Consider the following 56,698-nt stretch of genomic DNA (forward strand, 5'->3'; position numbering starts at 1 on the left):
CAGTTCCATGCGTATTTTTCGTATGAATGCGTTCACCCTTGATCCAAGAGAACTCCTTGCCATCATAAAAGAGATCATTTGGATTTCCTGCTGCATGTCCTCCTTTCAGTAAAACAGCCTTCGGACCCAGTTCCAGAATAGCGGTACATGCCTTATAAAAGTCCTGCTTCGTCCGGATCGGGAATCCGGTAAGGACCTCTGCTTCCGGTATATTCGGCGTGACAAGTGTAGCAAGTGGAAGTAAATCGATTTTTAACGACGAAACGGCCCTCTCATCTAACAGATGGTGTCCACTTTTGGAAATCATGACAGGATCAAGGACGACGATAGCCGGTTTAAATAATTTTATTGAATGGGCGACGGTTTCGACCGTCTCCTTTGATCCAAGCATCCCTATTTTTACTGCGTCGACACGAATGTCTTCAAATACGGCCGCAATTTGATCGGTGATCACAGGGAGATCGATGGGCTGTACAGATCGAACTTCCAAGGTATTCTGTGCCGTAACGGCGGTGATAACAGACATGCCATAAACCCGATGGGCCGAAAATGTTTTTAAATCAGCTTGGATGCCGGCTCCGCCCCCAGAGTCAGATCCGGCGATCGTTAGTGCCCTTTTCATAAAAAAACCCCTTCATATAATGATTTTTTAAGAGAACTTTCAATAAAAGAAAGCCTATAATTGCGCCCGTTAAAGAACTAAGAAGAAAAGCTGGCAGAAAACCAAAAAGTGCCGCTTTTTTTCCCAATAATAAAAGCGCGATCGGATAACAGGCGATGGATCCGAGAATGCCTGTCCCCACTATTTCTCCCAAGCAGGCGTGTCCCATCCTTCTTGTTTTTTGGTAGAGGAAGGCCGCCAGCAGGGCACCAACCATGCTTCCCGGAAATGCAAAAATTGAACCTGTACCTGTCATGTTCCTGATAAGGGATACTAAAAAGGCCTGGGTCACAGCAAAAAGCGGCCCCAACATAACGGCTGTCATGACGTTGGTTACATGTTGAATAGGAAACACCTTCGCAAAACCAACAGGGATGTAAACGAATGAGCTAGTCAGGGTAGTGATGGCCGTGAACAAGCTAGTCAACGTCATTTTCCGTAACAAGTTACCAGTATCTAGCATTTAAAGAGGCCAATCCTGTTCGTTGTGAACCATGTCCCAAAATAAATATTCATATCGGGAGGTCATTAAAAAGTGTTTCTCTAATCTTTTCAATTCCCCCTCAGGCATATCTTCCGTCAGTTCGTCTAACAGCTTGGCCAACCATTTGTGCGCATCTGCGAATTCGGGGGATGCATACGATTGAATCCAAGCGATATAACGATTTGTTTCTAGTGCTGGACCATTTTGTTCTTTTAATAACGAGCCAATTTCATAGTAATCCCAGGCACAAGGAAGTAAGCAGGCAATAAGGTCGGCTAAAGTTCCATGATGGGCAGCATTGAGCATATAACCTGTATAGGCAAGGGTAATCGGAGTTGGTTCGGTATTTTCCAATTCCTCAGAACTAATTCCGAACTCCTTGCAGTAGCTCCTATGCAAATCCATTTCTACCTGTAGAGTCTCATTTAAAATACTCGCAAATTTGGTCATGATCTCAAGGTTAGTGGCCTTGATGGTCCCTAAGGCAAAAAGCTTGGCATAATCCATAAGATAGATATAGTCCTGCTTTAAGTAATAGGCGAATTTCTTTTCTGATAGTGTCCCGTCTCCAATTGCTTGAACGAAAGGATGAGTATGATTCTTTTTCCAAATTTCTTTTGAACGTTCGTGAAGTCTAGCACTGAAAGTTTTCATTTGGGTTTTCGCCATGATTTTTCCCCCTTATAATTCATTCACATACAAAGGAGGGGAGTGTCCAAAAATGAAGAACAGCCGCTTTCATATAGAAAGCGGCTGTTCTAGGAATGTACGAATCCCTTTTTCAACCTGCTTTCCTCCGCTGGTATGACCAGATCAGGTACAAAGGGTTTGATTCTCAGCCTATTAATGGCTCCCCTAGCAGTTTATTATTCAATTAAACGAAAACCCCGTTCCTGAAAACGGAACGGGGCAGATGGATGAAGTCAAATATACGACGACGATATCATCCACTTTCCTCCGCCGGCATCACCCGGATCAGGTTCAAAGGGTCCGGAACATCATTCCATCTCAGTCTTTTAGAAGACTCCCCTAGTGGTATTTCGTATGTGATTATTGTCATCATATCAGATAAAAAGGAAAATGCAACCTTTGAATCCAATAGAATTTTATGAGTATCTTGTGGCGTGAAAGGGGTAGTAGGATAAAATCCCCATTGGCAAATGGAGCATACCTAACCCACGGTCAATTGGAGGAAAATATAGTTATTAGCAAAATAGGGATATGGTCTTACCTTGTGCTAAAAGGGCACACGGAAAAATAATATAAAAATTAAAAATTAAAAATTATTTGAATGCAATTGACTTATCCTTGCAAGTGGGATAAAATCATGTCAAAATCATTTATATTCTGTATTCTTATCCAGAGAGGTGGAGGGACTTGGCCCTATGAAACCTCGGCAACAGACCCATCGGGGAACTGTGCTTCTTCCAACAAGCAATCGCTTGGAAGATAAGAAGAGACGAACGGACCTCTGTCGACCTCTTCTTGGATTAGAAGGGGTTTTTATTTTTGTCAAATAGGGTTTAAGAATCCCGTACAACAGGTATATATATTTTGGCTTTAGCAAAGCCTATAAGATTAGGGGCATTATATGTGGAAAATATGAATAAAAGGAAAGGGGCCATTCATATGGCAGAGTTTTTCGAGAAAAAAGAACAGAGGAGAGCATTGTTGATAGAAGAACTATTATCAAATGGTGTATACAAAACCTCTGATGAAAAGCATCTCTATGATGCTCCATTAAAAGCTCTTGAAGATGAATATAAGATTGTTATAGATAAATCAGGTAATGAGTCACCTCCAGAGTGCATGACTTAGTTAACCTATAGTGAACAATCAAAGAGAAAAAGCATTTGCTGTGTAAAGGCAAATGCTTTTTCTCTTTGAACTGACATAAAAAGTACAAAATAGAAAAATATAATGGGTATTTTGTCACATTTCACTAGTGAAATAACATATTTAAAACATGTAAAATGATTGATTTCGCCTAGTGCTTTGGTTATGATAAAAATGTAAAATAATTGAAAAATAGGAAGTGATTATATTGAAGCCTCCTCATATAACAACAGTTGAAAAAATTGAAGAAAAACGAAAAGAAATGATTATGTTAGCAAAAAATTATGGTTTGACAAGCAGGATGACCATTCAAGCAAGTCAAGAGTTGGATTCTTTATTGAATGCGGTCACACATATAAAATTCCTGGGAGTTTGTCGCGAATAATCAGTACATCCCACTAGACCATTCAAATCCAGGCAATCGCCTTTTGCAATGGAAGTCATGTAGTGACACGTTTACCAAGAATGACCAAATCGCGTTCCACTCCATCGAGTTCTGCTATTTTCGGTAAATGCGCCCATTTTTCAAAACCAAATTTTGAAAAAAGCTTAATACTTGGTGCATTGTGTGCGAAAATAAATCCAAGAAGTGTCTTAATCCCTATCTTCGGACTCACCTCTATAGCCTTTTGGATTGAAAGTTGTCCAATTCCTTTCCCACGGAACTCCTCATCTATATAGATGCTAATTTCAGCGGTAAAATCATATGCGGGTCTACCATAAAAAGATTGAAAACTCATCCACCCAGCTGTTTTTCCATCATGTATGATCATATATAATGGCCGTTTGAGAATATGATGTTCCTCAAACCATTTGAGCCGTGATTCTACTGTAACTGGTTCTGTATCCGCAGTGACCATCCTCGAAGGTACTGTAGAATTGTAAATTTCAATAATTTTAGGCAAATCCTCAAATATTGCTTCCCTGAATTCTATAAACTCCTTCATCATTAAGCTCCAATCCATTTATTATGGCATTCCAATCACCTGAGTACAGGTGCATCATGCAATTTAAGTTTTTTATTAGATTATTCGAATGTTAGGCTTGTCCTCTTTTTGGGTATTTAAAAATAAAATACTTCCTAGTGAATACAAAAGGAGAAGCAAAACAAATGAAGAAAATCGTTGGCTTATTTTTTATTGTACTTGTTATTTGTTTAGTTGCCTATGCGTTTCAGGCAGTAGATGCGAAAAACGATCAAAGAGTCATGGCATTTGGAGATTCTTTGACTTACGGAAAGGGCGATAAAGAAGGGGAAGGATATATTGATGACTTGAAACATAAAACGAATGATTCCGATTCAGAAAAAGTCCAATTCTGGAATTATGGTATTAAAGGTCAGGAAACGGACGGTGTCATTAAACAGCTCGAAGATCTTGAGATTAACACAAAATTGGATAAGGCTGACACATTTATCGTCTATATCGGAATCAATGATTTAATTAACAGTAATGGTGGAAACTTAAAAAAAATCAATGATCAAAAGATAAATGATGAAAAGAAAGAGTATGTACAACATTTAGATAAAATTCTTTCTGAGCTTCTAAAGAAAAATAATAAAGCTGATATCTTGGTGATAGGGTTATATAACCCCAATAAAGACGACTTGAAATTAGAAAACCATATTAGTGATTATAATCATTCGATTCAAAAGATGGTGGACAAGGATAGTAGACTAAAGTATATCCCTACAAACGATTTATTCGAAAACAAAGATAAAAAAGCATACTTCAGTGATGAAATTCATCCAAATGAAGAAGGCTATCAGCTTATAACCAATCGAATCTTAGATAAATATGATTTTAAATAAGAACGATAAAAGGGCATGGAAACTTGATTTCCATGCCCTTTTAGGTTTATTTATCGGGGGCGGATTTCTGGTTGGTTATGTTTCTGATGGTGCCTCCGCCTGTGGAAACTGTAAGTCATGGAGCTGCCGATAGCGACCATTATTTAGTAGCAGTTGTTCGTGCGTTCCATTTTCTTGAATTACCCCTTTTTCAAGAACGACAATTTGATCTGCCTTTTGAACGGTTGATAACCGATGGGCAATGACGATTGAAGTCCGGTTCTCTAATAGGTTGGATAACGCTTCCTGAATCAGATGTTCGGATTCCGTATCGAGCGATGCCGTCGCCTCATCGAGAATGATGATTTGGGGATTCTTCAAAAGGGCCCTGGCGATGGCAATCCGTTGCTTTTGGCCACCAGAAAGTTTGACCCCACGTTCTCCGATTTGTGAGTCATATCCTTTTGGGAACGTCTTGATGAAATCATGAGCATATGCCGCCTTAGCCACTTCGATAATTTCCTCGTCCGTTGCGTCGAGTTTACCATAGGTTATATTATCGCGGATGGTCCCGGTAAACAAAATAATGTCTTGCGAAACAACCCCCATTTGGTTCCGTAAAGATTTGAGGGTGAGATCACGAATATCATGGCCATCCATTTTTATTGTCCCTTGTTGGGGGTCATAGAAACGAATTAAAAGGCTGGTAATCGTTGATTTCCCTGCCCCGGATGAGCCGACAAGAGCGGTTACCTGTCCTGCTTTTATCATCAGGTTAAGATTTCGGAGTACTGGTACCCCCTCGACATAAGCGAAATCAATTCCTTGAAATTCGATTTGTTTCGTGATTTTGGGAACATTAATTGCTGTCTTTTTGTCCTGGATTCCAGGTTGTGTCTCCATTATTTCGGTGATCCGTTCAAAAGCTGCAGCCGATTGTTGCACGATACTGATTACACGGCTGAAATTACGGATTGGACTTTGCAGAAGCCTGAGATAAGCCAGGAATGCCACGATTAATCCAATCGTAAATTCTCCCTGCATCACTTGCCAGGCACCAAATACAATCACGGCGATCAGACCTAAATTATTCATTAAATCTATGAGCGGGCCAAACATGGACCTCAGTCGAACTGATTTGATGTTTGCTACCGTATTCTCATGATTTCGGTCCGCGAATCGTTTTGATTCAAATTCTTCATTTGTGAAGGATTGGATGAGCCGTATGCCGGAAAGGGAATCCTGCAGCTGATTGCTGACATCGCCGGCCGAACTTTGCACGCTTCTGAATGAGAGGCGGATTCGTTTACCAAATACACGTGTCAGATAGAACATGAACGGAAAGGTAATGAGAAGGACCACGGTCAGTTTCCAATTGATGAACAGCATATAGATTGCGATGGCAAAGAAGGTGACCGTATCTGTAATAACTTGTAGCATGCTTGATGAGATGAGTTGTTGAAGCAGGTTCACATCATTCGTGAGCCGGGACATTAAGTCACCCGTTCTATTTTTATCAAAAAATTTCATATCCAATTTTTGAATATGGTCATACATTTCATTTCGTAAATTCATGATCGCTTTTTGCCCCACTTTAGATACGATATAGCCGTTCACATAATTAAGCAAAGCTAACAATATGGCCGCAAAGAGGATACCTATGCCTACCCAAATCAATGAGTCATATTCTTTCCCAGGTATGACATCATCAATCGTATATTGCGTAAGTTGTGGGATGGAAAACTCAAGCATGGAAATGAAAATCATTATGCATATGATCATACTTGAAAATTTCCATCTGGATGGGATACGATTGAATATTTGTTTCAACATTGACCGAATGCTTCCTTTTGATGGTGCAGCTGTCAGGGTGCTACGGCCCTTGTGGCTGAAAGGGATATGTCCCCCGCTCATATTTAATCACTCCTATGGTAAATTGAAAGTTGTCTTTAAAAGCAAAAAAACCTTTATGAATATCATAGAGGTTTTAAAAAAATAGACAACTTTTGAGCGGTTTTTCTTTAATAAAGAACCTTATATTTTACAACTTATCCCTTCGGTGGAATAATTATAAAAAAGTGAATAAGGAGCTGGTAGAGTGGAAGAAAACACAAAAATCAGGGAAGAACTTCTCCAGGCAGTGAACGGGTTATCGGATGAACAGGTAAATGCACATCCCGAAGATGGACGTTGGAGCATCATTCAGGTATTGGAGCATCTATTTCTAATGGAGAGGGCGGTAACAAAAGGAATTGCCGATACACTGGCAAGTGGCGAGAGCAATCGAGTAGATGATAAACCGATCCAGTATACATTAAATCGTGACGTAAAAGTGGACGCGCCTCCATTTGTCATTCCGTCAGAGAAGTTCCAAACATTAGCTGAAGTAAAAGCTAAGCTCGCCTCTTCACGTAAGGCATTGGAAAAGGTAATCTCCCAAGCGAAGGAGAATGACTTGGAAGAGAAGTCATTCCCACACCCCTTGTTTAAAGATTTAAGTTTGAAGCAGTGGATTCCGTTTGTCGGTTTGCATGAGAAACGGCATTTATTGCAAATTGAAGAGTTGAAGGCCAAACTAAAAAAACTCAGCCAATAGGTGAGTTTTTTATATATATGTATTGATTTAGGAAAGACTATATAAGCAGTACTTACCTATTGAGAGATGAGAAAAATGTGGGTAATAATCATGATTATTGCTTTAACGCGCAAAATTCGTTAAAGTGAACTAGTGAGAAAATGGACATAAAGGAGTGCAGTCACCATGGAAGAAATAAAACATTGCTCGGACTCTTTGGTTATAAAAACGAGTCTAGTTCTACCACCTGATACAAATAATATCGGTACAATGTTTGGTGGGAAATTAATGGCTTACATTGATGACGTTGCGGCCATTTCTGCCATGCGCCATGCTAGAAGTAATGTCGTTACGGCATCGACCGATTCTGTCGATTTCCTGCATCCCATTCATGAAGGAAATGCAGTATGCCTAGAAAGCTTCGTTACGTATACGGGTAGGACATCTATGGAAATTATCGTAAAAGTGGTTGCCGAGGACTTACTTACTGGAGAACGGAATCTATGCGTTATTTCCTTTTTGACCTTTGTTGCCATCGATGAGAACGGAAAACCTGTTCCAGTTCCCCGCTTGGTTCCGGAGACTGAAATGGAGAAGAACTTGAATGAATCTGCCAAACACCGGGCAGACGTTAGGAAAAAAAGAAGAGATGATACACAATTCATCGCAAGCACATTTGGTGTGAAATTGCCTTGGACTGAAAAATCAGAACCAGGGTTATATAAATAAGTACGAAAAAACGGGCATTTGCCCGTTTTTTTAATCATTGCTTGATAATATACCGAAAAAGCGAAGGATGTTTATAAACAGGTTGATGAAATCAAGGTACAGATTCAATGCCATGAGCGGGACTTCTTCTGCCGTTACCCCATAGTGCTTCATGCGGTTGAAATCATATAGAACATATCCGCTGAAGACAAGAATGCCAATAAAGGAAAAAACAAGCATTGCCGTGGAACTTAACGGTGAGAATATATTAAAGATACTGATGGCGATTAGCGCTAGCAAGGCAGCAAAGAGGATTCCACTTAGAAAAGAAAGATCTCTCTTAGTGGTTGTTGCATATAGAGCTAACCCCCCAAAGACGACGGTTGTCGTCACTCCAGCCAAAATCACGACGTTAGCGCCTGCCAAAGCGAGATAGTGAGCGATGATGGGATAGGTGGTCATTCCCGATATGAAAGTAAATGCATAAAGAAATGTATATCCAATTGCTTTTTTCCTTCTCAAGATAAAGGCTCCAATCAGCATGGCGATTTCCAAAATCGCCAAGGGAAGAAATAAGGCCGGGGGTATAAATATTCCAGCAGCCATTCCTAAAACGGAAATCGCGAGTGATAGAGCAAATGTGCGCATAACAGAGGGCATATACGCATTAACGGTATGTGAATACATTCGGTCAACCTCCATATAATTATTATTACCCATTCTTACGAAAGATAAGGGGAAAGGTTTCACTTTATTACCCAAACCCTGCTAGAAAAAGCTACGCACCGTCCATTCATAAGGTGAGTATTATCAGAATATAAATTTTCTGAAATATCAAAATATTTAGATTGGTTGGTTGAGTGGAACTAATACATAAAAAATTTCAGTTTGAAGATAAGATAATTATTCATTATTTTTAAATACAAAAAAAATCTTCATTCTTTGTGATGAGCATAAGCTATTAGAATCCTTATCCGAGTAAATAAAAAGAAATAAAGTTAATTTTTAGAAATAAAATTATAGGAAAAAATTATTCCTCAAGTTATAATATATTAAAAAAATGTTATAATTTGATATAAATATATTGAATTAATATTAAAAATTGATTACACTTTTATTTAATTATCAGAAAATTTTTATTTTATCGGTAAAACAGTTTAGGGGGGATCAGGTTGGAAAAGACAATATTACGAATAGAGAACCTCACTACGTCATTTCGTATTAAGAATAAATATCACGCAGCGGTGGACGATGTCTCGTTCACGGTGAATGAAAATGAAATTGTAGCCGTGGTTGGTGAGTCAGGTTGTGGTAAGAGTGCACTGGCCCTCTCTATCATCCAATTACATAATATGCAAAGAACGAAATCTGAAGGTGTTATAAATTATAAGGGTCAGAATCTACTTGACCTTAATGAGTCACAAATGAATAAAGTTCGAGGTAAGGAATTGGGGATGATATTCCAAGAACCTCTGACGGCATTGAATCCCCTAATGACAGTCGGAAAACAGATTGAGGAAAATCTTGATTATCATACGAATCTATCAACCAATGAAAAAAAGAAAAGAACAATTGAACTGCTAACCCAGGTTGGCATCCCTTATCCGGAAAGGACCTACAAGCAGTTCCCTCATGAACTTTCAGGTGGCATGCGCCAAAGGGCCATGATATCGATCGCGATAGCTTGTAATCCTGCCTTGGTCATTGCGGATGAACCAACGACGGCTCTAGATGTGACGATCCAAGCTCAAATCCTGGATTTGTTGAAGGAAATACAGAGTAAGACAAAAATGGGAATCATCTTGATTACTCATGACTTAAGCGTAGTGGCAGAAGTTGCTGATCGGATTGTCGTGATGTATGCCGGACAAGTGGTCGAGACTGGAAGTGTTAAAGATATATTCAAAAAACCACTGCATCCTTATACACGATCTTTGCTAAATTCCATCCCTTCGGCTACCACTGAAAAAAAACGTTTGCACGTTATAGAAGGAATCGTGCCCTCCATAGCGAAAATGGATAGGAATGGGTGCCGATTCCAAGAACGGATTCCTTGGATCCCCAAACAGGCCCACGAGGAGTCACCTGTCCTGCATGAAGTTGGTCAAGGTCATTATGTTAGGTGCACGTGTTATAAGGATTTTTATTTTCAATCTGAAGGAGAGGCAAAGCCTTATGACATTACTCAAGGTAGATAATTTAAAAGTGCATTTCCCTATAAGGGGCGGTTTTTTTCGTAGAGTAGTAGATCATGTCAGAGCTGTCGATGGTGTGTCATTCGAATTGCAGCAAGGTGAGACCTACGGTTTGGTTGGAGAATCAGGAAGTGGGAAGTCAACGACGGGTAAAGCTGTGGTCAAGCTGAATGAAGTGACATCGGGAAAAATCATGTTCGAAGGCAGGGATTTAGCTTCGTTGAGCAGAAAAGAAATCAAGCCATTCCGAAAAGATATCCAAATGATTTTTCAAGATCCATATTCTTCTTTAAATCCTAAAAAGCGGGTTCTCGATATCATTGCCGAGCCGTTAAGGAATTTTGAAAAGTTGTCGCCTGGAGAAGAAAAGAAAATTGTTCAGGACTTCTTGGATAAAGTCGGTCTAAGTCCCGAATCCATTTATAAGTATCCACATGAGTTTTCAGGCGGCCAGCGTCAGCGTATAGGAATTGCGAGATCTTTGACGTTAAAGCCAAAACTGATCATTGCCGATGAACCTGTGTCTGCGCTGGATGTATCGGTCCAAGCACAGGTATTGAACTTCCTTCAAGATTTACAGGAGGAGTTTAACTTGACCTATTTATTTGTCGGCCATGATCTCGGGGTAATCAGGCATATGTGTGACAGGATGGGCGTGATGTATCGCGGAAGAATCGTAGAAGAGGGCACAAGCCAGGAAATCTATGAAAACCCTCAGCACATCTATACCAAACGTTTGATAGCAGCCATTCCGGACCTAGAACCGGAAGTGCGTGAGCAAAAAATACTACTCAGAAAGAAATTGACAGCGGAGTATGAAACGTCTTATTCCCAATACTTTGATGAAAACGGACGGGCCTACGATTTAAAGCCAGTTTCGTCCACTCATAGAGTCGCAATACAATAAGGAGGTGGAAAGTAATGTGGAAATTTATCCTTAGGCGCCTATTAGTCATGATTCCGCAGCTCTTTCTGTTGAGCATCATCGTTTTCATGATGGCAAAAGCCATGCCAGGTGATGCCTTGTCAGGTCAGGAAATAAGCAACCCAAGGGCGGATCCGGCTGAGCTTGAAAGAATCAGGGATGACATGGGCTTGAATGACCCTTGGTACCAACAATATGTAAGATGGGCATCAAATGCTGTCCAAGGGGACTTCGGAGTGTCTTATACGCACAAAATACCAGTTATGGATGTCATTGAAAACAGGCTTTGGAATACGGTTTTTCTTGCAATCGTCACTCTTATCTTTACATATTTGCTAGCTATTCCACTCGGCATAGTTAGCGGTAGATATAATGATACGTGGATGGACAAAGGAGTTACCGGTTACAGTTATCTAGGTTTTGGTACACCAATTTTCATATTTGCTCTTATTATGCTATTTGTTTTCGGGTTCGGTCTAAATTGGTTCCCATCTGGTGGAAGCGTCGATTCCAAATTGGATTCAGGGACGTTCGCTTATGTGGTCAGTAAGATTAACCATTTGATCCTGCCAGCTTTAAGTACGGCTTTAATTGCAACGACAAGTACCATTCAATATTTGCGAAATGAAATCATAGATAATAAGATTAAGGATTTCGTAAGGACCGCTCGATCGAAAGGTGTTCCGGAATCGAAAGTATACTCACGACATATCTTGAGAAATTCATTCCTACCGATTGCTGCATTCTTAGGATATGAAATCACTGGTTTAATCGGTGGCTCTGTCATAATCGAGACCATTTTCAGTTATCCAGGATTAGGCCAGCTATTCCTTAGCTCTGTAAGCCTAAGGGACTTCAGTGTCGTGACGGCCATTGTCATGATGACAGGATTCGCCACTTTGCTTGGCACTCTTCTTTCTGACATCATACTTAGCGCGGTGGATCCGCGTATACGGATAGAATAGGAAGTGGGGTGAGTCTAATGGAAATGAAAGTTGAAACTGGAAATAACATACAAGTTCAAGAAGTGAGTCCTTCGGGAATGAAAATCATTTGGCAGGAAATTAAGAAAGATAAAATGGCAATGGGCTCATTGATTCTACTGGCAGCCATCTTGCTTTTCGTTTATGGTGCATCTTTCTTCATGGATGCCAAGGAAATCGCTAAAGTCGATTTCTTATCCATCTATATGGAGCCATCTTCGGACTATTGGCTTGGAACTGACTATGGTGGACGGGATGTATTTGGACAACTCATCATCGGTACAAGGAATTCATTCACGATTAGTTTATTTATTACTTTATTCACGGCTATCATCGGATTGACTTTTGGGCTTCTTGCTGGTTATTTTGGCGGTGCTACCGATAATGTAATCATGCGTATTATAGATTTTGTCATTGCGCTGCCACAGTTAATGTTCATCATTGTTTTCGTTACGATTGTGCCTACTTTTAATGTCCCGGTTTTCATTTTGATCATGACGCTGTTTTTATGGACCGGTAAGGCAAGGCTCATTCGTTCGAAGGTATTATCTGAGCGGGAATTGGATTATGTTCATGCGTCACAAACACTTGGTACTCCACATTGGAAAATCATTATTTTCCAGGTACTTCCAAATATAAGTTCTCTGATCATCGTAAACTTCATTTTGAATCTTGCAGGCAATATTGGCCTAGAATCCAGCTTGACCTTTTTAGGATTCGGTCTTCCAGAGAGCACACCGAGTTTAGGTACGCTCATAAGTTATGCTCGAAACCCAGATGTTTTAGAAAACAAATGGTGGATATGGATACCCGCATCACTCATGATTCTAGTGTTGATGCTGAGTATAAATTTTGTTGGTCAAGCATTGAAACGTGCTGCTGACGCAAGACAAAGAAGAGGATAAAAAAGGGGAGTGTATGTCATGAAAATTAAAAATTATAGCAAAGTATTAAGTGCATTGGCCATATCGTCGCTACTTCTTGCTGCATGTTCAGATGATACGTCGACTAAGGAGAAAAAGGGAAAAGCTGTTGAACAAGTGGATGCATCGAAATTCCCGGCGGTTACATCAAATAAAGGGAAACCAATCGAAGGCGGTCACCTTACTTACGGTTTGGTATCTGATACGCCATTTGAAGGAATCTTAAATAAAGTCTTCTACCAAGGTGATCCGGATAATCAAGTTATTACGTTCTTTGATGAAGATTTATTGGATACCGATGAAGATTGGGTATTTACAAATGAAGGCGCAGCTACCTATGAAATATCAGAAGATAATAAAACGGTCTCACTTACCATCAAAGACAATGTCAATTGGCATGACGGTAAACCTGTAACGGGGGCCGACTTAGAATATGCTTATCTCGTAATGGGAAGCAAAGAGTACAAGGGAGTCCGTTATGATGAACAAATGGCATTGATTGAAGGGATGGAAGAGTATCATGAAGGTAAGGCAGACAGTATTTCCGGAATCAAGGTAGACGGAAAGAAAATCAGCTTCACCTTTAAGAAAGCGAATCCTTCGGTTAAGACAGGACTATGGACATATCCGCTTCACAAGGAATACTTAAAAGATGTTGCGATTGGTGATTTGGAGTCTTCCGATAAAATCCGTAAAAACCCAATAGGTTTCGGACCATTCAAAGTGAAGAAAATCGTTCAAGGTGAAGCGGTTGAATTCGAAGCGAATAAAGATTACTATCGCGGAGCTCCTAAGTTGGACAGCATCACATTGAAAGTCATCAACCCATCCGTTGTTGTAAAATCATTGGAAAATGGGGATGTTGATGTGGCAGAAGTTTCGGCGGATTATTATGATCAAGCCGATAAATTGGAAAACATCGAGATTTTAGGGAAAGTCGATTTGGCTTATACGTACATCGGTTTTAATTTAGGGCACTATGATAAGAAAAAAGGCGAAAACGTGATGGATAACCCGAAATTCCAAGATAAACGACTTCGCCAGGCGATGGCCTATTCCATCAACAACGAACAGGTCGGCGAGAAGATGTATAAAGGACTTCGTTTCCCTGCCAACTCGGTTATCACGCCAACCTTTAAATATAACAATAAAGATATAAAGCCATATGAATATGATCCAGAAAAAGCGAAAAAACTATTGGATGAAGCAGGATATAAAGATACGAATGACGATGGCCTTCGCGAAGATCCGGATGGCAAGGAGTTCAAAATTAATTTTGCATCCATGAGTGGTGGAGATATTGCCGAACCGCTTACGAAATACTATATCCAGCAATGGCAGGAAGTCGGGCTGGATGTACAAATGTTAGATGGACGTCTTCATGAGTTCAATTCATTTTATGATTTGTTGAAAAAAGATAGCGATAAGGTAGATATTTTCCAAGCAGCTTGGGGTGTGGCTTCCGATCCAGATCCATCTGGAATCTGGTCAAGACAAGCACAATTCAATTATACTCGCTGGGTGAATGATAAGAATGATGAACTATTGGCAAAAGGAATTTCGGAGGAAGCGTTCGACGATCAATACCGTGTCGATGTCTATAACGAGTGGCAACAATTGATCCATGATGAAGTGCCTCTTATCCCAACTCTATTCCGATATACAATGACCGGGGTCAATGAACGTGTGACTGGTTATGATTATACTGCGGGTCGCCAATATCAATGGTTTGATGTAGGTGTGACAGAAGAATCAGCTAAAAAATAATGTAAAAAGTCGGCTGCCTCCATTGGCAGCCGATTCTTTGGTTTTAAGATGGTGAATTAAGGCTATATATGAATAGTAAGTATTTGGAAGGGTGATAGTGATGGAAGTGAGAAATCCAAATGAAACAAAGCGGGAACTTGAAATATTGTTTACGGAATCGGTTGGTCGTCTATTAAAGCCACTTGAAGAGGAAATCATTACAGACATCGTAGCCTATCCTGATGAAAAGAGAATTGCCTTCTTGGAATTCATGAAGGAAATGTCCAATAAACAAAGACAGTTAAAGTAATCATGGTTCGCAAGTTTCATCGCGTTACCTGGATTAAAGAATCGGTTTGTATGGGACCGTCAATTGACGGTCTTTATATATGTCCTTTAATATGTTCTTTAATCGCTGAAAGAGATATACTTTTATATAAGAAGAAGGGAGTGTCATTGATGAATCAAGTTAATGAAAAAGAAATCGTTTCGTACATAAAAGAGTTAGTATCCATTCCCAGTCCATCCGGTTATACGGAACAGGCCATTAAGTATACGGCAGCCTTCATGGAAAGTAAGCAAGTATCCTACCAAATCACGAACAAGGGAGCATTGCTTGCCACTTTAAAAGGTAAAGATGATAGCTGTCATCGATTGCTGACGGCCCATGTGGATACATTGGGGGCCATGGTTAAGGAAATTAAGCCAAATGGCCGGCTGAAGTTGACGATGATTGGCGGGTTTCGGTGGAATTCCGTTGAAGGAGAATACTGTGAAATCCATACCGCAAGTGGAGATATTGTCACAGGCACGATATTGATTAACCAAACATCCGTACATGTGTATAAAAATGCTGGGGACGCTAAGCGTGATGAAGAGACAATCGAGGTTCGTATCGATGCAGTCGTCAAATCAAAAGAGGAAACAGAGGCCGTGGGCATATCCGTTGGTGACTTTGTTTCATTCGCACCAAGGATCGAGGAAACGAAGACTGGTTTCTTGAAGTCTAGACATTTGGATGACAAAGCAAGTGTTGGCATTTTGCTTCATATTATTGAGCAGATTCAAGCGGGGAAAATCGAATTGGCATATACGACGCATTTCCTGATTTCAAATAATGAAGAAATCGGATATGGCGGTAATTCCAATATTCCTGATAAGACGGTTGAATACTTAGCTGTCGATATGGGTGCAATCGGGGAAGGGCAAACGACGGATGAATATAGTGTTTCCATTTGTGCTAAAGATTCTTCCGGTCCGTACCATTATAAGTTACGCCAGCATCTGGTTTCACTTGCCAAGGCGAATGACATCGATTATCGCGTCGATATTTACCCGTACTATGGTTCTGATGCCTCAGCAGCAATCCGTGCAGGATTCGATGTGGTTCATGGCTTAATCGGACCAGGGATTGATGCATCGCATGCATTTGAGAGAACGCATCTCTCATCTTTGAAGCATACAGCGAACCTAGTTGCACACTATTTACAATCTGAGCTTGTCTGATCACATAAAAACCCTCGCTTATGCGAGGGTTTTTATATTTATCGGTCGATTCCATTCGTTTATCAGTCAAACTTGAAGATATATCGGTCCATTTATCAATATATCGGTCAAATTACGATGTTTATCGGTCAATTGGTTACTTAAAGGTTTAGTTCTTCTGGTGGCTCACCGTTATTATTCATAAGTCGAATAGAATCGGGTTTGATCTGTAATAATACGTAGTTTGGATCTTCTGGCCCTTCAAACCATTGTTCAAAGGATTTATTCCATAACTTTTTCTTCAATTCGGCGGTATCATTGATTTTCGATGTTCCTGAAATTTCAATGTATGAATCGCCAAGGCCTTCATTGTCATAGCCAAACAAGACATGAACATGTGGGTTCTTTTCTATTTCATCTATTTTTTCAGTCTTTACGCTTGTTGGTGTATAAAAGGTTAATTCCTCGTTGAAGAATGTCATGTAGCGCGAATAGGGCTTGTTATTTTCTACTGTTGATAGGACTCCGATTTTGCTTTCCTTGATCACATTCAATATTTTTTCTTTTAATTGATCTTGACTCATCTTCACCACTCCTTTTATTTTTCTCTTTATTACTCTTCCTCTTATGCCTATAACTTAAACGGATTTGCACAGTTTTTATTATTTGGATGAATGGAATTTATGCTAAAGTACCATACTATTGATTACGTGTTTATGGAAAAAGCAAATTCTTGTTTTTAAATCTATAGGTGAAGGTGAGTACAGGCAAATGAATTGTGGAGAATTACTGATCATCGGCGGGGCGGAAGATAAATGCCTAGAAGGTGAAGTTTTGAATAAATTCGTGGAGCTTGCAACGAGAAAACCAGGTGGAATCGGGATCCTACCAACTGCTAGCGAAATTCCCGATGAGGTTAGTAAAGAATACATCCGCATCTTTAAAGAGCTTGGTGTAAATCGAGTGGAAGTTCTCGAGGTGAATTCGAAAAGAGATGCAGAGGATCCGGCCATTTGTGAACAATTGGCCTCTTTTTCGGCTGTATTCATAACAGGGGGGAATCAAAGTCGATTGTCCGAGCTGATCCGTGATTCCCGATTGCATCAGACTCTTTCGAAGTCCTGGCATGATGGAATGGTTGTGGCCGGGACAAGCGCGGGTGCCTCGATTATGGGGAAGCGAATGATTGTTGCCGCAGATATGAAACTGGATGATGAAAAATTGAAGGTGGAAATAGGGAAGGGATTCGGATTTTTGGATGGACTCCTGATTGACCAGCATTTTTCACAACGCGGCCGGTTCGATCGGTTATTAAGTGCGATAGCTGAAAATGAAGAAATCATGGGTATTGGTATAGATGAAAATACAGCGATAGTAGTAAGCGATGGGAAATTTGAAGTGTATGGAATAAATCAAGTTCTGGTGCTTGATGGAAGTAGTAGTGACTATATCAATATTACGATTGCTGAAAACGGAAGCGAAGAACTGACACTTTCAGGTTTTCGTCTACATGCTTTAACTAGAGGGTATCAATTTGACTTGAAGACAAGAAAATTGTCGCTGGAGAAGAGGATTCAATCATGAAAATCAATCGAGTCCGCTATTTAAAAGGACCTAACTTTTTCGCATATAAACCAACCATTTGCATTGAATTGGACTTGGAGGAACTGGAGGAAAGGCCATCTGATTCGATTCCTGGCTTTAATGAAAGGCTGTTGGAGGTGCTCCCCGACCTGGGCAAGCATACATGTTCTCATGGTTATGAGGGTGGTTTTGCTGAGAGGTTGAACCGTGGTACATGGATGGGACATGTATTGGAGCATATGGCGATTGAACTGCAAAATATGGCTGGTATAGATGTTGTTCGTGGGAAAACGATTATGATGAAAGATCCTGGGGTTTATTCCGTTACCTACGATTATAAGGAGCCTAAGTCGGGATTTCAGGCATTCCTCTCCAGCAAAGAAATCGTGGAAGCCATTTTAAAACGTGAAAAGAATATCAATGTTCAATCCTATGTGGAGCAAATAGCCAATTTATATTACCAACATAAATTGGGACCTAGTACAGAGGCCATTTACCAGGCGGCACATGCGAGGAATATCCCTGTCGAGCGAATTGGGGAAAATAGCTTGGTCCGGATAGGGACTGGTTCTAGGCAGAAGTTTGTCCAGGCGACGATTACAAGCCAGACTTCCAATATAGCCGTAGAGAATGCCTGTGATAAATCGATGACGAAGGAAATTCTGAAAGGCTGTGGCCTTCCCGTACCGGAAGGCGAAGTCGCGCATTCGATTGAGGAAATATTTGATTCAGCGGATAGACTTGGTTTTCCACTCGTCCTTAAACCTTTTAACGGGCGGCAGGGCCAAGGGGTCATTACCCATATTAAAAATAAAGATGAATTATTTAATGTCGCTCATTGCTTGGAATCCCACGTACAGAAGTACATTGTGGAACGCCATTTTGAAGGACATGATTATCGCTTATTAGTCGTAGATGGAAAGCTTGCTGCCGCCAGTCTCCGGCTACCGCCCTATGTCATCGGGAATGGGAGGGAGACTATACGCAACTTGATAGAGAAGGAAAACCAGAATCCGTTGAGGGGAGAGGGCCATGAAAAACCGATGTCCAAAATCCCCCTTACACATACGGTAACGTGTTATTTGGAAAAACAGAACAGGAACCTGGGGAGCATTCCGAAAAAAGGTGAGGTAATCCAAGTGGTCGGAAATGCAAACCTTTCAACCGGAGGGAAGGCAATCGATGTAACGGAACAGGTTCACCCGACTATAAGGAAAGTGGCTATAGGTGCTGCAAATGCGATTAATCTGGATGTAGCGGGCATAGACTTTATTTGCCAAGACATTTCGAAACCATTCGATTACACAAAAATGGCCATCATAGAAGTGAATGCAGCACCGGGGATTCGGATGCATCATTATCCAAGTGAAGGAAAAAAAAGAGATGTGGGCAAGGCAATTGTCGATTATCTATTTCCTAGCCGAGAAGAGGCGGCCATCCCGATTATCGCGGTAACGGGGACAAACGGAAAAACCACAACGACCAGAATGATACATTATTTTCTTTCTAATGATCGGAATAAAGTCGGAATGACGAATTCCGACGGGGTATATGTGGGTCAAGAGGTTCTCGATCAAGGGGATTGCAGTGGGCCAATAAGTGCAAGAATGGTCTTATCCCATCCAGAAGTAGATACAGCCGTATTGGAGACAGCAAGAGGTGGGATTTTAAGGGAAGGGCTTGCTTTTCGTAGGTGCGACGTAGGGGTTATTACCAATGTGAGTGAGGATCATCTTGGTCGTGATGGAATTGAAACGCTGGAGGACCTAGTTAAATTAAAGCGACTGGTAGCGGAGGTTGTTCTCGAAAATGGATATTGTGTGTTGAACGCGGATGACCCTCATGTAGTGGCCATGAACGAATATACAGACGGGGAAGTGATTTATACCTCTACTCAAGCCAATCATCCCGTCATAATGGCAGCGATTAAAAAAAGAAAAAGGGCTTGGTATGTGGATGAACAAGGAATAATCAATTATGTGGAAAACGGAGGAGTAAAACGTTTCATGGAATGTGAGGAAGTACCCATCACGATTAAGGGTAAGGCCCGCCATAACGTATCCAATTTGCTCCAAGCTTTAGCGGCAGCCTCGACACAAGGCATTTCTATCGATGAATTACGAAAGAAGGCTATGACATTCATGCCAGATGGAAATCTATCCAAAGGAAGATTTAACTTGAAAAAGGTCAATGAAAGGACCATTCTCATTGACTATGCTCATAATGCAGCAGGACTAAAAGCCATTTTCGATACCGTTAGTGCGTATCATAGAAATCGACTCATTACTGTTTTGGCGGGACCAGGCGATCGAATAAATGAAGAAATCATTAGCCTGGCAAATATCGTGGCTGTACAGACGGATTTGTTCATTATTAAAGAGGACGATGATTTGCGAGGCAGAAACCCTTTAGAAGTAGCTGAACTGATTCAGGAAGCGGCGTTTAAAAGAGGTTTGACCGGTGAACAGGCAGTCATTGTTCCAAATGAAATGGATGCGTTTTTAAAAGCTTGGGAATTATCCCAACCTGGGGACCTTCTATTGTTTTTTTACACCGATTTTAATTATGTAGAGCGTTTTTTCGAAACCATTACAAAAAATGCATTGCCTAAGAAAATGAATGGAAATAGGTAAATAGCGGCTTTAGGAAGATGATCCTTACATAAAGGTCATCTTCTTTGGCCTTTTACCCTTTATCCTATAAAAAACCCTGTAGTTCAGACTCCTTGAAAAGTCTGAACTACAGGGTATAGTAATAGGGTTAGCTTTTTTTTGCGTTGGTTTCATTGACGGCAGGCACATTTGTCTTTTCGTTGTTATAAACACGTTGAAGTACAATGGTCTGTACAATCATGAATAATCCACCTACTGACCAATATAGTGGCAAAGCAGCAGGGGCGGAGAATGAAATGAACAAGATCATGGCAGGTGAGACCAAACTCATTATCTTCATTTGTTTCTGTTGATCTTCCGGCATTTGCCTCATGGAAATCACAGATTGGAAATAGTAAATGACTCCGGCAATGAGTGCCATGGCGATGTTAGGCTCCCCAAGACTGAACCAAAGGAAGTTATGGGTAGCAATTTCATGAGATCCTTGAATCGCATAATACACACCCATTAGAATTGGCATCTGGATCAAAAGGGGCAGGCAACCCATATTTAAAGGATTGACACCATGTTTTTGATAGAGTTTCATCATTTCCTGCTGAAGTTCCTTCTGTTTGGCAGGATCCTTCGTTTCTTTAATCTTCTGCTGAATGGCAGTCATTTCTGGCTTGAGTCCATTCATTTTCGTCTTCATGTTGCGTTGTGTTTTATATTGCTTGATATTCAATGGTAACAGAATGAGACGAATGATGACAGTCATCATGATGATGCCTATCCCATAATTCCCGTTAAAAAAATCCGCATTAAATTCAAGCAATGTGTTCATCGGATTGACTACTACAGTATGAAAGGGTCCGCTAGTAGCTGCTGAACATCCTGATAAAAGGCCGATCATTAGAAAGAGTGTTCCAATTAATAGTACATTTTTCTTCTTCAAAATATATTCCTCCTCAAATTGTTAATGGTTAAACAATGAGAAGGAGGCTTGGCTCTTCAGAATCATCTGGAGAGTCCTTTTGGCGAATATAAGTGATAAAGCGTCGTATTCCTAGTGGATGAAAAACGCTACCTGTATAAACAAGAGATTTACCAGGGCTTGAGTGAAGTGAAGCTTGATATTTATCATTTAAGAGTGTCTGATTTTTATTAATAAAGTAAAACGCCGCAAAAGGGAAGACGAAGGTCAATAAGTACCCTGCCCATAGTGCATGGCGGATGGTTTGATAATCAAATTCTAATAATAACTCCCACATAGTAATCCCTTCTTTTTCTTAGATAAGGATAGTTGCTGTATAAAACGCATTCTAATATCTGTAAGAACACTATACCAGATTCAAGTTATAGAATGCGAAAAAATCATATGTTTTTTAAAAAGAAAATAGAGGGATATTTTAGTTTTTCATGGGTACGCTGAATGAAAATCATTTTAATTATATCAGTCAGCCATGTCACGGATGGTCTGCAGCCTACATATGAATAGAGGGAAGTTTATAACGAGGTGAAAAAAGGATGAATCTATACGATCCATTTAATTCGCACATCAATTATTTTGATAGTCAGTTCTATCTTAATCCATTTAACCCATATGTGGATAATGGTTTTCCAGTGGAGTCCAATCAATTTGACTATCTGAATTTTGAAGAGAGGCAGCCGCCACCACCAAGGCCCCCTCAAGGAGGAGGACCACCTACTGTACCTCCGCCTTCATTCATCCCACAATTTCCAAATGTAGGTTTTTTCGGAATTGAAGCTGGGGCAATGAGAGGGTGTTTATATAAAAATACGTATATTTGGTTAAGGAATGGCCGCTCATTTTGGCTTTATCCTACGTATGTTGGTCGGAATACCGTTGCAGGTTACCGCTGGAGACCCAATCAAAAACGATGGGCCTACTATGGTACCGATGAAGATGAAATTCAATCTTTTCAATGCTATTGAAAAAAAACAATCCGCAGAAGCGGATTGTTTTTTTGGGGGATCCAATGTTATCTCTCTTTCAAAAAAAGTCAGGAAAATCCGAAATGATTCCATCCAAGTTCATTTTCTTTAGAGATTGCATCTGTTTTTTATTGTTGACTGTCCAAGTAAATACTTTCATTCCGTGACTCTGAATTCGTGTTTTAAGATTCGGGTTTAACAACGTTTGCTTTGGATTCGCAAAAGTTGCAAATTCTGAAATCTCTTTTAGTTTTTGATCCGAAATTCGCCGATTGATTAGTACGCCGACTGGAATTTTGGGTAAGAGTTCGTGAAAAGTTTTCATGGAGTTCATATCAAAAGAATGAACCATGATTTTATTTTCAACGTTTGAATTAAGCGGACTTTTCAAGAGTTCTTCTGCCAGTTTTCTCTCGATACCGGGGTAAAGGGAGGGGTGTTTAATTTCTATTAATAGTCCAATCTCATAAGACGAAAAAGTTTCCAAAACCTCGCTAAGCAAGGGAATCTTTTCATTTTTAAAATCAGGGTGAAACCAGCTCCCGGCATCCAATTCTAGTAACTCTGCGGCTGTATAGTCCCTGAGATTTCCCTTACCGTTAGTCGTCCTCTCGAGAGTTGGATCATGATGCACCATAAGTTCCCCATCTTTACTAAGATGGATATCTACTTCCAGAACATCCACGCCCATCTCTATTGCTTTATAATAGGATGCCATTGTATTCTCAGGACAATATCCCGATGCCCCGCGATGTCCAATCTTTAGTGGTGTATGTTGATTTGAGAGAATGTGAACCACCCTTTTCCTTCTGTTAAAGGAAAAAATGAGCAGGATGAATAAGATGATAAAGACTATAAGGAATAACTCTTTCAATTTGCACACTCCTTGATTATATTTATGGGTTATTAGATATCTACCCTCATTTAAAAGAAATAAAAGAACGTTGTCAAAACGTCTATATGAGAGAGATAAGGAGGATTGAAGGAGCTTGGCGTCTTGTATATAACAGGCAATAAAAGAAAGAATGGATGCAGCTTTAGAAGCTGCATCCATTCCTTTTTCATTATACGATGATTGGTGTAACGTCTATATTCCCGCGGGTTGCCTTGGAGTAAGGGCAAGTTGCGTGTGCTTTCTTTACAAATCCTTCAGCTTCTTCTTTGCTCAGGTCTGGGATGGAAACATCTAATCTAACGGCCAATTTGAAACCGCCATCTGTCTCATCTTTCCCGATTGTGACATTCGCAGTCACGGATGTATCCACTTTCTTTTTTTCCTTACTAAGTACAAGGTTCAATGCACTGCCAAAACAAGCGGCATACCCTGCGGCAAATAACTGTTCCGGGTTTGTTGCCTTGTCACCAGAACCACCTAATTCTTTCGGTGACCTTACATCAAAATCGAGGATGCCGTCCTCCGATTTTACATGGCCTTCACGTCCACCGTGTACGGTAACTGCAGTTGTATATAATGGTTTCAAAAAAACAACTCCTTTTGATTTAGTTATATTATATAGGTTCCCATTAATTGGACTTGTTAAACAAAAGAAAGAGAGTTGGTCATCTATTTATAATTTATTTAAAAATTGTATGAAATTGGAATAAGTTGTTTTATAATAACTGTATTAAGCCAAGTAGTACACTTAGTACAGTGAGGGGGCTGATGATGTTTGAGTTGGACGTACAAAGTAGAAGACCCATTTATGAACAATTAATGGAAAAATTCAAAGAGCTTATAATCAGTGACGTACTAAAAGAACATGACCAGCTGCCTTCCGTTAGAATATTGGCTCAGGAACTGACCATTAACCCTAATACGATTCAAAAAGCTTATAGGCAGCTTGAAGCGGAAGGGTTTATATATACGATACCAGGAAAAGGTAATTTCGTTTTACCCCCCGGGGAATTGAAGAATTCATTAAAGGAAGAGAAGATAAGGTCGGAGCTTACTAGAGTGTTAGCGGAAGCCCTGTATATTGGTATCGAAAAAAAAGAAATTTATAGGTTGGTCAAGGATATAAGTTCGATAGCAAAGGGGGGGGAAACATGATAGAAATCAAGCGTGTTAGTAAGTTATATGAAGGAAAAGTAGCGATCAAAGACGTAAGTTTGGATATACAAAGAGGATCTATTTTTGGATTGTTGGGATCGAACGGGGCAGGAAAGACGACCCTTTTGAAAATGCTCTCAGGAAATTTGATCCAGGATAGCGGTGAGGTTCTTATCGATGAATCCCCAGTGTTTGAAAACCGTGAAGTGAAAAATCGGTGTTTCTTCCTTCCTGATATGCCTTACTTCTTGGCTAACTATTCCATCATGCAAATGGCAGGTTTTTATAGTCATGTTTATAGTGAATGGAATCAAGAACGTTTTTATCAATTGCAGGAAGTGTTTGCGATTCCCTTTCAATATAAAATTCACAAGCTGTCTAAGGGAATGCAGAGGCAGGTTGCTTTTTGGCTGGCCCTTTCAACGATGCCAGAAGTTTTAATACTCGATGAACCCTTTGATGGGCTTGATCCGGTCATGCGCAAAAATGTGAAACAGTTGCTGATTCAGGATGTATCCGAACGTGAAATGACAATCTTGATTTCATCCCATAACCTTCGGGAAATTGAAGATTTAGCAGATCATGTGGGGATATTGCATCAAGGGGAGCTCATCATCCAGAAAGATTTGGATGATTTGAAAGCGGATGTACATAAAGTTCAAATAGCCTTTAAAAATAAAATTCCATATGGCATTTACCGTGGCATGCAAATCCTGAATAAGGAAAGGAGGGGCAGCGTCATCGTCTGCATCTTAAAAGGAAAAGAATCTGATATCAAGACTCATTTCAGCCAGTTTCAACCTGATATATTCGATATCCTGCCCCTCACTTTGGAGGAGATCTTCATATATGAAATGGGGGACATCGGCTATGCCATTCAAAATAGTCTCGTTTAATAAAGAACTGGTATTTTATATTTTTAGAAGTACCGGATGGATTGGGTTTCTTTATTTTATCGGCCTTATTTTTGCACTGCCTTTGGAAATATTAACGATTATTCTCAATAATAATAATGGATATATGAACTTTGTAAATTTATTTTCCAGTCAGGGGATGATTCAATTCGTCCTAGTCATAAGCATTCCGGTATTGCTCGCCATTTTCCTATTTCGATTTTTACAAGTAAAACAGGCTTCGGATTTTATACATAGTTTACCGATCACTAGGAGAAGTATATACGTTCATATGATAGGGATGGGGATTTCCTTTATCATTGTCCCCATTTTGCTTACAGGCCTCATCTTGTATTTATTCCACTCAGCCTTAGATGTTGAAAAATTGTATAGCCTTTCAGATATTTGGTCGTGGATGGGCATTACTTTTGTCATGGAGACAGTGATTTTCTCTGTAGCTGTCTTAATTGGAATGGTGACGGGATTATCGGCTCTACAGGGCTTACTTACCTATATAACGCTTGGGTTGCCAGCTGGGCTATTTATCTTACTAGCGGCGAATGTGAAGTTTTTGATGGTTGGTTTTTTTGCCGAATACTACTTAAGTGCCAACATGAATAGCATGTCCCCTATATTGGCGGCAACTGAAATGGAAAAAATGAATGTTTTCTCCTTTCAGCTACTAATCTATGCACTGGTCTCCTGCCTATTTCTATGGCTTTCATTGGTTCTCTATAAACGGAGAAAGCTGGAACATGTATCGCAAGCCTTTGTGTTCCCCTTGATTAAACCGGTATTTAAATATGGTTTAACGATAAGCATGATGCTTTTTTCCGGCTTTTATTTTAGTCAAACAACCGGGAAAATCGAATGGGTCGTGTTCGGCTATGTGATTGGATCCATAATTGGCTATTATTTAGGCGATCTCGTCTTGCAAAAGACTTGGCGGGTCCGGTTTTCTTTTAAAGGGTACATCACCTTTATGGTGAGTGTCATCGCTCTTTCCATCCTTCTAAAGTTAGATCCGCTTTCGTATGAGTCTAAGGTGCCTGATAAAAAGATGATCAACCAAATATATATAGGGAACCATTCACCTATATATTATGAAGATGAGGATTCAGGGAGTTCAATCTATCTAAAAGAAAACGAAAATATCTCAGCTGTACGTTTGTTACATCAGCAGATTCTTGAAAAGGGTAAGATGGAGAGCGTCGCAGATCCTAATCCTGAAAACTCCGTGTTTCTTATATACGAACTTGAAAATGGAAGACATTTAGCGAGGGAGTACCATTTGCAAAATTATGAGTCGTATATGCCGCTTTTAGCCAAAATCTATGAATCTAGCGAATATAAACAAACAGTGAATGAGCTGTTGCATGTACCGGTTGAAGAAGTTTCCAAAATGAAAATCAATGCCACCGGAGAAATGGATAAGTCCGTAATCATTACTGATAAACAGCAGCTTGCGGAAGCGGTTCAGGCGTTATCGGAAGACCTGAATAACCAGACACTCGCCCAAATGACGAAGACCTGGGGAGAATATGCATACATTGAAATTCTTCTCGAAAATAACAAGACCATCTATATGAATTGGAACTCTTCTTATCCTGCCTTCACAAATTGGATGGAACAAACGGGACAAGCTGAAGAGGCAAGATTAACGGCAAATGATATCTCTCATATTCTTGTAACGAAGACCGATTTTAATTTATATAGTACGTCCGAAGAAGAAATTGAACAAAAAGTGGAAAAGCAGTCGATTCTGTTGAAGATTGATCAGCCTGATGAAATAGAGATGGCCATCGAAAACAGTCAATTGGATTATGGGGAAGGAAAGTATACAGCTGTTTTTTATTATAAGGATAGCCGAGATTTTGAGATAAGGACTTTTTCTGGTGACCATGTTCCCGATTTTATTTTAAACCACTTTGAATGAATAGAAAGGGAGGATGAATTTGAAGAAAGGACATAATGAAGCTGAAGGTTTCACCAGGGTTTATCATTCATTTTATAAGCGAATCTATTACATTGCTTTATCCATCATCAAATGTCCATATCTCGCCGAGGATATTACTCAGGAAACCTATATAAAAGCCTATACTAAACGTGATACGATCAAGGATGACAGAAAAATGGGGGCATGGTTAGCCTGCATCGCCACGAGGACGGCCATTGATTTTTCGCGTAAGCAAAAACGGGGAAGCCATTTGATTCAGCAGGAAATGATGGATTGGTTGGAAAGTCAGCCCTGTAGTCAAAATGAGGTAGAAGATGCCATGGATTTATGGACATTAAAAGAAGACATCATCCACGTCTTATTTAAATTATCCCATAAACAGCGGGAAATACTATTGCTTAAGGTGAATGGCGGGTTAAAAGAACGTGAAATCGCCATGGTGCTCAACATTAAGCAGGCGACGGTTAAAATCAATCTGTATAGGGCAAGAAAACAATTAAGAAATGAGTTGCAAAACAAGGAAATTGCATAAAAATCAACGGGATGGTGCCCAATTGCTACTTCCATTTATATTTTTTATTGAACGGTTTACGTAAGTTATTCTTACTTTAAGGAAAAAATATGCAAAAGGGGGGAGATGGATGAAAATCAGTCAAGTTTATTATCTACTAGTCATCATGGCGGTTTTCATGGCGGGTTGTAAAGATGAAGAAGGTTCTACTCATTCTTCAACTGCGGATGAGGGGATCACTTCGAAGCAGGGGACCCACGCATCAGTAGAGGGAGCCACGTATCCTCTTGAAGAAATGGAGAGTTTGTCAAACAAAATGGATGTCGCATTCACAAGCCAAAATCGTTCGAAATGGCAGAATGAAAATCAGGCAGTCATGAAACGTTGGAAACAATTGCATGATCAAGTAGGGATAGCGAATGAGGAGTATTCGGCGGTAGAAAATGAGCTGAAAATGATAGAGGCTGAGCTTCAAAAAGAAGAGGCAAATGAAGCAAAACTGAAATCAATGATGAAGGAAGCAAAGGTGAGAATCGATTTACTTAAGCTGACATTAAAAGAATGATGTGGGGCGAACTAAAGTTTTCCTAAACGATATTTTGGGTATAGAAAAGGAAAGAAAGGATGATGAATCATGAAAAAACTCCTAAAACGAGCAGTCATTTTTGCCGCTCCTTTAATCTTTAAAGAAGTCAAGAAACGTTGGAAAAAAAAGCGTAATCAAAAAGCCATGAAGGCTGGTAGGATAAGTAACTAGCAGACTCAACATCACATTATAAGCACCAGGGGAGAAGACGCTGATACAGCGTCTTTTGTTTTTTATTACTCCTTTCATTTCTTGGATTCATTCACCTCTACATCTTTCGTTCATATCGTGTTAAAATAGTAAGGTTGATTGAAATGGATACCGGAGTAGCGAAGGTATAAGCCTTATGATATATTTTTCGTACATATATTGTGTATGTTCAAGACTTTTGCATACTAGGAAAGGTTGACATTCCAATGTGAAAAAAACGATTAGGTTCTCTATACATGCTATGTGACAATTCCAATAATGAAAGGAACATATTATGCCTACTTTAAAAGATGAGGTCCATTCAAGACGGACTTTTGCAATAATTTCCCACCCGGATGCCGGGAAAACTACATTAACAGAGAAACTACTACTGTTTGGTGGCGCGATTCGTGATGCCGGAACAGTTAAGGCTAGAAAAACAGGAAAGTATGCAACGAGTGACTGGATGGAGATTGAAAAGCAGCGGGGAATCTCCGTTACATCTTCGGTCATGCAATTTGATTATGACGATTTCCGTGTGAATATCCTGGATACACCAGGTCACCAAGATTTCAGTGAAGACACATACCGCACACTGATGGCTGTAGATAGTGCCGTAATGATTATCGATTCGGCAAAAGGGATTGAAGATCAAACGGTTAAATTATTCAAAGTATGTCGGATGAGAGGCATTCCGATTTTTACCTTCATTAATAAAATGGACCGTCAAGGGAAAATGCCACTTGAATTGCTTGCTGAACTTGAGGAAGTGCTTGGTATTGAAACGTATCCAATGAACTGGCCGATCGGGATGGGAAAAGATTTCGTAGGTATATACGATCGATTCAATAACCGCATCGAACAATTCAAGACGGAAGGACCGGAACGTTACCTTACTTTGAATGACGAAGGTGAACTTGATGGAGATCATATATTGAAGGAATCACCGTTATATGAGCAAACATTAGAAGAAATTATGCTGTTGACGGAAGCCGGAAACCAGTTCTCGGAAGAGAGAATTGCTAATGGTCAACTAAGTCCAGTATTTTTCGGTAGTGCGTTAACGGCGTTCGGTGTCCAAACATTTTTAGATGCTTATCTCCAGTTTGCACCTGAGCCACAAGCTCGTATGACCACTTCAGGTGAAGTGAATCCTGTCAGTGAAGAATTTTCCGGATTCATTTTCAAGATTCAAGCGAACATGAATCCGAAACACCGTGACCGGATTGCTTTCCTCCGCATTTGTTCAGGGAAATTCGAGCGTGGAATGAATGTAAACTTGAGCAGAACGGGCAAACCAATCAATCTTTCGTCTTCTACCCAATTCATGGCGGATGACCGGAACACCGTGAATGAAGCCGTGAGCGGAGATATCATTGGTCTGTATGACACTGGGAACTATCAAATTGGTGATACGATTACGACAAGTAAAGATATGTATCAGTTTGAACGTTTACCTCAGTTTACCCCTGAGCTTTTCATGCGGGTAACGGCTAAAAATGTTATGAAGCAGAAACATTTTCATAAAGGTATTAATCAACTGGTCCAAGAAGGAGCGATTCAGCTCTTCAAAACGGTCCGTATGGAAGAATATCTTCTCGGTGCCGTTGGTCAACTTCAATTTGAAGTATTCGAACACAGAATGAGAAACGAATACAATGTTGAGGTAATGATGGAGCGTATGGGTAGCAAAATCACCCGTTGGGCAGAAGATGAAAAACTCGATGAAAATCTGCACAGTTCTAGAAGCATACTGGTCAAAGACCGTTATGATAAATATGCATTTTTGTTTGAAAATGAGTTTGCATTACGTTGGTTCCAGGATAAGAATCCGGATGTGACTTTATATAACCCAATGGATTTAAAATAAGGTTGAGCCCGTGGATCATAAACACGGGCTTTTCTCATAGAAATCAATAGTGATTAGTTTTTCCTATAGTTATGTCTTCAGCTTAGAGAATAAATTCGAAAAGGACATCTAAGGATCATCACGTAACTGTAATAAAGGGGAAGACTTAAGGATAATGCATATGAATAGAATCGTAGAAGGTATTCGTGCAATTTGGTGATACTATGAGCACCGTATAGAATAAAATTCCTTTGACAATATTGAAAAACTTATATATATTTATACCTATGCTTTAGTGCTTAAAAGCGTCTAAGTGAAAGTGAGTGCGAGCGATTCTTACCTCGAGAATATTTAACTTGAAAGCGGTGAAAAATATCATGCGTCTTGAAGATGCGAAGCTTAAGCTCTCATTGCCCGAAGCACTCGGTGTTTTGGCCATTCTATTATTGATTATAGCAACTGGAATTATACATTATGGTTTGGATCCTCATATTCCAATTATAGTAGCTATCCTTTTTTTATTTGTTTATGGGAAAGTGAAAAAGCTTCCATTTTCAATCATGGAGTCAGCTATCGTCAAAGGGGCGGTCTCCGGTATGGGAGCCATCTATATTTTCTTCTTTATTGGAATGTTAATTTCAATCTGGATGGCGAGCGGAACAATTCCGACCATCATGTATTATGGATTTGACTGGATTTCTGGTGAATCCTTTTATGCAGTGACATTTCTGGTGACATCGCTTCTCGGATTGTGCATCGGGAGTTCACTCACCACCTCGGCTACGATAGGTGTCGCTTTCATCGGAATGGCGGCGGCCATGGATTTATCGCTGGCCATCACGGCGGGTGCCATTATCTCGGGGGCCTTTCTTGGGGATAAAATGTCACCACTTTCCGATACAACGAACTTGGCATCGGAAACAGTGGGCGTATCTTTGTTTGAACATATTAAAAATATGCTTTGGACGACACTTCCGGGATTTATTATCACGCTGGTTATCTTTTTCTTCCTTTCCCCTGATATCAATATAGCCCGGATAGAGGAAATAGAAGTGATGAGCCGTACGTTGAAGATGGAAACGAATATCAGTATATGGAGCTTGCTTCCATTTATCATCGTTTTAGGTATGGCTTTGAAAAAGATATCAGCCATCCCGACTTTATCTGCAGGAATCGTTTCCGCAGCAATCATTGCCTTTTTACAAACACCGGGTCTTACTGTTCCGAAGCTAGCTGATATTCTATTTAGCGGTTTCGTCCTCGATAGTGGGATGGAACAGCTGGATTCCATTTTATCCCGGGGTGGCATTGAAAGCATGATGTTCTCGATTTCTCTCGTTCTATTGGCATTGGCCATGGGTGGACTTTTATTTGAATTGGGCATTATCCCATCTATTCTTAGTAGCATTCAGGATTCGCTGACGAGTGTTTCGAAGTTAATTGCCGCAACTGTTTTTACAGGAATCAGTACCAACTTCCTTGTTGGGGAGCAATATTTATCGGTGTTGTTGCCGGGGAAGGCTTTCCAACAAAAGTATGATGATCTGGGATTGCATCCTAAGACACTGGCACGTGTGCTTGAAGATTCAGGAACGGTAGTGAATCCACTTGTACCTTGGGGAGTCTGTGGTGTCTTTCTGACAAAGGTACTGGATGTTCCGACCTTGGAGTATGCACCATTTGCTTTTTTCTGTTTACTCTGTCCATTACTTAGTTTGATCAGTGGATTCACAAAAATCGGCATTCATTATAATAAGTAAGAAAAAAAGCGGTGAAGAAAACGAATGGTTTTTCTTCACCGCTTTTTTACATTACAGACTCTTCTTTTGAAACAATACTCCATCCGTTCGCCAAAAGCTTATCTATATAATCTTCGATAGACAATTCCTCTAAATCTATGGCCACGGGTTTCATAGATACATAGCATTCATCTTTCTCATAATTAACAGTGACTTTTACGACCTCGTACCCATTATGATACTTAGCATCAAATCCAGGGTCCTCGATGATATCTCCTAGAAAGGGACGAAAGGATGATTCAAATGTTTTCATTACAACTTCGGATCTATTTTTTTCCTTATGTTCCTTGGAAGACGTTAAAAAAATGAACAGTTTAATTTTCATCAGTACCTCTCCTTTTCTAAAGTATAGTAAGCAGTAGCTACCCTTTGAAGTTCTTGAAATAGGAAAGGCTGCCCCAAATGTCACCTTTGATGATGTTTGGGTCAGCCCTTTTTTTGTTAAATTGGTTTTATCCAATTCACTTGGAAGAGATAATATCTTCCGTTGGAACCGTCGTAATGACTTTTTCTTTTTGTTCAAGCAAGTTCATTCTCATCACGACATTTTGGTAGATACCCATTGAAAGCATCAGTAGGAGTAAGGATGAACCACCATAACTGATGAATGGAAGGGTAATCCCTGTAATGGGAATGAGCCCCGTCACGCCTCCAACATTAATGCCCACTTGTATGCCTATCATGGAAGATATACCAATCAAGAGAAGGCTGCCAAATGGGTCTTTGCATTTTGCAGAAAGGATGAAGCCCCTTAAGACGATGAAACCGAGTGTCAACAGGACGAAAGCCACACCGAATATTCCTAGCTCTTCCGCAATGATGGCCATGATGAAATCGGTATGGGATTCGGGAAGATAGCCATACTTCTGTACGCTGTCTCCAAGGCCGACTCCCGTAAGACCGCCAGAACCGATTGCAAATAAAGAGTTCACGAGTTGATATCCGTCTTCTCCGGCTGTACCGAAAGGATCAGCGAATCCGGTAAAACGGGATACCTTATTCTCGGTGAAAATACTCGAGAAATTCCCTGTCACTAGTACGCCTAGAGCTACAAGGCCGATTAATAGCATCGTAAGTATAGATAGCTTAAAGATACTTTTAAAAGACATGCCAGACGAAAGGACCATGGTAACTGCAATGAGAAATATGACGGCAGCCGTTCCATAGTCAGGTTGAATGGCAATTAAAAAGCAAATACCAACGAGAAACCCGATCGGTGGAATGACGGCTTTATCGATGCTGTTGATTCGATCCTGTCTTTTACCGTAAATGGCGGCCAGATAAATAATCATGGCTAGCTTGGAAAACTCCGCGGGCTGAATGGATTTTGTTCCTATCTTAAACCAGCTCGTAGCATTACCCGCCGTATGGCCGAAGATGAATAGAAGTAAAAGGATACCAGCCATTCCAAACATCATACTCATTAAAAACGTTTTGTGCTTGTACATCTTATAAGGAAGAATCATCGTCACGATCATGGCAATGAATGAGATGATAAAGGCCGTTTTTTGTTTTTCAAAGAAGAAATCCATGGACAAGCCGTATCGAGCAACTGCAGTAATCATGCTCGAACTATAAATCATGACTAAACCAAACAGACAAAGTAATGTGACTGCGATGAAAATTGGGAAATCATATGCTTTAATAATTCTTTTCACTTGTGCGCTCACCTCGAATATGTATGCGCGAAAAATTCGCCTTCTTATATAGTAACGGAAAATCGGTTAGATAGATAATGATTTTAATCATTTACTAGAATTTAACCTTAAAGAATCGAATATAAACACCCGGTTTATTTAATGCACATGAATACTACTATTCTCTATTTTCGATAATCTGGTTGGATACTCCTTTTAAAAAACAATATTTTTCTTTTCATCCCTTGAATAATAGTAATAATTTGTAAAATAACTTACAATTAAGATAATTAAAGGGAGGGATAGGATGGGACATATATACTTTTTTACTGGTTTTCCAGGGTTCATTAGCAATCAGTTGATTAGGGAGCTTATAAAACGGGACGAGGCAGTAGATAAAGTCTATCTACTTGTACTACCTGAGCAAATGGGAAAAGCGGAAGCGGAAATCAAGACAATAGAAAGTGAACTGGACGGGGCAAAGGTGCTATTCCAATTAGTGATAGGAGATATCACGAAAGAGAACCTCAATATCGCTGTTCCGGAGAGTCAAAGTCTTCAACAAGAAATCACGCATGTTTTTCATCTAGCTGCGATATATGATTTGGCTGTCCCGGAAAAAATTGCTCAGCTAGTCAATGTCGTTGGTACGAAGCATGTGAATGAATGGGTCAAAGGGATCCCCAACCTTGTGCGTTATACCTATTTTAGTACCGCTTACGTTGCCGGTAATCGGGAAGGTGACCTGTTTGAACATGAACTTGTACTGCCGAAAAGCTTCAAGAACCATTACGAGCGGACGAAGTATGATGCAGAATTACTGGTCGAGCAATTAAAAAGCGAAGTACCCACAACAATCATCCGTCCAGGGATCGTGAAGGGACACTCCAAGACAGGGGAAACCATCAAATTTGACGGGCCATATTTTATCCTCAACTTCCTAGATCGTCTAAGTTTCCTGCCTATGTACCCATATATCTCGTCGGAAAGGGAGACCGTTGTCAATCTTGTGCCAGTTGATTATATTATACAGTCAACCGCTTATCTGGCATTATATAAAGAAGGTGTAGGTAAGACGTATCATCTAACCGATCCGAGTCCTTGTAAAGCCACTGAGATTTATGAACTTTTTGTTGGTGAATTATATAAGAAGAAACCAAAGGGTCATATGCCAATGGCGGTAAGCCAGGCCTTTTTATCGATCCGTCCTGTACGGACATATTTAGGTGTCGAAAAAGAAGCATTGGATTACTTCACATGGCAGGGACGATTCGATTGTACAAAAGCACAGGCTGATTTAGCGGGATCTGGAATTGCTTGCCCGAATTTCAAGGATGGCGTACCGGCCATGGTCGAATTTTATTTAAGAAACAAAAACGAAAAAAGATACCAGATAAAAATAAGGTGAAGCTAGGGGAGACATTATGGAAGAATTACATAAAAAGTGGGAAGTGTATTCTCCGGCAACAGGAAAGAAAATAGCGGAACTTGATGAAACCCCACTGGAGTCCATTCCTCAATTATATATAAAATCAAGGCAGGCTTTTCTGAATTGGTCTAAACTACCCATCGCCGAACGCTTGAACTATTTAAAGCGCCTTCGTTTTTTGATGGTGGAAAAGATGGATGAACTAGCAGAAACGATTTCGAAAGATACGGGGAAGGTCAAGATAGAAGCGCTTGTGGCAGATATCATGCCAACGATAGATGCGATCAAGCATATTGAAAAACATGCTGCAAAAGCCCTTTCGAGGCAGAAGGCATCAACCCCACTCATGTTAATTGGTAAGAAATCCTATATTGAATATATGCCACGTGGGACGGTCCTTGTCATTTCACCTTGGAATTATCCTTTCCAACTGGCGATGGTGCCGATACTGAATGCCTTAATTGGTGGAAATACGGTCATTTCCAAGCCTTCAGAGGTGACCCCTTTAGTGGGTATAAGCATGGATGACTTGTTTCAAGAAGCTGGTTTTCCGGAGGGCGTCATTCAATTTGCCCATGGCGGAAAAGAGCTAGGGGCGGCATTGACGGAACAAAAACCCGATTATATATTTTTTACCGGATCTGTAAGGACCGGTAAAATTATCGGTGAAGTGGCGGCTAAACAATTAATCCCCACTACGCTCGAACTTGGTGGAAAGGATCCGATGATCGTATTTGGTGATGCCAATTTGGAACGTGCTGTAAATGGGGCACTTTGGGGAGCTTTTACTAACAGTGGACAGGTGTGCATGAGCGTGGAAAGGGTTTATGTGGAAAGGACCGTTTATAAAGAGTTTCTGTCCTTGCTGAAGGAAAAGACGACTGCTTTAAGGCAGGGTACACAATTAACGGACGATGTTGGTTCGATGACGTTCCCGGCCCAGCTTGATATCGTTGCAGACCACTTGGATGATGCACTGAATAAGGGAGCCATCATGGAATCCGGCAGCATTCCGCATGACTGGAAAAAGGGAAGTACTTATTTCATCCCACCGACCATTTTGTCCAATGTCGATCATTCGATGAAAATCATGAATGAGGAAACATTCGGCCCAGTTCTTCCTGTTGTGCCATTCGATAGTGAAGAAGAGGCGGTTCGTCTTGCGAACGACAGTCAATATGGACTTAACTCAAGCGTATGGAGCATGGATGAGGAAAAAGCGAACCGGGTGGCCCGTCAGTTAGTGACAGGAGCGGTGACCATCAATGATGTCTTGATAACCGTTGCCAATCATGGACTGCCGTTTGGCGGGGCAAAGCAAAGTGGTATTGGCCGTTATCATGGGGAACAGGGAATGCGGATATTCTGCCATGAAAAAGCGATCATGCAGGATAAAGGGAAAAAGAATTCGGAAATCCAGTGGTATCCTTATGAAGGGAAATACCCAAGATTTTTATCGCTGTTCCAACATTACTTTTCAGCCAAGACCAATTGGATCAAATTTGGAAGAGAATATATGGAATTATTAAAGATTTCCAAAGAAAAACGAAAAAAATGATTGTTATTTTTGCGGGTAGCACGTATACTACTAATATACTTAATAACTGATTTTCCTTTAATCAAAGGGGAGTAGCGTTAGGGTTCGCCCTAAAACAAAGTCGTCATTACGTGAATGGAGACATTCATCGGCTTTGTTGACATGATTTCATGTTCAGCAAGACCTTTGCCTATACGGCAGAGGTCTTTTTATTTTGCCAAATGCCGATAGGGAGGAAAATACAAACTATTGGAGGTAAAATATATGGAAGTATCGTTATTATTGGAATATGGATGGGTCCTTCTTATCTTGGTCGGACTTGAAGGGATACTCGCTGCTGATAATGCAGTCGTCATGGCTGTCATGGTTAAGCATTTACCAAAAGATCAACAACGGAAAGCTTTGTTTTATGGATTGTTAGGAGCTTTTGTTTTCCGTTTTGCAAGTTTATTCCTGATTTCTTTCCTTGTCGACGTATGGCAAGTTCAAGCACTCGGTGCGCTTTACCTTCTCTTCATCGCTTTTCAGCATCTTTATAAGAAATATGCTGGTAAAGGCGAGGCTGAAGTCAAGAAACCTAAGAAACAATCCGGCTTCTGGATGACCGTCGTCAAAGTAGAAGTAGCGGATATTGCATTTGCCATTGATTCGATGCTGGCAGCCGTTGCATTAGCTGTTACACTTCCTGCTACAGGCTGGATGAAGGTCGGTGGAATTGACGGAGGACAATTTGCTGTCATGTTCCTCGGCGGGATGATAGGCTTGGTCATCATGCGTTTTGCAGCTAATGGATTCGTGAAGTTGCTTCATCAGCGTCCATCACTTGAAACTGCAGCCTTCTTGATTGTAGGTTGGGTAGGGGTTAAATTGGCCGTCTACACGCTAGCTCATCCTTCCCTCGGCGTCTTAGAACAGCATTTCCCTGAATCAACCCTTTGGAAGTCAATTTTCTGGGTTGTATTAGTTGGAATCGCGGTTGGTGCTTGGGTCATTTCGAGTAAAAAAGAGAAACAAATTCAAGAAGTATAAAAAATGTCAGGCGTGAAAGTCACGCCTGACATTTTTTTGTGCAATGAAAATTAATCATTTTGTGGAAAATGACCGCGTTACCCACAAAAAAATAATCCTATTTTCGAAATTTATGCTTAAGAGTCAAATATTAAATTAAAGTAATAAAAATGACAAATGTCCTATGAAACCATTAGAAAACTTCGATTTTTTTATTGAACTGTAACTTTAATGTAATAAACGAGAAAAAACTAAGCATTTTATCATGTTATATCGAAAATTTAATCTGTGATTTTCGGAAAATAGGTCTTTTGGAACTGTCATTTAGGCTTGCTCCCCTTAAGATTAAGATGTTGATGCATTATTTTGCATCAATAGGAGCGAGGTGAACAAATGCTTGGTTTGTTGTTTACAGCATTCAAAAAAAAGCGTTCTTTAGAATCGACCGTCTTGAAAATTCAACAAGGCGATTTAAGCCTTCGAAATGATACCATAGAATCATTCAAGCCTTTTATAGCTAAAACCGTCTCATCCGTTTGCAGACGTTACATATATGAAACAGATGATGAATTCAGTATTGGATTGATTGCATTTAATGAAGCAATCGATAAATATTCTCCTGAAAAAGGAAGTTCGTTACTGGCATTTGCAGAAACCCTTGTTAAAAGGAGGGTTATTGACTATTTGCGGAGCCAGTCAAGACGTAAAGAAATGACTGTGGATCTTGCAGTGGACGAAGAAAATAACCAAAACCAAAGTTATTTCGATGATAAAAATTCCATACAAGAATATGAAAAGCAATTGGAATCAGAAAAAAGAAGTGAAGAAATTCATCTTTACATAAATGAATTACAAGATTTTGGTCTGTCGTTTGACGATCTTGTCGAAGTTTCTCCGAAACATGCTGATGCTAGGAAAGGAGCAATCATGATAGCTAAAATGCTAATGGAAGATGACGAGTTAAAAGAAATCCTGTTTACCAAGAAACGTCTTCCTGTTAAGCAGCTAGAGGGTAGGGTGGAAGTGAGTCGAAAAACAATTGAACGGAACCGAAAGTATATCATTGCTGTGGCCATAATACTGAATGGGGATTTCCTGTACTTGAACGAGTATATTAAAGGGGTGATTAATGGATGAAAAAAGGAGTTGTTCTTTCTATAAATAAACGTTTTGTCACTCTTTTAACCCCTGAAGGCGAGTTCTTAAAAACTAAAAGGAAAGCCCGGCCCTATAAAGTAGGAGAGGAAATTACCTTTTCGACTGTTAAACCATCGTTTAATTTTTCTTTTTCCACCTTTCATTTTTCAGCAAAGAAAACCGTCGTGCTCAGCTTGACATCCAGTTTTCTTATTCTCATTTCCCTCCTTCCGTCATTGTTTTCTGACCATGTCTCGGCTTATATGACGATCGATGTGAACCCAAGTATTGAATTGGAACTTAATGATGAACTGGAGGTTCTCAAGCTCACTGGACTTAATGGAGATGGGAAGTTGGTGATTAGGGAAATTTCAAACTGGAAAGGCAAGAATGTTAAAACGGTCACGAATCGTATCGTGAAGACCACAAAACAACTTGGTTATTTGAAAGGGAAAAAACAAATTGTGGTTTCAACAACTTTATTGGATGAGAATAAAGAACTGGATAAGAACCTAAAATCAGAAATTAATAAAATCTCAACTCAGGATAATATCGCCCAAACAAAGCTGATAGTTATCCCAGCAACAGAAAGTGACCGCAAACACGCAAGGGAGCAGGGGATTTCTACCGGAAAATATGTGGAAAAGAAGCTCGAGGAAAAGGAGAAGGAAAAAGGGGACACAAGGAAACCGGTACAGGGAAGTAACGCGAATCATTCAAGACACAGTGAAAATAATAGTAGCAAACGTGAATTACATAAAAAAGAAGCCGGAACAATACCTGAAAAAAATAAAGAGCTCGAGCAAAAGGAAAAAGCGGTAAAATCTTTAAGGGCTTCAGTAGAAGAGTCAACCAGAAAAAAGGAAGAATCGCCTCAGAAAAAACAAAAGGTGAATAATCCTAAAGTAAAAGCACCAAAGCAGGAGCCATCAAAGCCAAAGCCACAAAAGGAAAAAGCGTCAAGGCCACAGCCACAAAAGGAAAAAGCACAAAAGCCAAAGTCACAAAAGGTGAAAGCACCAAAGCCACAGCCACAAAAGGAAAAAGCAGCAAAGCCACAGCCGCAAAAGGAAAAGGCAGCAAAGCCAAAGCCACAAAAGGTGAAAGCACCAAAGCCACAGCCGCAAAAGGAAAAAGCGCAAAAGCCACAGCCACAAAAGGAAAAAGCAGCAAGGCCACAGCCACAAAAGGAAAAGGCGTCAAGGCAGCAACTGCCAAAGGAAAAAGCACCGAAACAACCACCCCATAAAGAAAAAGCAACAAAACAAAATAGTGAACATTCCCCTAAGAAAAATGAAATCGATTTTCACCATAAATAGAGCCCAGCTAATAGCTGGGCCCTTATCCATTATATTCAGTTAGGTTAATTATTGACCTTTAAGCTGAGATTGTGCCTGCTGGACAAGTCGTTTTGTAATTTCTCCACCAACCGAACCATTTGCTCGGGCTGATGTATCTGAACCCAATTGAACACCGAATTCTGAAGCAATTTCATATTTAATTTGATCTAATGCCTGTTCAATTCCAGGCACAAGAAGTTTATTGCTGCTACTATTATTAGCCATTTTATTTTCCCCCTTATTGGTTCAGCGGTTTTTCCGCTGTAATTATAGTATGAGTAAAACGGTTGTTTTTACTTATAGGACGGATGTCAAATTTATTGGTAAACCTACCTTATTGTTGTAAGTAAGTCAGTTCCTAAAAGGTAATGGAAAAATCATCGAAAAAAGAGTACACTAAGATAGATTTTGTAACAATCATCGATTACGTAGAGTAAGAAAGGAAAACTGCATGGTTGCTATTAAAAAGCTATTATCAAAATTAACGCCAGCCCAACTTATCGTTGGTTATTACTTTATGGCCGTCAGTATTTCTACAATACTGCTTAGTTTGCCAGTTGCTCTAAAACCTGGAGTGAGATGGGGATTCATGGATGCACTTTTCACTGCGGTTAGCGCAGTAAGTGTGACAGGATTAACCGTAGTCAATACAGCTGACGTATTCAGTAACACGGGCTATTTCATCTTAATGTTCGTTCTCCAATTTGGCGGAATTGGCATAATGACACTTGGAACTTTTTTTTGGTTGATTTTAGGCAAGAAAATTGGGATCAAAGAAAGACAGCTGATCATGACTGACCAGAATCAGACTAATCTTTCGGGTCTTGTTAAGTTATTGATTCAAATTATAAAGATTTTTGTCGTAATTGAATTAATTGGAGCTCTTATTTTAGGTGTTTACTTCCTGAATTATTATCCAGATTGGAAGGCAGCCTTGGTAAATGGACTCTTTTTAGCGGTCAGTTCCACTACAAATGCTGGTTTTGATATTAGTGGTGTATCCATGATCCCTTTCAAAGGCGATTATTTCGTCCAATTTATCACGATTATCCTCCTGATTCTTGGGGCAATCGGATTTCCGGTCTTAATCGAATTAAAAGAGTTTTTGTCGAATAGTTCGCGTAGTTATAAGTTTCACTTTTCCTTGTTTACAAAGCTGACCTCGGTAACTTTTTTTGGTCTTATCATTGGAGGCAGCATCCTTATCTATCTCCTTGAAATCAAGGGCTTTTTTCACGGAAAAAGCTGGCATGAATCACTTTTCTACTCATTATTCATGTCGTCGAATACGAGAAGTGGTGGCCTTTCCACGATGATTGTTAGCGAGTTTTCGGAACCGACCTTATTACTGATGAGCATTCTAATGTTTATTGGAGCATCGCCTAGTTCTGTAGGTGGTGGCATACGGACGACGACCCTTGCTATCATGATTCTCTTTTTGTGGAACTTCATGCGGGGGAGAAAGTCCATTAAAGTATTCAAAAGGGAAGTGCATCCTGATGATACCCGAAAAGCAACGGCTGTCATGATAATGGGTTCCCTGCTATGTATCCTGGCGATTTTCGTTTTGACTATAAGCGAGAACTTCACTTTGATGCAGATCATTTTTGAAGTTTGTTCCGCTTTCGGTTCAGTAGGCCTTTCGATGGGCATTACTCCGGAATTGAGTAATGTGGGCAAAGTTGTCATTATGATAATTATGTTTATTGGTCGGGTTGGAATTACCTCCTTCCTCTATATCATCGGTCATAAAGAAGTTACAGAGAACTACCATTATCCTAAAGAGCGTGTCATAATTGGCTGATTATTAAATAATAAAGATGAACCTTTCCGTTATTGGAGAGGTTTTTTTGGTTAATAGCAGGAATTGCGGATATTTTATGGAATTTTACTTTAAAGAGATTATTTACCATATATAACCAAACCTTAAGCGAATCGGACAATAAATAAAATTATATTGTAAGTATGGGAGGTGTAAGGTTGAATAGCTATGTTGGCAGACTGGTTGTCCCCACCCTATTTTCCGCATTGCAACTACCCTATATAGTTTGGCTTTACGCTGAGTCACGGAAAGTCCCTGTAGTAGGAATATTCTATCTTGCCATTATTGCTGTCGTTGCATGGTTGTTAGGAGCCGTCTATGATAAAAAGCAAAGGACCATTGAATTGTTGAAAGATAGCGAAGGACGTTATCGCATTATTTCTAAATCCTCTAAAGAGTTGCTTAACAGCTTCAATGAAGTGATTTTTAAAACGGACGAAAAAGGGAAATGGCAATACTTGAATCCAGCATGGAAAATGATGAGCGGAAGGACTGTCAATGAATCACTGGGTCTCCATTTTTCCAAAGAAATAGATAAGACATCTTATCATCGTATTTTGAAAGCGTTTGCAAATTCCTTCCGTGAAGGAAAGCGATATTTCCGTGTCGACATTAAAATGAATAATCGAAATAATGAAGGGTCTTGGGTAGAAGCATTCGTTAAATTAGTCTATGACGACGGAGGTGAATTCATTGGGACGGCGGGCATATTATCGGAAATCAATGAAAGGAAACATGCAGAAGAAAAACTTGTAAGCCTGAATGAACATTTGGCCATTACCTCCAGCAAGTTATCTGCAGCTGCCCAACTTGCAGCTGGTATTGCCCATGAAGTCCGAAATCCTATGACTTCCATTTTGGGGTTTGTAAAATTAATCAAAGATGGGTCTGAAAACAAACAGGAATATTATGACATAATTTTCTCAGAAATTAACCGGATCGAGCAAATCCTCAATGAATTATTGTTACTTTCGAAGCCTAGTAAAACTGAATTTTCGGAAAAAAATCTAATCGGTATTTGCAATCATGTTTTAACGTTGTTGGAGACAAATGCTGTTCTTAATAATATCCAAATTCATAAAAACTTTGATGAAGACCCGATTTTAATTTACTGTGATGAAAATCAAATCAAGCAGGTACTAATTAACCTTATAAAAAATGCGATTGAGTCCATGGCGAATGGTGGTAACATTTTTGTCAATATTCAAGAAAAGGATCACGAGGTTTCAATAGGCATACTGGACGAAGGGGAGGGAATACCAGAACACTCGATTCAAAAAATTGGCGAACCATTCTTCACGACGAAATCGTCAGGTACGGGGTTAGGTCTTTCTGTATGTTTCAAGATCATTGAAAATCATGGGGGAAAAGTGTTCATAACAAGTGAGAGAGCAAAAGGAACGAAAATTGTTTGTATCTTTCCTACCTGCAAAACCAGTGAAAAAAAGGAGGTACCTTTTAAAATAATGAATCAATTTTCAGAAAATAAAATTTAATTATTGAAAATATTGTAAAAATAATAATATAATGGAAAATAATGAACATACCGACCAGTTAGTTAGTTAGTAAAAGGGAGGAATGAATGTGAATTTCGAACACACTCAAAAAGTGAAGGACTTAGAAAAAAAGTTAATCGGTTTCATGGAACAACATGTCTATCCAAATGAGGCCGTCTATCAAAAGGAATTAGAAAAACAAAACAGTCGCTGGAGTGCCATACCGCCCATTTTATCTGAATTGACGGGTAAAGCGAAGGAAGCTGGACTTTGGAATTTGTTTTTACCTGATAGTGAACACGGAGCAGGTTTAACCAATCTTGAATATGCACCACTTTGTGAAATCATGGGAAGATCCATGATAGGACCCGAAATATTCAACTGTAATGCACCGGATACGGGAAATATGGAAGTTTTGGTTCGTTATGGAACGGATGAGCATAAAGAACGCTGGCTTAAACCCTTGCTTGCCGGGGAAATAAGGTCTTGTTTTTCGATGACTGAGCCTGAAGTGGCCTCTTCCGATGCAACTAATATTGAATGCAGAATTGTAAGGGAAGGTGATGAATACGTCATCAATGGTCGAAAGTGGTGGTCATCTGGGGCTGGAGATCCGAGGTGTAAAATTGCCATTGTCATGGGTAAGACCAATGCCGAAGCACCCAAACATGAGCAGCAATCGATGATTCTGGTGCCGCTAGATACACCCGGCGTCAAAATTGAACGTATGCTTTCTGTTTTTGGTTATGACCATGCTCCACATGGACATGCTGAAATCACATTTACTAATGTCAGGGTCCCTTCTGAAAACATCCTCTGGGGTGAAGGGAAAGGATTTGCCATTGCTCAAGGAAGACTCGGACCTGGCAGGATCCATCACTGCATGAGGCTAATCGGTGCAGCTGAAAGAGCACTTGAAGAATTATGTAAGCGCATACAAGAACGTGTAGCATTCGGTAAGCCTTTGTCGAAACAGGGGGTGATCATGGAGTGGGTGGCCGATTCGAGGATTGAAATTGAACAAGCCAGACTTTTGACTTTAAAAGCTGCTTATATGATGGATACTGTTGGAAATAAAGAAGCGAAAGCTGAAATAGCCATGATAAAGGTAGTAGCTCCCAATATGGTATTGAAGGTGATAGACCGTGCAATCCAAGGCTTTGGTGCTGCAGGGGTTTCAGGTGACTTCCCGCTTGCTGCCCATTGGGCCAATGCTAGAACATTGCGGCTAGCGGATGGCCCAGATGAGGTACACCGTCAACAGGTGGCTAAAATCGAACTTCGTAAGTATCAAAAGGATGAGGTGAAAATATGAAAATAACCGAGTTATTCGACTTAACTGGAAAGACGGCGATAATTACTGGCGGTGGAAGGGGATTGGGCGAACAGATAGCGACCGGTTTTGCCGAGGCTGGGGCCAATGTCGTCCTGTGTTCAAGAAAGAAGGCCGCATGTGATGAAGTTGCAGCCCGCATGGAGGAACTTGGCGTAAAGGCGCTTTCCTTTAAATGCGATATCACAAATCCTGCCGACGTACAAGAAGTCGTGAATGAAACGGTCCGGAAATTTGGCTCCATCGATATCTTGGTGAATAATAGCGGTGCATCCTGGGGAGCATCGGCCATCGACATGCCCCTTGAGGCCTGGAACAAAGTGATGAATGTGAATGTAACGGGTACCTTTATCATGTGCCAGACTGTTGGCAGGATCATGATTGAGCAGGGATATGGAAAAATCATAAACATCGCCTCGGTTGCCGGTCTGGGCGGTACGAATCCAAACATACTGGATGCCGTTGGCTATAATACGAGCAAGGGAGCGGTCATAACCTTGACAAAAGATTTAGCCGCTAAATGGGGTCAACATAATATCAACATAAATGCGATAGCCCCGGGTTTCTTTCCCACAACCATGACGAAAGGCGTGCTAGCTAAAGGGGAAAGTCCTATTCTCGATTCCACTCCGCTCAAAAGATTAGGCAACGAGGATGACTTGAAGGGTGCTGCTGTATACCTCGCCTCAAAAGCTTCAGATTATGTGACGGGCAATATCCTGATTGTTGATGGCGGTTCTCATGTCATGTAGAAAATAGAATCAAAAATGGCTGGAGGGTATGTAATGAATAATAAAAGATGGCTGTCCGTTTATCCTGATTCAATCTTGAAGGAAATTGAAGTCCCTGAAGTCCCGGTGCAACAGATCCTCCAAAAGGCATTTGAGTCTTATCCAAGCAACACAGCGATCACCTTTTATGGGAGAAAGATTTCGTACAAAGAGCTCTTCTTTGCATCACAGGCTTTTGCTTCCGCCCTTCAAAAAAAGGGAGTGCAAAAGGGTGATCGAGTTGCCCTCATGCTACCTAACTGTCCTCAATACGTTATCGCCTATTATGGGGCCTTGACGGCAGGAGCAATCATTACCCAAGTCAATCCAATGTTGGTCGAAAGGGAGCTTCAGCAAATTCTACAGGATTCGGGAGCCGAGACCATTGTCGTTTTAGATGGATTGTATCCAAAAGTGAAGAGCGTACAGCCTAATGGGAATGTGAAAAATGTCATTGTAGTCAGTCTCCAGACATCTGAAGCAGATTTTCAACCCGATGTTGCTTTTGACCAGTTTTTGAAAACGGGTGACGGTAACATAATCCCTGTTTCATTTGATTCTGTAAATGATATAGCCGTCCTTCAATATACAGGAGGAACAACGGGACGATCCAAGGGTGCCATGCTGACGCATCGCAACATTTTGGCCAATGTCATTCAGTCTTATGAATTTTTTAAACATGAGTTAAAAATGGGAAGGGAACGAACGTTGACGGTCATCCCGCTTTTCCATGTGTTTGGGATGCAGTCTGCAATGAATTTGTCCATTTATACTGCGGGGGATTCGATTATGCTCCCTCGTTTTGAAATAGAAGAAGTACTTGAAACAATCAAGCGTGAACAGCCAACTACTTTTCCAGGTGTACCGACAATGTACGTCGCTTTGACGAATCATCCTAAAGCCGAAGAATACGGCATGGATTCTATACACCTTTGTAATAGTGGCAGTGCACCGATGCCCGTTGAGTTGCTTCGTGAATTCGAGAGGAAATCAGGTGCGAAGATATTGGAAGGATATGGACTTTCGGAAGCATCCCCAACCACACATTGCAATCCGGCGTTTGCTGAAAGAAAGCCAGGGAGCGTGGGGATTGGTTTCCCATCGACGGATTATAAAGTAGTGGACCTGGGGGAGGGATTGAGTGAAGTATCACCAGGAGAATTGGGAGAACTGGTGGTTAAAGGCCCACAAGTGATGAAAGGGTACTGGAACATGCCGGAGGAGACAGCGGTCACATTGAGAGATGGATGGCTTTATACGGGGGACATCGCCAAAGTGGATGAGGATGGATATCTCTATATTGTAGATCGGAAAAAGGATTTAATCATTGCTAGCGGATATAACATTTATCCGCGTGATGTGGAAGAGGTACTTTATGAGCATCCAGCCGTCCAGGAAGCGGTGGTAATCGGAGTTCCAGATGCGTATAGGGGAGAAAGCGTAAAAGCGGTACTTGTTCTTAAAAGTAACCAGGAAACCAGCGAACAGGAAATCATCGATTATTGCCGGAAAAACTTATCGGCTTATAAAGTCCCTCAATTAGTTGAATTTCGAGATGCACTTCCAAAAACAAATGTCGGGAAGATTTTAAGGCGCGCTTTAAGAGAAGAAATGACTAGGAAATAAGAAGAGGCATGATTGTACGAAAGCCTATGGTATCAATTCAACTGATAGTTTAACAGAATGCGGGGATTACACACATGAAAGATAAAATGACGGAACATGGCATACGCTTATTCGAACAGAAAGGCTTCAGCGAAACGTCCATTCAGGATATTGTCGAATCGGTAGGGGTGACAAAAGGAACGTTTTATTATTACTTTACAAGTAAAGAACAGCTACTGATGGATATTCATCTCGCTTATATCAATGAACTGCTAACTGGGCAGGAAACGATTCTTCAGGATACTAGTAAAGGATGTAAGGATAAGCTGTTCGATATGGTTTATATGCTTTTAAAAAGCATCAAGTCCAAAAAGTCGAGTGCAACCATCTTTTTCCGCGAAATGAAAAACCTCAGCAAAGATAAATTGGATCAAATCCTTCCGAAGCGGGATGAATTCCGCAATAAAATAGAAGGATTGTTGATAGAGGGGGGCAAACGGGGGGAATTCCGTTCTACTCTTGATACCTCTATTATCTCATTTGCCATTTTGGGTGTGGTCAATTGGAGTTATCAATGGTTCGACCCTGATGGAAAAAAGACAGATCGGGAAGTAGCCGAAATATTCATGGAAATGATTTTACATGGAATTAATGAATAAACGAGTTAAAAAGGGAGGGTGACTCAATGTCGACCAATAAGATACAGTCGATATCGGTAATCGGGGCAGGACAGATGGGACATCAAATTGCGATGCTTGCTGCCCTAGGCGGATTCAATACGGTATTACAGGATGTCCAGGACACTGCTTTGCAATCGGCAAAGGAAAAGTTAGAGGCAATCATGAATAAATGGGTGCAAAAAGGAAAGCTGAGTGAAGACAGTAGATTGGCAGCCTTCACCCGTCTTCAATTTACGACCGATTTGAATAAAGCCGCCAGCAATGCCGATTTGATTATTGAGGCAGTAGTCGAAAAAATTGAAGTGAAGCAGGAAGTCTTCGCTAAGCTAGAGCAATTTGCACCGGCAAACACCATTTTTGCGACAAATAGTTCGACTATCGTGAATAGTTTACTTTCCGGGGTGACGAACCGTCCGGATAAGTTCATCAATATGCATTTCTTTTTCCCGCCTCTTGTCATGGATTGCGTGGAAGTGGTCATGAGTGATCAAACATCCGAAGAAACAGCGAAGCTTGCATTAGAAGTCACGGAGAAAATGAATCGGACAGGCATTTTACTACGCAAGGAAATTTCCGGGTTCGTCGCAAATCGCATATTGGGGGCGTTGCAACGGGAAGCCCTTTATTTATATGAAGAAGGGATAGCGGATTATAAGGACATCGATTTGATTTGCCGTAAAGCTTTAAGTCACCCCATTGGCCCATTTGAATTGATGGATTTGTCTGGTATTGATGTGGGTTACTACGTTATGCAGCAACGTTATAAAGAAACAGGTAATCCAGAAGATAAACCTAATGCCTGTATAGAGGAAAAGGTGAAACAAGGTAATTTAGGAAGGAAAACTGGAAAAGGCTGGTACGACTATACAAATCAAGGAGTGAAGAATGTATGACAAACTTAGTGAGAGTGGAAAAAGAAAATCAGCTTGCGATTGTGACAATTGATAATCCGCCGTTGAATGTGATCAGCAGACAGGTATTTCAAGGGTTGTCCGAAGTTTTCACACAACTTAAAGATGATAATGAAATTGTTGCCGTGCTCATTACCGGGTCTGGAGATATGGCGTTTGCCGCAGGTGCGGACATAAAAGAATTCCCACAAATGATGGGCAATCCAAATATGAAGGAGACGGTAAGAGAAAGCCATGGGGTTTTAACTCAGATTGACCAATTTCCTAAACCGACCATCGCTGTTTTGAATGGAATGACTTTAGGGGGTGGATGTGAATTGGCACTGGCTTGTGATTTGCGTGTTGCCGAAGTAGGCGTGCAAATCGGTTTACCGGAAGTGAAATTAGGGTTATTTCCAGGAGCTGGGGGCACGCAGCGTTTGTCGAGACTTGTAGGAAATGCTAAAGCAAAGGAAATGATCTTTACTGGAGATCCACTTTCTGCTCAGGAAGCAGAAAAAATTGGGCTCGTCAATAAAGTCGTGGATGAGGGAAGCGCATTAAACGAGTCTAAAAAGTTGGCATCCCGAATGACGAGGCATTCATTACAGGCCCTATCAAGGATTAAGAAGGCCATCGATGAAGGGAGCGAATCGACACTTGAACAAGGGTTGGAGCTTGAAACGAATCTTTTTGAGGAAATCTTTCAAACGGAAGATGTGAAAGAAGGAGTTGCAGCATTTTTGGAAAAGCGGAAACCCGCGTTCTCCCATCGCTAAAAATTAGGAGGTATATTATGCATGAACTTAATGTGAACGTGCGTTTTTCTGAAACGGATGCATTGGGACATATCAATAACACCAGTTATTTTATTTATCTTGAAGAGGCCCGAATGAAATTCTTTGAAGCGCTGGGATTGGCCTCGAATATCGAAGACTGGAATTTCTTACTTGCTTCGACAAAATGCGATTTTATTACCCAAGGGTACTTTAACCAACTCTTATCCGTTCGAACATATTTGACAAAGGTAGGGACGAAAAGCTGTGAGATGAGCCATGATATTATTTGTTCGCAAACGGGAGAGACCATCGCAAAAGGAACGGCGATATTGGTTTGCTTTAATTTCGGGGAACAAAAAAGCGAACCCATTCCTGAAACGATTAAAGAAAGATTAGTCTCGCATATTGTCCATAGCTAGTTTACTAAAGTACGAGGGGTGAAGGGAACGATGGATGATACCATTCCTGTTCGTTCAGGGGAGGAGCTCGGTGTTAAAAGACTAGAGGCATTCCTCCAGGAAAAGATAGTGGATTTGCCAAATGATCCATTGGAAGTGCAACAGTTCTCGACAGGATATTCCAATTTGACCTATCAACTTAAAGTCGGTGAGTGGGAAGCAGTATTGAGGAGACCTCCACTTGGTCCGGTCGCTCCAAAAGCCCATGATATGAAACGGGAGTACCATATTCTTTCTTCCATCCATCCGTATTTTCAAGCAGCGCCTGAACCCATCCTGTTTTCGGATGATGTCTCGGTTGTGGGCTCCCCTTTTTTTCTAATGGAAAGAAAACATGGAATAGTAATAGATTCCAAGTTTCCTAAAGATATTGTCCCGACTGTGGAAAAGTGCCGTCAACTATCCACTATCATGGTGGATCAGCTTGCGGATCTTCATTCCATTCCATATGAAAAGACGGGATTAGCTCAAATTTCAAAGCCTGATGGATTTATGGAGAGACAGGTACACGGGTGGATTTCCAGATATGAACGGGCAAAGACGGATGAAATCAAGGAAGTGGGACCGCTCGTTGCTTATTTACAAAAGAATATGCCGCGTTATAGTCAAACCTCGATCATTCACTATGACTTTAAGATCAATAATGCGATGTTCAACCAGAATTTAAGCGAGATGGTCGGTCTTTTTGATTGGGAAATGTCGACGGTCGGTGATCCGCTGGCTGATTTAGGCGTTGCCTTAAGCTATTGGACGGAAAGTGGCGACCCAGAAATGGTCAAATCCGGTTTGGGCCAAGCATCGCTTACTACTATGGATGGTTTTTTATCAAGGAATGAATTTATCGAAGCCTATGCTGTGAGAAGCGGTAGAGACGTTTCTACCATCGATTATTATTTGACATTTGGCTATTTCAAGTTAGCTGTGATTCTTCAGCAAATCTATTATCGGTATGAATTGGGGCAGACCAAGGATATACGCTTTTCTTCATTGGGGAAAATGGTGAAAAGTTTAATTACTCATGCTGCCCACGTAGCCGCAAAGGAAGCCTGATTAGATGAAACAGACGATGCAGCATATACACTTGCTATTGAAAAAAGAAGAAATCAACAGGGACAAGCTTCTAGATGGGGAGAAAGTCGCCATCGTACTAGATGTGCTATTAGCAACCACGACCATCGTGTCTGCTCTTCATAATGGAGCGGAGCAGGTAATCCCTGTCCTGAGCCCTGCCGATGCCGAATTGAAAAGCAAAGATATGACTCAAGGGGAATGCCTCCTTGCCGGGGAAATGAGGGCCCAACCTATTGAGGGCTTCATCTATCCGAGTCCGACGCTGTTGAATAAGCTAGTTCAGGGTAAAACGCTTGTCTTATCGACAACTAATGGCACAGTGGCCCTACAAAAATCAAGTTCGGCCAAAAAGGTGTATATTGCCTCTTTACTGAATAATCCATCCGTTGCAGAAAAAATCAAAAACGTTCACCAAACGGAAACCATTGTTATTGTGTGTTCGGGCAATTCGGGTGAATTCAGTATGGAAGATTTTTATGGGGCCGGCCATTTGATTCATTGTTTGGTCAATGGGACACAAGATGCGTTCCTGTTAAATGATGCAGCGAAAGCAGCATGTGCCTTTTATAGCACGAATATCAACAGTGCCTTTGAAATCCTCCAAACTTCGCATGTTGGTCAGCTGTTTGAAAATCATGATTTAAATGGCGATTTGAGGTTGGCAACTCAAAAAGGGTCGATAACCCTTGTTCCGGAGTTGATAAATGGAAAAATACAAACTGTGAAGAATAGGCAGCAGAGATAAAGGGTCGATAAGGTAAGAAGAAAGGTGTGAAACAATGAGATTCTCACAATCCATTGCTGTAATAACAGGTGCGGGTTCGGGTATTGGGAAAGCGACAGCATTAAGGTTAACGGATGAGGGTGCACAGGTTTTATTAGTAGGAAGGACGAAAAGGAAGCTGAAAGAAGTGGCGGCTGAGATCAATGCCCGCCATACTATCCCGCTGGCTGACATTTTTCCTGCTGATGTTACGGATGAGGAAGACGTTAAAGAGCTGGCCATGTATGTTACCGAACAATACCGGGATCTTCATATTTTGATAAACAACGCGGGAGGATCGAGGTCCTCCAAACTTTTAGATACCTCCACAGAAGTATGGGATATGATCCAAGATGTCAATTTAAAAAGTGTCTTTCTTGTCTCAAAATATTTAGGGAAGGTGATGAAAGAAGCGGCAAGCCATGAACTTGACTCTGCCGGCAATCGGGCCATCGTCAACACGGCCTCACTATCCGCCCATCAAGCAGGGGCCCATATCCCGCATTACAGTTCTGCTAAAGCTGGTGTACTTAGTCTGACGAAGTCATTGGCACTTGAACTGGCTCCATACGGAATCCGGGTTAATTCGGTATCACCGGGATTCATTGAAACTCCATTAACGGAGGATGGCTTGCAGAATGAGAAATTCCTGAAGTCGATACAAAGAAACACGGTCCTCGAAAGAGTAGGGAAGGCAGAGGAAATCAGTAACGTCATCGCATTTGTCGCTTCACCTGAAGCCTCATACATGACAGGCACCGATATCTTAGTGGATGGTGGATGGTTAATCAAATAAAGGGGGATGAAGACATGTTAAGAGAACATTTATTAACGGAGGTTTCCAATCATGTATTGCTGGTGACTTTGAACCGCCCTGAAAGCTTGAATGCCTTTAGTCCGGATATGATAGCGGACTTAACCAATACGATTGTTGATGTTCGGCAGAATTCTCAAATAAGAGCCATCGTAATCAGGGGAGCCGGACGGTCATTCTCCGCCGGAGGGGATGTCAAATCGATGGGCCAGGCCACTGCCGTACAACTGTATGACCATGTCGGTAAACTGAATGATTGTATATTGGCGATGGATTCCTGCGAGGTTCCCATAATCGCCGCGGTACACGGATTTGCTGCAGGGGCCGGTTTTAATTTGGCACTTGCTTGCGATTTAATCGTGGCTGCAGAGGATAGCCAATTTGCTATGAGTTTTTCAAAGGTAGGGTTAATTTCGGATGGAGGTGGTTCATACTTTTTACCGAAATTAGTGGGCCCGCATCTTGCCAAACAACTCTTTTTCTCGGCCGAACCGATTTCGGCCGAGCGTTTACATCAGTTAGGCGTTATCAATCATGTATTTCCATTGAATCAACTTGAAGAAGAAGTGTTAAAGATAGCCGACAAGCTGGCACATGGGCCAACAAAAGCCTATGGAATGATGAAAAAACTTGTGAGTCATTCGTTTACGGCTTCACTTGAGGAAATTCTTGAACAGGAACGGATTACCCAAACCCTAATGGGGACAACTGAAGATCATATAGAAGGGGTTACTGCATTCAAAGAGAAACGAAAGCCGAAATATACGGGGAACTAATAGAGGGGGAAGAAGATGAAAGCCATACAATTTGAAGCCTACGGTGGACCTGAAGTTCTAAAGTTGACAGAAAAGGAAAAACCGACGCCTACCGGATATGAAGTATTGATTGAAATTGACTGTGTCGGGGTCAACTATGCCGATACAGCCCGGCGGGAAGGGCAATATGTCGTACCAACGCCGCTCCCGTTTATTCCAGGTGCAGAAGTGGCAGGGGTTGTGGTGGAAGTAGGAGAAAAAGTAACCAAGATCAAGGCTGGAACTAGGGTTGTGAGTTTGATTGAATCAGGCGGCTATTCCGAATATGCCTTGTCCAATGAATTCTCCGCAATTCCATTACCGGATGAAATCTCTTTCCATGACGCGGTTGCTTTACCCCTACAAGGGCTAAGTGCGTATCACATCTTAAAGACGATGGGACGCCTGCAGGCTGGGGAAGTGGTACTTATCCATGCAGCAGCCGGGGGCGTTGGGACGCTTGCTGTCCAGCTTGCAAAGATTTTCGGGGCAGGGAAAGTAATTGCCACAGCTAGCACCGAAGAAAAATTGGAACTCGCAAAAGAGATGGGGGCGGACGTACTCATTGATTATACGAAAGAGGGATGGGAGCTCGAAGTGAGAGAGGCGACAGACGGTAAGGGCGTGGATGTTGCCCTTGAAATGGCAGGAGGGGACATTTTCAATAAGACCCTGAAATGTCTGGCTCCTTTTGGTCGCATAGTCGTTTTTGGCAATGCTAGTCGTGAGCTATATACGATGAATCCTCAGAATTTAATGCGCCGTAATCAATCCGTCATAGGTTTTTTCCTACCCCAGATCATGAAAAGGCCGGATTTGCTTGTACCGAGTATCGAAGAGCTTTTCTCTTATGTAGCCTCAGGTAAACTAAAGATGACCATCGGAGGTATTTATCCAATCGAACAGGCAGCGGCGGTTCATGAAGAAATGAACGCGCGTCAAACGAAAGGGAAATTGATTTTGCAGATTAAATAAGGAAAGAGGGTGTCCTGGAAGTTTCAGGATACCCTTAAATTTGCGAGAGCTTAATCCGTTTCGGAGCTGACATCTTTATCGGGATGGAAAAAAGGGGCTTGAGGATCTCGTTTGGCTTCTAATAGTTCCCGATTTTCAGTCGAGTTCCAGCCAATATCATTTGTCGGGTGGACCCATTCATCACCAGCCATGATTTCCGGGTCTGTATCCTCATTCCAATTTTCAAGCGGTGAATTGTCTGAGGCGTACTTACTGTCCCCGATGACCACTCCATACTCATTCACAAATGGTGCTTCTGGTTTTATTCCAGTGTTCTTGAAGCTAGGTGCATTGATTTGATGTGGCTGAGTATCTGATAAAATTGGGTTATCGAGTTTTTTCTTCATTATATCCTCCTCCGTTTTTAGTCTTAATGTACGCGAATGACGATATATTATCCGTGAATAATTTTGAACGGAATTACCCCATTCTATAATGTTAACTTTTTTTATAGAGGTGGAATGAAAATGAAAAGGAAAGCCAATGTTGATGGGGCTGTAAAAGCCAGTAAAACGCCGAAGAAGAATCAAGGAATAGATGAATTTTCAAATGAATTTGCAGCCGATGAAAATGTCATGAAGGGTGCAAACCGTAACTCTAAACAAGGCAGAAAAGGAAGAAGTTAAATGAATAAACAAACACGTAAACAACCAGAGAAAAAAGATAAGGCCCAGTACGTACGAACGGAATTCGGTATGGAATTTAGTGAAGATATGAATGCAACCGAGATCTATGAAATACTGGCCGCGAAAAATAACAAAAAGTAAATAAGGACGGACCCCACAAACAGGGGTCCGTCCTTATTCTTATTGTATTGTGCTTTCAGCCTTAGATAGTGAAAAGATACGAGAACCTTTACCACTTGGATCAAAATAGGCAAGCATGATGGAAGGTTGTTCAATTATGGTCCCATCCGTTAAGTAGGTTTCTAAATCAAACGGAAGTTCTTCAATCAAGGTATGCTTATATATTTCCTTTTCGTTCAGTTGTAAATCCCTGAAATCGGTTCCTAGGTGCTCGGGATGCTTAAGAATTTCTTCATAAATCTTAGAACGGCCATGTTTATCTAAAGAGGCTTCCCACCAAGGTTTACGTGGCTTATATTTTTGATTCTTAAAGTAATCCAATTTCATGAGACCGATGACATTATTCAATTGATCGGTTTCCCTTTTAATCAAAAATAGCTCTAATCGCTTGAATAAATCTTCAAGCTGATGCCCAATGCGTGACCAGCCCTGCTCATCCCAATAGGTGCCGAATTCCTGGAAGAAGTCGAATGGGGAGGTAAATACCGTTTCTACAAGGAACTCGGTTGTATGGTTCATTCGATGATCGTTCCAGTATTTTTCAAGGACATCTTCGACTTGTTTAATGCGGACAATATCATCAAAGGTTAAAACATTGTTTCCCAGGATTTCGTAAGGGGCATGATCACTGTAAATATAATCGTGTTCATCCGCTCTAATGCGCAGCCCAGTGCCACGCAACATTTTTAAGAATCCGAGTTGCATCTCTTCGGGGCGTAGTGCAAAAACATCATTGAAGGTCTTTCTGAATGAAAAATAATCTTCTTCAGGCAGGCCAGCAATTAAATCGAGATGCTGATCTATTTTCTGTCCGTCTTTTACCATCGTGACAGTTCGGGTCAACTTTTCGAAATTCTGTCTTCTCATCACGAGATCATTTGTATGATCATTCGTAGACTGTACACCGATTTCAAAACGGAACAATCCGGCAGGCGCATGATCGTTCAAGAATTGAATGACTTCCGGGCGCATGATGTCAGCCGTGATTTCGAACTGAAAAACGACTCCAGGTTGATGCTCATCAATTAAAAACCTGAACATCTCCATCGCATAGCTCCGGCTAATGTTAAATGTACGATCGACAAACTTAATCGTTCTTGCCCCATTATCCATCAAATACCTGATGTCTTCTTTAATTTTTTCGCGGTCAAAATAGCGCACACCCACTTCAATCGATGATAGGCAGAACTGACAGCTGAACGGACAGCCACGGCTTGTCTCGATATACGTCACCCGTTTG

The 56,698-nt window shown here is 40.8% G+C and carries 60 protein-coding genes and 4 riboswitches (2 of these 64 cut by a window edge); of the genes, 44 read left to right on the plus strand and 16 right to left on the minus strand.

What is annotated here, in order from left to right; all coding sequences use genetic code 11:
- The 3 genes in view from thiD to tenA are tightly spaced (each overlapping or abutting the next) and all read right to left on the minus strand, a layout consistent with a single transcriptional unit that may run on beyond the window.
- Positions 1-622, minus strand: partial view of a bifunctional hydroxymethylpyrimidine kinase/phosphomethylpyrimidine kinase gene (thiD, locus tag ACQKL6_RS10345; protein WP_407406313.1) — the 5' portion only. 185 nt of this gene lie to the left of the window's left edge; the window shows 622 of its 807 coding nt (coding positions 1-622); its start codon is at positions 620-622; its stop codon lies off the left edge, out of view.
- The gene (gene thiW / locus ACQKL6_RS10350) at positions 591-1,124 is read right to left on the minus strand and encodes an energy coupling factor transporter S component ThiW (RefSeq protein ID WP_402867894.1); all 534 of its coding nucleotides are present in this window, start codon (positions 1,122-1,124) and stop codon (positions 591-593) included. Before thiW ends, thiD begins: the two co-directional genes overlap by 32 nt.
- Positions 1,125-1,814, minus strand: a complete 690-nt coding sequence (tenA, locus tag ACQKL6_RS10355) for a thiaminase II (protein ID WP_427591024.1) — start codon at positions 1,812-1,814, stop codon at positions 1,125-1,127. It lies immediately after the preceding gene.
- A 105-nt stretch (positions 1,815-1,919) separates the two neighbouring features.
- A riboswitch (TPP riboswitch) is annotated at positions 1,920-2,012 on the minus strand.
- 68 nt (positions 2,013-2,080) lie between these two features.
- Positions 2,081-2,186, minus strand: a riboswitch (TPP riboswitch).
- A 311-nt stretch (positions 2,187-2,497) separates the two neighbouring features.
- Positions 2,498-2,601, plus strand: a riboswitch (SAM riboswitch).
- Positions 2,602-2,699: 98 nt separating this feature from the next.
- Here tenA and ACQKL6_RS10360 point away from each other — a divergent pair.
- Complete coding sequence (locus ACQKL6_RS10360; RefSeq protein WP_402987593.1) at positions 2,700-2,963, plus strand: Fur-regulated basic protein FbpA; 264 nt, start codon at positions 2,700-2,702, stop codon at positions 2,961-2,963.
- A 226-nt stretch (positions 2,964-3,189) separates the two neighbouring features.
- On the plus strand, positions 3,190-3,366 hold the full coding sequence (locus tag ACQKL6_RS10365; RefSeq protein WP_402867897.1) for an aspartyl-phosphate phosphatase Spo0E family protein: 177 nt from the start codon (positions 3,190-3,192) through the stop codon (positions 3,364-3,366).
- A 55-nt stretch (positions 3,367-3,421) separates the two neighbouring features.
- Here ACQKL6_RS10365 and ACQKL6_RS10370 read toward each other — a convergent pair whose 3' ends face one another.
- The gene (locus tag ACQKL6_RS10370) at positions 3,422-3,928 is read right to left on the minus strand and encodes a GNAT family N-acetyltransferase (RefSeq protein WP_403123712.1); all 507 of its coding nucleotides are present in this window, start codon (positions 3,926-3,928) and stop codon (positions 3,422-3,424) included.
- Between the two features lie 164 nt (positions 3,929-4,092).
- On the opposite strand from ACQKL6_RS10370, the gene ACQKL6_RS10375 reads away from it, so the two are divergent.
- Positions 4,093-4,791, plus strand: a complete 699-nt coding sequence (locus ACQKL6_RS10375) for a GDSL-type esterase/lipase family protein (protein ID WP_402867898.1) — start codon at positions 4,093-4,095, stop codon at positions 4,789-4,791.
- A 75-nt stretch (positions 4,792-4,866) separates the two neighbouring features.
- On the opposite strand, the gene ACQKL6_RS10380 is transcribed toward ACQKL6_RS10375, so the two are convergent.
- Positions 4,867-6,684: an ABC transporter ATP-binding protein gene (locus ACQKL6_RS10380; protein WP_427651040.1), complete on the minus strand. Its 1,818-nt coding sequence runs from the start codon at positions 6,682-6,684 to the stop codon at positions 4,867-4,869.
- A 184-nt stretch (positions 6,685-6,868) separates the two neighbouring features.
- On the opposite strand from ACQKL6_RS10380, the gene ACQKL6_RS10385 reads away from it, so the two are divergent.
- Both ACQKL6_RS10385 and ACQKL6_RS10390 read left to right on the plus strand, forming a co-directional pair.
- Positions 6,869-7,366 carry a DinB family protein gene (locus ACQKL6_RS10385; RefSeq protein WP_402867900.1) on the plus strand — a complete coding sequence of 166 codons (498 nt, stop codon included), beginning with the start codon at positions 6,869-6,871 and terminating at the stop codon, positions 7,364-7,366.
- Between the two features lie 165 nt (positions 7,367-7,531).
- On the plus strand, positions 7,532-8,074 hold the full coding sequence (locus ACQKL6_RS10390; RefSeq protein WP_402867901.1) for an acyl-CoA thioesterase: 543 nt from the start codon (positions 7,532-7,534) through the stop codon (positions 8,072-8,074).
- A gap of 30 nt (positions 8,075-8,104) precedes the next feature.
- Here the strand turns inward: ACQKL6_RS10390 and ACQKL6_RS10395 are convergent, their stop codons facing one another.
- Positions 8,105-8,740: a Bax inhibitor-1/YccA family protein gene (locus tag ACQKL6_RS10395; RefSeq protein ID WP_403123720.1), complete on the minus strand. Its 636-nt coding sequence runs from the start codon at positions 8,738-8,740 to the stop codon at positions 8,105-8,107.
- Between the two features lie 485 nt (positions 8,741-9,225).
- Between ACQKL6_RS10395 and ACQKL6_RS10400 the strand changes: the two genes are divergently transcribed.
- The 7 genes from ACQKL6_RS10400 to ACQKL6_RS10430 all read left to right on the plus strand — a co-directional run bounded on the left by ACQKL6_RS10400 (position 9,226) and on the right by ACQKL6_RS10430 (position 16,331).
- The gene (locus tag ACQKL6_RS10400) at positions 9,226-10,251 is read left to right on the plus strand and encodes an ABC transporter ATP-binding protein (RefSeq protein ID WP_427651041.1); all 1,026 of its coding nucleotides are present in this window, start codon (positions 9,226-9,228) and stop codon (positions 10,249-10,251) included.
- Entirely contained in the window at positions 10,229-11,155 is a 927-nt protein-coding gene (locus tag ACQKL6_RS10405; protein ID WP_407406566.1) for an ABC transporter ATP-binding protein, read from the plus strand. Before ACQKL6_RS10400 ends, ACQKL6_RS10405 begins: the two co-directional genes overlap by 23 nt.
- A gap of 14 nt (positions 11,156-11,169) precedes the next feature.
- Positions 11,170-12,138, plus strand: a complete 969-nt coding sequence (gene opp4B / locus ACQKL6_RS10410; protein WP_402867905.1) for an oligopeptide ABC transporter permease — start codon at positions 11,170-11,172, stop codon at positions 12,136-12,138.
- Between the two features lie 23 nt (positions 12,139-12,161).
- Positions 12,162-13,061, plus strand: a complete 900-nt coding sequence (locus ACQKL6_RS10415) for an ABC transporter permease (protein WP_407406586.1) — start codon at positions 12,162-12,164, stop codon at positions 13,059-13,061.
- A gap of 18 nt (positions 13,062-13,079) precedes the next feature.
- The gene (gene opp4A / locus ACQKL6_RS10420) at positions 13,080-14,846 is read left to right on the plus strand and encodes an oligopeptide ABC transporter substrate-binding protein (protein ID WP_427651042.1); all 1,767 of its coding nucleotides are present in this window, start codon (positions 13,080-13,082) and stop codon (positions 14,844-14,846) included.
- Between the two features lie 97 nt (positions 14,847-14,943).
- Entirely contained in the window at positions 14,944-15,135 is a 192-nt protein-coding gene (locus ACQKL6_RS10425; protein WP_402867908.1) for a hypothetical protein, read from the plus strand.
- A gap of 149 nt (positions 15,136-15,284) precedes the next feature.
- Positions 15,285-16,331 carry a M42 family metallopeptidase gene (locus ACQKL6_RS10430; RefSeq protein WP_427651043.1) on the plus strand — a complete coding sequence of 349 codons (1,047 nt, stop codon included), beginning with the start codon at positions 15,285-15,287 and terminating at the stop codon, positions 16,329-16,331.
- 140 nt (positions 16,332-16,471) lie between these two features.
- On the opposite strand, the gene ACQKL6_RS10435 is transcribed toward ACQKL6_RS10430, so the two are convergent.
- Entirely contained in the window at positions 16,472-16,894 is a 423-nt protein-coding gene (locus tag ACQKL6_RS10435) for a pyridoxamine 5'-phosphate oxidase family protein (RefSeq protein ID WP_402867910.1), read from the minus strand.
- A gap of 187 nt (positions 16,895-17,081) precedes the next feature.
- Here ACQKL6_RS10435 and ACQKL6_RS10440 point away from each other — a divergent pair, with 187 nt between their 5' ends.
- Together ACQKL6_RS10440 and cphA are read left to right on the plus strand one after the other, a co-directional pair.
- Positions 17,082-17,894 (plus strand): cyanophycinase, encoded by an 813-nt coding sequence (locus tag ACQKL6_RS10440; RefSeq protein WP_402867911.1) that lies wholly within the window; start codon positions 17,082-17,084, stop codon positions 17,892-17,894.
- Positions 17,891-20,527, plus strand: coding sequence for a cyanophycin synthetase (gene cphA / locus ACQKL6_RS10445; RefSeq protein WP_427651044.1), 2,637 nt, complete (start codon positions 17,891-17,893; stop codon positions 20,525-20,527). The genes ACQKL6_RS10440 and cphA overlap by 4 nt, the downstream gene beginning before the upstream one ends.
- 127 nt (positions 20,528-20,654) lie before the next feature.
- Here cphA and yidC read toward each other — a convergent pair whose 3' ends face one another.
- Positions 20,655-21,440 (minus strand): membrane protein insertase YidC, encoded by a 786-nt coding sequence (yidC, locus tag ACQKL6_RS10450; protein WP_402867913.1) that lies wholly within the window; start codon positions 21,438-21,440, stop codon positions 20,655-20,657.
- Between the two features lie 28 nt (positions 21,441-21,468).
- A complete protein-coding gene (locus tag ACQKL6_RS10455) occupies positions 21,469-21,756 on the minus strand; it encodes a hypothetical protein (protein ID WP_402867914.1) in 288 nt (95 codons plus the stop codon).
- A gap of 256 nt (positions 21,757-22,012) precedes the next feature.
- Between ACQKL6_RS10455 and ACQKL6_RS10460 the strand changes: the two genes are divergently transcribed.
- Entirely contained in the window at positions 22,013-22,441 is a 429-nt protein-coding gene (locus ACQKL6_RS10460) for a hypothetical protein (protein WP_427651045.1), read from the plus strand.
- 58 nt (positions 22,442-22,499) lie between these two features.
- On the opposite strand, the gene ACQKL6_RS10465 is transcribed toward ACQKL6_RS10460, so the two are convergent.
- Together ACQKL6_RS10465 and ACQKL6_RS10470 are read right to left on the minus strand one after the other, a co-directional pair.
- Positions 22,500-23,315, minus strand: coding sequence for a glycerophosphodiester phosphodiesterase (locus ACQKL6_RS10465; RefSeq protein ID WP_427651046.1), 816 nt, complete (start codon positions 23,313-23,315; stop codon positions 22,500-22,502).
- A gap of 190 nt (positions 23,316-23,505) precedes the next feature.
- Positions 23,506-23,922 (minus strand): organic hydroperoxide resistance protein, encoded by a 417-nt coding sequence (locus ACQKL6_RS10470; RefSeq protein WP_427651047.1) that lies wholly within the window; start codon positions 23,920-23,922, stop codon positions 23,506-23,508.
- Between the two features lie 185 nt (positions 23,923-24,107).
- Here ACQKL6_RS10470 and ACQKL6_RS10475 point away from each other — a divergent pair, with 185 nt between their 5' ends.
- The 8 genes from ACQKL6_RS10475 to nhaC all read left to right on the plus strand — a co-directional run bounded on the left by ACQKL6_RS10475 (position 24,108) and on the right by nhaC (position 32,236).
- Positions 24,108-24,491: a GntR family transcriptional regulator gene (locus ACQKL6_RS10475; protein WP_402867918.1), complete on the plus strand. Its 384-nt coding sequence runs from the start codon at positions 24,108-24,110 to the stop codon at positions 24,489-24,491.
- Positions 24,488-25,387: an ABC transporter ATP-binding protein gene (locus ACQKL6_RS10480; RefSeq protein WP_407406577.1), complete on the plus strand. Its 900-nt coding sequence runs from the start codon at positions 24,488-24,490 to the stop codon at positions 25,385-25,387. The genes ACQKL6_RS10475 and ACQKL6_RS10480 overlap by 4 nt, the downstream gene beginning before the upstream one ends.
- A complete protein-coding gene (locus ACQKL6_RS10485) occupies positions 25,362-27,320 on the plus strand; it encodes a DUF6449 domain-containing protein (protein WP_427651048.1) in 1,959 nt (652 codons plus the stop codon). The genes ACQKL6_RS10480 and ACQKL6_RS10485 overlap by 26 nt, the downstream gene beginning before the upstream one ends.
- A 19-nt stretch (positions 27,321-27,339) precedes the next feature.
- The gene (locus tag ACQKL6_RS10490) at positions 27,340-27,873 is read left to right on the plus strand and encodes an RNA polymerase sigma factor (RefSeq protein WP_427651049.1); all 534 of its coding nucleotides are present in this window, start codon (positions 27,340-27,342) and stop codon (positions 27,871-27,873) included.
- Positions 27,874-27,982: 109 nt separating this feature from the next.
- Complete coding sequence (locus tag ACQKL6_RS10495; RefSeq protein WP_427651050.1) at positions 27,983-28,417, plus strand: hypothetical protein; 435 nt, start codon at positions 27,983-27,985, stop codon at positions 28,415-28,417.
- A gap of 69 nt (positions 28,418-28,486) precedes the next feature.
- On the plus strand, positions 28,487-28,609 hold the full coding sequence (locus ACQKL6_RS10500) for a hypothetical protein (RefSeq protein ID WP_402867923.1): 123 nt from the start codon (positions 28,487-28,489) through the stop codon (positions 28,607-28,609).
- 313 nt (positions 28,610-28,922) lie between these two features.
- On the plus strand, positions 28,923-30,497 hold the full coding sequence (locus tag ACQKL6_RS10505) for a peptide chain release factor 3 (RefSeq protein ID WP_402867924.1): 1,575 nt from the start codon (positions 28,923-28,925) through the stop codon (positions 30,495-30,497).
- A gap of 344 nt (positions 30,498-30,841) precedes the next feature.
- Entirely contained in the window at positions 30,842-32,236 is a 1,395-nt protein-coding gene (gene nhaC, locus ACQKL6_RS10510; RefSeq protein ID WP_402988015.1) for a Na+/H+ antiporter NhaC, read from the plus strand.
- 46 nt (positions 32,237-32,282) lie between these two features.
- On the opposite strand, the gene ACQKL6_RS10515 is transcribed toward nhaC, so the two are convergent.
- Both ACQKL6_RS10515 and ACQKL6_RS10520 read right to left on the minus strand, forming a co-directional pair.
- Positions 32,283-32,600, minus strand: a complete 318-nt coding sequence (locus ACQKL6_RS10515) for a hypothetical protein (RefSeq protein WP_402987647.1) — start codon at positions 32,598-32,600, stop codon at positions 32,283-32,285.
- Positions 32,601-32,736: 136 nt separating this feature from the next.
- Entirely contained in the window at positions 32,737-33,933 is a 1,197-nt protein-coding gene (locus ACQKL6_RS10520; RefSeq protein ID WP_402867926.1) for an FtsW/RodA/SpoVE family cell cycle protein, read from the minus strand.
- 286 nt (positions 33,934-34,219) lie between these two features.
- Here ACQKL6_RS10520 and ACQKL6_RS10525 point away from each other — a divergent pair, with 286 nt between their 5' ends.
- The 5 genes from ACQKL6_RS10525 (at position 34,220) to ACQKL6_RS10545 (ending at position 40,342) form a co-directional block, all read left to right on the plus strand.
- The gene (locus ACQKL6_RS10525) at positions 34,220-35,320 is read left to right on the plus strand and encodes an SDR family oxidoreductase (RefSeq protein ID WP_402987650.1); all 1,101 of its coding nucleotides are present in this window, start codon (positions 34,220-34,222) and stop codon (positions 35,318-35,320) included.
- A gap of 16 nt (positions 35,321-35,336) precedes the next feature.
- Complete coding sequence (locus tag ACQKL6_RS10530) at positions 35,337-36,899, plus strand: aldehyde dehydrogenase family protein (protein ID WP_402867928.1); 1,563 nt, start codon at positions 35,337-35,339, stop codon at positions 36,897-36,899.
- 54 nt (positions 36,900-36,953) lie between these two features.
- Positions 36,954-37,054, plus strand: a riboswitch (yybP-ykoY riboswitch).
- A gap of 88 nt (positions 37,055-37,142) precedes the next feature.
- Positions 37,143-37,907 carry a TerC family protein gene (locus tag ACQKL6_RS10535; RefSeq protein ID WP_402867929.1) on the plus strand — a complete coding sequence of 255 codons (765 nt, stop codon included), beginning with the start codon at positions 37,143-37,145 and terminating at the stop codon, positions 37,905-37,907.
- Positions 37,908-38,279: 372 nt separating this feature from the next.
- Positions 38,280-39,023, plus strand: a complete 744-nt coding sequence (sigI, locus tag ACQKL6_RS10540) for an RNA polymerase sigma factor SigI (RefSeq protein ID WP_402987654.1) — start codon at positions 38,280-38,282, stop codon at positions 39,021-39,023.
- Entirely contained in the window at positions 39,020-40,342 is a 1,323-nt protein-coding gene (locus ACQKL6_RS10545) for an anti-sigma-I factor RsgI family protein (protein ID WP_427651051.1), read from the plus strand. The genes sigI and ACQKL6_RS10545 overlap by 4 nt, the downstream gene beginning before the upstream one ends.
- Before the next feature lie 48 nt (positions 40,343-40,390).
- Here the strand turns inward: ACQKL6_RS10545 and ACQKL6_RS10550 are convergent, their stop codons facing one another.
- Positions 40,391-40,588, minus strand: coding sequence for a small, acid-soluble spore protein, alpha/beta type (locus ACQKL6_RS10550; protein ID WP_402867932.1), 198 nt, complete (start codon positions 40,586-40,588; stop codon positions 40,391-40,393).
- A 226-nt stretch (positions 40,589-40,814) separates the two neighbouring features.
- Between ACQKL6_RS10550 and ACQKL6_RS10555 the strand changes: the two genes are divergently transcribed.
- The 14 genes from ACQKL6_RS10555 to ACQKL6_RS10620 all read left to right on the plus strand — a co-directional run bounded on the left by ACQKL6_RS10555 (position 40,815) and on the right by ACQKL6_RS10620 (position 54,613).
- Positions 40,815-42,167: a TrkH family potassium uptake protein gene (locus tag ACQKL6_RS10555; RefSeq protein ID WP_427651052.1), complete on the plus strand. Its 1,353-nt coding sequence runs from the start codon at positions 40,815-40,817 to the stop codon at positions 42,165-42,167.
- A 176-nt stretch (positions 42,168-42,343) separates the two neighbouring features.
- On the plus strand, positions 42,344-43,681 hold the full coding sequence (locus ACQKL6_RS10560; RefSeq protein ID WP_427591041.1) for an ATP-binding protein: 1,338 nt from the start codon (positions 42,344-42,346) through the stop codon (positions 43,679-43,681).
- A 145-nt stretch (positions 43,682-43,826) separates the two neighbouring features.
- Entirely contained in the window at positions 43,827-44,996 is a 1,170-nt protein-coding gene (locus tag ACQKL6_RS10565; RefSeq protein WP_402956487.1) for an acyl-CoA dehydrogenase family protein, read from the plus strand.
- The gene (locus ACQKL6_RS10570; RefSeq protein WP_407408058.1) at positions 44,993-45,766 is read left to right on the plus strand and encodes an SDR family oxidoreductase; all 774 of its coding nucleotides are present in this window, start codon (positions 44,993-44,995) and stop codon (positions 45,764-45,766) included. Before ACQKL6_RS10565 ends, ACQKL6_RS10570 begins: the two co-directional genes overlap by 4 nt.
- Before the next feature lie 33 nt (positions 45,767-45,799).
- A complete protein-coding gene (locus ACQKL6_RS10575; protein ID WP_407408057.1) occupies positions 45,800-47,410 on the plus strand; it encodes a long-chain-fatty-acid--CoA ligase in 1,611 nt (536 codons plus the stop codon).
- Between the two features lie 74 nt (positions 47,411-47,484).
- On the plus strand, positions 47,485-48,048 hold the full coding sequence (locus ACQKL6_RS10580; RefSeq protein ID WP_407408055.1) for a TetR/AcrR family transcriptional regulator: 564 nt from the start codon (positions 47,485-47,487) through the stop codon (positions 48,046-48,048).
- A gap of 26 nt (positions 48,049-48,074) precedes the next feature.
- Positions 48,075-48,962, plus strand: coding sequence for a 3-hydroxyacyl-CoA dehydrogenase family protein (locus ACQKL6_RS10585; RefSeq protein WP_402956082.1), 888 nt, complete (start codon positions 48,075-48,077; stop codon positions 48,960-48,962).
- Positions 48,959-49,738 (plus strand): enoyl-CoA hydratase/isomerase family protein, encoded by a 780-nt coding sequence (locus tag ACQKL6_RS10590; protein WP_407408052.1) that lies wholly within the window; start codon positions 48,959-48,961, stop codon positions 49,736-49,738. Before ACQKL6_RS10585 ends, ACQKL6_RS10590 begins: the two co-directional genes overlap by 4 nt.
- 17 nt (positions 49,739-49,755) lie before the next feature.
- A complete protein-coding gene (locus ACQKL6_RS10595; RefSeq protein ID WP_402867940.1) occupies positions 49,756-50,157 on the plus strand; it encodes an acyl-CoA thioesterase in 402 nt (133 codons plus the stop codon).
- A 30-nt stretch (positions 50,158-50,187) separates the two neighbouring features.
- A complete protein-coding gene (locus ACQKL6_RS10600) occupies positions 50,188-51,246 on the plus strand; it encodes a phosphotransferase family protein (RefSeq protein ID WP_402867941.1) in 1,059 nt (352 codons plus the stop codon).
- Positions 51,247-51,250: 4 nt separating this feature from the next.
- A complete protein-coding gene (locus ACQKL6_RS10605; protein WP_407408049.1) occupies positions 51,251-52,012 on the plus strand; it encodes a 2-phosphosulfolactate phosphatase in 762 nt (253 codons plus the stop codon).
- Positions 52,013-52,046: 34 nt separating this feature from the next.
- Positions 52,047-52,826, plus strand: coding sequence for an SDR family NAD(P)-dependent oxidoreductase (locus ACQKL6_RS10610; RefSeq protein WP_402867943.1), 780 nt, complete (start codon positions 52,047-52,049; stop codon positions 52,824-52,826).
- Between the two features lie 14 nt (positions 52,827-52,840).
- A complete protein-coding gene (locus ACQKL6_RS10615; protein WP_427651053.1) occupies positions 52,841-53,620 on the plus strand; it encodes an enoyl-CoA hydratase/isomerase family protein in 780 nt (259 codons plus the stop codon).
- Positions 53,621-53,635: 15 nt separating this feature from the next.
- Positions 53,636-54,613, plus strand: a complete 978-nt coding sequence (locus tag ACQKL6_RS10620) for a quinone oxidoreductase family protein (RefSeq protein WP_427591045.1) — start codon at positions 53,636-53,638, stop codon at positions 54,611-54,613.
- Between the two features lie 50 nt (positions 54,614-54,663).
- Here the strand turns inward: ACQKL6_RS10620 and ACQKL6_RS10625 are convergent, their stop codons facing one another.
- Entirely contained in the window at positions 54,664-54,999 is a 336-nt protein-coding gene (locus tag ACQKL6_RS10625) for a DUF3905 domain-containing protein (protein ID WP_427591046.1), read from the minus strand.
- A gap of 120 nt (positions 55,000-55,119) precedes the next feature.
- On the opposite strand from ACQKL6_RS10625, the gene ACQKL6_RS10630 reads away from it, so the two are divergent.
- Both ACQKL6_RS10630 and ACQKL6_RS10635 read left to right on the plus strand, forming a co-directional pair.
- Positions 55,120-55,278: a hypothetical protein gene (locus ACQKL6_RS10630; RefSeq protein ID WP_402867950.1), complete on the plus strand. Its 159-nt coding sequence runs from the start codon at positions 55,120-55,122 to the stop codon at positions 55,276-55,278.
- The gene (locus ACQKL6_RS10635) at positions 55,279-55,419 is read left to right on the plus strand and encodes a hypothetical protein (RefSeq protein WP_402867952.1); all 141 of its coding nucleotides are present in this window, start codon (positions 55,279-55,281) and stop codon (positions 55,417-55,419) included.
- A gap of 39 nt (positions 55,420-55,458) precedes the next feature.
- Here ACQKL6_RS10635 and ACQKL6_RS10640 read toward each other — a convergent pair whose 3' ends face one another.
- On the minus strand, positions 55,459-56,698 hold the 3' portion of the coding sequence (locus tag ACQKL6_RS10640; RefSeq protein ID WP_402867954.1) for a B12-binding domain-containing radical SAM protein. It continues 521 nt past the right edge of the window; 1,240 of the gene's 1,761 nt are visible here — the last part of the coding sequence; its start codon lies off the right edge, out of view; its stop codon occupies positions 55,459-55,461.

Source organism: Peribacillus sp. NPDC097197 (assembly GCF_050278025.1).
Lineage (GTDB): Bacteria > Bacillota > Bacilli > Bacillales > DSM-1321 > Peribacillus.

What these genes read in the sequence shown, in the direction of transcription:
- ACQKL6_RS10505 (WP_402867924.1), top strand. Translation starts at nt 28,923, where the DNA reads ATGCCTACTTTAAAAGATGAGGTCCATTCAAGACGGACTTTTGCAATA.
- ACQKL6_RS10375 (WP_402867898.1), top strand. Translation starts at nt 4,093, where the DNA reads ATGAAGAAAATCGTTGGCTTATTTTTTATTGTACTTGTTATTTGTTTA.
- ACQKL6_RS10545 (WP_427651051.1), top strand. Translation starts at nt 39,020, where the DNA reads ATGAAAAAAGGAGTTGTTCTTTCTATAAATAAACGTTTTGTCACTCTT.
- ACQKL6_RS10525 (WP_402987650.1), top strand. Translation starts at nt 34,220, where the DNA reads ATGGGACATATATACTTTTTTACTGGTTTTCCAGGGTTCATTAGCAAT.
- ACQKL6_RS10535 (WP_402867929.1), top strand. Translation starts at nt 37,143, where the DNA reads ATGGAAGTATCGTTATTATTGGAATATGGATGGGTCCTTCTTATCTTG.
- cphA (WP_427651044.1), top strand. Translation starts at nt 17,891, where the DNA reads ATGAAAATCAATCGAGTCCGCTATTTAAAAGGACCTAACTTTTTCGCA.
- ACQKL6_RS10515 (WP_402987647.1), bottom strand. Translation starts at nt 32,600, where the DNA reads ATGAAAATTAAACTGTTCATTTTTTTAACGTCTTCCAAGGAACATAAG.
- ACQKL6_RS10500 (WP_402867923.1), top strand. Translation starts at nt 28,487, where the DNA reads ATGAAAAAACTCCTAAAACGAGCAGTCATTTTTGCCGCTCCTTTAATC.
- ACQKL6_RS10390 (WP_402867901.1), top strand. Translation starts at nt 7,532, where the DNA reads ATGGAAGAAATAAAACATTGCTCGGACTCTTTGGTTATAAAAACGAGT.
- ACQKL6_RS10575 (WP_407408057.1), top strand. Translation starts at nt 45,800, where the DNA reads ATGAATAATAAAAGATGGCTGTCCGTTTATCCTGATTCAATCTTGAAG.
- ACQKL6_RS10370 (WP_403123712.1), bottom strand. Translation starts at nt 3,928, where the DNA reads ATGAAGGAGTTTATAGAATTCAGGGAAGCAATATTTGAGGATTTGCCT.
- ACQKL6_RS10475 (WP_402867918.1), top strand. Translation starts at nt 24,108, where the DNA reads ATGTTTGAGTTGGACGTACAAAGTAGAAGACCCATTTATGAACAATTA.
- ACQKL6_RS10550 (WP_402867932.1), bottom strand. Translation starts at nt 40,588, where the DNA reads ATGGCTAATAATAGTAGCAGCAATAAACTTCTTGTGCCTGGAATTGAA.
- ACQKL6_RS10495 (WP_427651050.1), top strand. Translation starts at nt 27,983, where the DNA reads ATGAAAATCAGTCAAGTTTATTATCTACTAGTCATCATGGCGGTTTTC.
- ACQKL6_RS10430 (WP_427651043.1), top strand. Translation starts at nt 15,285, where the DNA reads ATGAATCAAGTTAATGAAAAAGAAATCGTTTCGTACATAAAAGAGTTA.
- ACQKL6_RS10585 (WP_402956082.1), top strand. Translation starts at nt 48,075, where the DNA reads ATGTCGACCAATAAGATACAGTCGATATCGGTAATCGGGGCAGGACAG.
- ACQKL6_RS10590 (WP_407408052.1), top strand. Translation starts at nt 48,959, where the DNA reads ATGACAAACTTAGTGAGAGTGGAAAAAGAAAATCAGCTTGCGATTGTG.
- ACQKL6_RS10635 (WP_402867952.1), top strand. Translation starts at nt 55,279, where the DNA reads ATGAATAAACAAACACGTAAACAACCAGAGAAAAAAGATAAGGCCCAG.
- ACQKL6_RS10440 (WP_402867911.1), top strand. Translation starts at nt 17,082, where the DNA reads ATGAATTGTGGAGAATTACTGATCATCGGCGGGGCGGAAGATAAATGC.
- ACQKL6_RS10485 (WP_427651048.1), top strand. Translation starts at nt 25,362, where the DNA reads ATGCCATTCAAAATAGTCTCGTTTAATAAAGAACTGGTATTTTATATT.
- ACQKL6_RS10555 (WP_427651052.1), top strand. Translation starts at nt 40,815, where the DNA reads ATGGTTGCTATTAAAAAGCTATTATCAAAATTAACGCCAGCCCAACTT.
- ACQKL6_RS10480 (WP_407406577.1), top strand. Translation starts at nt 24,488, where the DNA reads ATGATAGAAATCAAGCGTGTTAGTAAGTTATATGAAGGAAAAGTAGCG.
- ACQKL6_RS10600 (WP_402867941.1), top strand. Translation starts at nt 50,188, where the DNA reads ATGGATGATACCATTCCTGTTCGTTCAGGGGAGGAGCTCGGTGTTAAA.
- ACQKL6_RS10605 (WP_407408049.1), top strand. Translation starts at nt 51,251, where the DNA reads ATGAAACAGACGATGCAGCATATACACTTGCTATTGAAAAAAGAAGAA.
- ACQKL6_RS10530 (WP_402867928.1), top strand. Translation starts at nt 35,337, where the DNA reads ATGGAAGAATTACATAAAAAGTGGGAAGTGTATTCTCCGGCAACAGGA.
- ACQKL6_RS10395 (WP_403123720.1), bottom strand. Translation starts at nt 8,740, where the DNA reads ATGTATTCACATACCGTTAATGCGTATATGCCCTCTGTTATGCGCACA.
- ACQKL6_RS10580 (WP_407408055.1), top strand. Translation starts at nt 47,485, where the DNA reads ATGAAAGATAAAATGACGGAACATGGCATACGCTTATTCGAACAGAAA.
- ACQKL6_RS10595 (WP_402867940.1), top strand. Translation starts at nt 49,756, where the DNA reads ATGCATGAACTTAATGTGAACGTGCGTTTTTCTGAAACGGATGCATTG.
- ACQKL6_RS10610 (WP_402867943.1), top strand. Translation starts at nt 52,047, where the DNA reads ATGAGATTCTCACAATCCATTGCTGTAATAACAGGTGCGGGTTCGGGT.
- tenA (WP_427591024.1), bottom strand. Translation starts at nt 1,814, where the DNA reads ATGGCGAAAACCCAAATGAAAACTTTCAGTGCTAGACTTCACGAACGT.
- ACQKL6_RS10435 (WP_402867910.1), bottom strand. Translation starts at nt 16,894, where the DNA reads ATGAGTCAAGATCAATTAAAAGAAAAAATATTGAATGTGATCAAGGAA.
- ACQKL6_RS10570 (WP_407408058.1), top strand. Translation starts at nt 44,993, where the DNA reads ATGAAAATAACCGAGTTATTCGACTTAACTGGAAAGACGGCGATAATT.
- thiW (WP_402867894.1), bottom strand. Translation starts at nt 1,124, where the DNA reads ATGCTAGATACTGGTAACTTGTTACGGAAAATGACGTTGACTAGCTTG.
- ACQKL6_RS10630 (WP_402867950.1), top strand. Translation starts at nt 55,120, where the DNA reads ATGAAAAGGAAAGCCAATGTTGATGGGGCTGTAAAAGCCAGTAAAACG.
- ACQKL6_RS10455 (WP_402867914.1), bottom strand. Translation starts at nt 21,756, where the DNA reads ATGTGGGAGTTATTATTAGAATTTGATTATCAAACCATCCGCCATGCA.
- ACQKL6_RS10620 (WP_427591045.1), top strand. Translation starts at nt 53,636, where the DNA reads ATGAAAGCCATACAATTTGAAGCCTACGGTGGACCTGAAGTTCTAAAG.
- ACQKL6_RS10625 (WP_427591046.1), bottom strand. Translation starts at nt 54,999, where the DNA reads ATGAAGAAAAAACTCGATAACCCAATTTTATCAGATACTCAGCCACAT.
- ACQKL6_RS10405 (WP_407406566.1), top strand. Translation starts at nt 10,229, where the DNA reads ATGACATTACTCAAGGTAGATAATTTAAAAGTGCATTTCCCTATAAGG.
- ACQKL6_RS10415 (WP_407406586.1), top strand. Translation starts at nt 12,162, where the DNA reads ATGAAAGTTGAAACTGGAAATAACATACAAGTTCAAGAAGTGAGTCCT.
- opp4A (WP_427651042.1), top strand. Translation starts at nt 13,080, where the DNA reads ATGAAAATTAAAAATTATAGCAAAGTATTAAGTGCATTGGCCATATCG.
- ACQKL6_RS10615 (WP_427651053.1), top strand. Translation starts at nt 52,841, where the DNA reads ATGTTAAGAGAACATTTATTAACGGAGGTTTCCAATCATGTATTGCTG.
- sigI (WP_402987654.1), top strand. Translation starts at nt 38,280, where the DNA reads ATGCTTGGTTTGTTGTTTACAGCATTCAAAAAAAAGCGTTCTTTAGAA.
- ACQKL6_RS10460 (WP_427651045.1), top strand. Translation starts at nt 22,013, where the DNA reads ATGAATCTATACGATCCATTTAATTCGCACATCAATTATTTTGATAGT.
- ACQKL6_RS10565 (WP_402956487.1), top strand. Translation starts at nt 43,827, where the DNA reads ATGGAACAACATGTCTATCCAAATGAGGCCGTCTATCAAAAGGAATTA.
- opp4B (WP_402867905.1), top strand. Translation starts at nt 11,170, where the DNA reads ATGTGGAAATTTATCCTTAGGCGCCTATTAGTCATGATTCCGCAGCTC.
- ACQKL6_RS10380 (WP_427651040.1), bottom strand. Translation starts at nt 6,684, where the DNA reads ATGAGCGGGGGACATATCCCTTTCAGCCACAAGGGCCGTAGCACCCTG.